Origin of the sequence: Pseudomonas sp. IT-P100 (genome assembly GCF_949767185.1) — a bacterium.
GTDB lineage: Bacteria > Pseudomonadota > Gammaproteobacteria > Pseudomonadales > Pseudomonadaceae > Aquipseudomonas > Aquipseudomonas fluorescens_B.
Window position 1 is genome coordinate 56238 of record NZ_CATKQK010000056.1, and the last position, 54602, is coordinate 110839.

At 61.2% G+C, this 54602-nt stretch carries 55 protein-coding genes and 3 pseudogenes (1 of these 58 only partly in view); 30 read left to right on the forward strand and 28 right to left on the reverse strand.

Annotated features, from left to right (window positions below):
* The 5 genes and pseudogenes from ACM6IQ_RS25650 to ACM6IQ_RS25670 form a co-directional block, all read right to left on the reverse strand.
* A pseudogene (locus tag ACM6IQ_RS25650) lies at positions 1-566 on the reverse strand (M16 family metallopeptidase); its annotated part reaches 790 nt to the left of the window's first position; the annotation flags it as partial.
* A gap of 24 nt (positions 567-590) precedes the next feature.
* Positions 591-1856: pseudogene (locus ACM6IQ_RS25655) on the reverse strand (M16 family metallopeptidase); the annotation flags it as partial.
* 182 nt (positions 1857-2038) lie between these two features.
* Positions 2039-2650 carry a 16S rRNA (guanine(966)-N(2))-methyltransferase RsmD gene (gene rsmD / locus ACM6IQ_RS25660; protein WP_017341294.1) on the reverse strand — a complete coding sequence of 204 codons (612 nt, stop codon included), beginning with the start codon at positions 2648-2650 and terminating at the stop codon, positions 2039-2041.
* Complete coding sequence (locus tag ACM6IQ_RS25665; RefSeq protein WP_414880155.1) at positions 2650-4140, reverse strand: M16 family metallopeptidase; 1491 nt, start codon at positions 4138-4140, stop codon at positions 2650-2652. The genes rsmD and ACM6IQ_RS25665 overlap by 1 nt, the downstream gene beginning before the upstream one ends.
* Positions 4133-5488 (reverse strand): M16 family metallopeptidase, encoded by a 1356-nt coding sequence (locus tag ACM6IQ_RS25670; RefSeq protein ID WP_017341292.1) that lies wholly within the window; start codon positions 5486-5488, stop codon positions 4133-4135. Before ACM6IQ_RS25670 ends, ACM6IQ_RS25665 begins: the two co-directional genes overlap by 8 nt.
* Positions 5489-5832: 344 nt before the next feature.
* On the opposite strand from ACM6IQ_RS25670, the gene ftsY reads away from it, so the two are divergent.
* The 4 genes from ftsY to rpoH all read left to right on the forward strand — a co-directional run bounded on the left by ftsY (position 5833) and on the right by rpoH (position 10011).
* Entirely contained in the window at positions 5833-7350 is a 1518-nt protein-coding gene (gene ftsY, locus ACM6IQ_RS25675; RefSeq protein ID WP_414880156.1) for a signal recognition particle-docking protein FtsY, read from the forward strand.
* Positions 7347-8018: a cell division ATP-binding protein FtsE gene (ftsE, locus tag ACM6IQ_RS25680; RefSeq protein ID WP_017341290.1), complete on the forward strand. Its 672-nt coding sequence runs from the start codon at positions 7347-7349 to the stop codon at positions 8016-8018. Before ftsY ends, ftsE begins: the two co-directional genes overlap by 4 nt.
* A complete protein-coding gene (ftsX, locus tag ACM6IQ_RS25685) occupies positions 8015-9037 on the forward strand; it encodes a permease-like cell division protein FtsX (protein WP_017341289.1) in 1023 nt (340 codons plus the stop codon). The genes ftsE and ftsX overlap by 4 nt, the downstream gene beginning before the upstream one ends.
* A gap of 119 nt (positions 9038-9156) precedes the next feature.
* Complete coding sequence (gene rpoH / locus ACM6IQ_RS25690) at positions 9157-10011, forward strand: RNA polymerase sigma factor RpoH (protein WP_007897890.1); 855 nt, start codon at positions 9157-9159, stop codon at positions 10009-10011.
* A gap of 186 nt (positions 10012-10197) precedes the next feature.
* Here rpoH and mtgA read toward each other — a convergent pair whose 3' ends face one another.
* Positions 10198-10920: a monofunctional biosynthetic peptidoglycan transglycosylase gene (gene mtgA, locus ACM6IQ_RS25695; protein WP_017341288.1), complete on the reverse strand. Its 723-nt coding sequence runs from the start codon at positions 10918-10920 to the stop codon at positions 10198-10200.
* Between the two features lie 74 nt (positions 10921-10994).
* Between mtgA and ACM6IQ_RS25700 the strand changes: the two genes are divergently transcribed.
* From ACM6IQ_RS25700 to trmB, 4 genes are all read left to right on the forward strand, one after another.
* Positions 10995-11366, forward strand: coding sequence for a DUF423 domain-containing protein (locus tag ACM6IQ_RS25700; protein ID WP_017341287.1), 372 nt, complete (start codon positions 10995-10997; stop codon positions 11364-11366).
* Between the two features lie 90 nt (positions 11367-11456).
* Complete coding sequence (thiS, locus tag ACM6IQ_RS25705) at positions 11457-11657, forward strand: sulfur carrier protein ThiS (RefSeq protein ID WP_162491065.1); 201 nt, start codon at positions 11457-11459, stop codon at positions 11655-11657.
* Between the two features lie 60 nt (positions 11658-11717).
* Entirely contained in the window at positions 11718-12512 is a 795-nt protein-coding gene (locus tag ACM6IQ_RS25710) for a thiazole synthase (protein ID WP_017341285.1), read from the forward strand.
* A gap of 9 nt (positions 12513-12521) precedes the next feature.
* Entirely contained in the window at positions 12522-13247 is a 726-nt protein-coding gene (trmB, locus tag ACM6IQ_RS25715) for a tRNA (guanosine(46)-N7)-methyltransferase TrmB (protein ID WP_414880157.1), read from the forward strand.
* A 79-nt stretch (positions 13248-13326) separates the two neighbouring features.
* Here the strand turns inward: trmB and ACM6IQ_RS25720 are convergent, their stop codons facing one another.
* The 10 genes from ACM6IQ_RS25720 to ACM6IQ_RS25765 form a co-directional block, all read right to left on the reverse strand.
* Positions 13327-13650: a DUF3392 domain-containing protein gene (locus ACM6IQ_RS25720; RefSeq protein ID WP_017341283.1), complete on the reverse strand. Its 324-nt coding sequence runs from the start codon at positions 13648-13650 to the stop codon at positions 13327-13329.
* Positions 13651-13672: 22 nt separating this feature from the next.
* Positions 13673-14878 carry a radical SAM family heme chaperone HemW gene (gene hemW, locus ACM6IQ_RS25725; RefSeq protein WP_414880158.1) on the reverse strand — a complete coding sequence of 402 codons (1206 nt, stop codon included), beginning with the start codon at positions 14876-14878 and terminating at the stop codon, positions 13673-13675.
* Positions 14875-15471, reverse strand: coding sequence for an RdgB/HAM1 family non-canonical purine NTP pyrophosphatase (rdgB, locus tag ACM6IQ_RS25730; protein ID WP_017341281.1), 597 nt, complete (start codon positions 15469-15471; stop codon positions 14875-14877). The genes hemW and rdgB overlap by 4 nt, the downstream gene beginning before the upstream one ends.
* A complete protein-coding gene (locus ACM6IQ_RS25735) occupies positions 15468-15902 on the reverse strand; it encodes a DUF4426 domain-containing protein (RefSeq protein WP_017341280.1) in 435 nt (144 codons plus the stop codon). The genes rdgB and ACM6IQ_RS25735 overlap by 4 nt, the downstream gene beginning before the upstream one ends.
* A 26-nt stretch (positions 15903-15928) precedes the next feature.
* Positions 15929-16549 carry a methionine biosynthesis protein MetW gene (metW, locus tag ACM6IQ_RS25740; RefSeq protein ID WP_017341279.1) on the reverse strand — a complete coding sequence of 207 codons (621 nt, stop codon included), beginning with the start codon at positions 16547-16549 and terminating at the stop codon, positions 15929-15931.
* Positions 16550-16556: 7 nt separating this feature from the next.
* Positions 16557-17696 (reverse strand): homoserine O-succinyltransferase MetX, encoded by a 1140-nt coding sequence (metX, locus tag ACM6IQ_RS25745; RefSeq protein ID WP_414880159.1) that lies wholly within the window; start codon positions 17694-17696, stop codon positions 16557-16559.
* Positions 17697-17823: 127 nt separating this feature from the next.
* Positions 17824-18120, reverse strand: coding sequence for a DUF167 domain-containing protein (locus ACM6IQ_RS25750; protein WP_017341277.1), 297 nt, complete (start codon positions 18118-18120; stop codon positions 17824-17826).
* Between the two features lie 4 nt (positions 18121-18124).
* Complete coding sequence (locus ACM6IQ_RS25755) at positions 18125-18715, reverse strand: YggT family protein (RefSeq protein ID WP_017341276.1); 591 nt, start codon at positions 18713-18715, stop codon at positions 18125-18127.
* Positions 18716-18725: 10 nt separating this feature from the next.
* A complete protein-coding gene (proC, locus tag ACM6IQ_RS25760; RefSeq protein ID WP_017341275.1) occupies positions 18726-19544 on the reverse strand; it encodes a pyrroline-5-carboxylate reductase in 819 nt (272 codons plus the stop codon).
* 35 nt (positions 19545-19579) lie between these two features.
* Positions 19580-20266, reverse strand: coding sequence for a YggS family pyridoxal phosphate-dependent enzyme (locus ACM6IQ_RS25765; RefSeq protein WP_414880160.1), 687 nt, complete (start codon positions 20264-20266; stop codon positions 19580-19582).
* A gap of 56 nt (positions 20267-20322) precedes the next feature.
* Between ACM6IQ_RS25765 and ACM6IQ_RS25770 the strand changes: the two genes are divergently transcribed.
* Positions 20323-21357 (forward strand): type IV pilus twitching motility protein PilT, encoded by a 1035-nt coding sequence (locus tag ACM6IQ_RS25770; RefSeq protein ID WP_017341273.1) that lies wholly within the window; start codon positions 20323-20325, stop codon positions 21355-21357.
* 50 nt (positions 21358-21407) lie between these two features.
* On the opposite strand, the gene ACM6IQ_RS25775 is transcribed toward ACM6IQ_RS25770, so the two are convergent.
* Entirely contained in the window at positions 21408-22025 is a 618-nt protein-coding gene (locus ACM6IQ_RS25775) for a C40 family peptidase (RefSeq protein ID WP_414880161.1), read from the reverse strand.
* 249 nt (positions 22026-22274) lie between these two features.
* On the opposite strand from ACM6IQ_RS25775, the gene ACM6IQ_RS25780 reads away from it, so the two are divergent.
* Positions 22275-22706 carry an NINE protein gene (locus tag ACM6IQ_RS25780; RefSeq protein ID WP_017341271.1) on the forward strand — a complete coding sequence of 144 codons (432 nt, stop codon included), beginning with the start codon at positions 22275-22277 and terminating at the stop codon, positions 22704-22706.
* A 92-nt stretch (positions 22707-22798) separates the two neighbouring features.
* On the opposite strand, the gene ACM6IQ_RS25785 is transcribed toward ACM6IQ_RS25780, so the two are convergent.
* The 7 genes from ACM6IQ_RS25785 to gshB all read right to left on the reverse strand — a co-directional run bounded on the left by ACM6IQ_RS25785 (position 22799) and on the right by gshB (position 28865).
* Positions 22799-24070 (reverse strand): dihydroorotase, encoded by a 1272-nt coding sequence (locus ACM6IQ_RS25785; protein ID WP_017341270.1) that lies wholly within the window; start codon positions 24068-24070, stop codon positions 22799-22801.
* Positions 24067-25071 (reverse strand): aspartate carbamoyltransferase catalytic subunit, encoded by a 1005-nt coding sequence (locus ACM6IQ_RS25790; protein WP_017341269.1) that lies wholly within the window; start codon positions 25069-25071, stop codon positions 24067-24069. Before ACM6IQ_RS25790 ends, ACM6IQ_RS25785 begins: the two co-directional genes overlap by 4 nt.
* Before the next feature lie 27 nt (positions 25072-25098).
* A complete protein-coding gene (pyrR, locus tag ACM6IQ_RS25795) occupies positions 25099-25602 on the reverse strand; it encodes a bifunctional pyr operon transcriptional regulator/uracil phosphoribosyltransferase PyrR (protein WP_008026190.1) in 504 nt (167 codons plus the stop codon).
* Positions 25603-25685: 83 nt separating this feature from the next.
* Entirely contained in the window at positions 25686-26123 is a 438-nt protein-coding gene (ruvX, locus tag ACM6IQ_RS25800) for a Holliday junction resolvase RuvX (RefSeq protein WP_003195067.1), read from the reverse strand.
* Positions 26123-26695: a YqgE/AlgH family protein gene (locus tag ACM6IQ_RS25805; protein ID WP_017341268.1), complete on the reverse strand. Its 573-nt coding sequence runs from the start codon at positions 26693-26695 to the stop codon at positions 26123-26125. Before ACM6IQ_RS25805 ends, ruvX begins: the two co-directional genes overlap by 1 nt.
* Positions 26696-26937: 242 nt before the next feature.
* Positions 26938-27834 carry an energy transducer TonB gene (locus ACM6IQ_RS25810; protein ID WP_017341267.1) on the reverse strand — a complete coding sequence of 299 codons (897 nt, stop codon included), beginning with the start codon at positions 27832-27834 and terminating at the stop codon, positions 26938-26940.
* Positions 27835-27911: 77 nt separating this feature from the next.
* Complete coding sequence (gshB, locus tag ACM6IQ_RS25815) at positions 27912-28865, reverse strand: glutathione synthase (protein ID WP_017341266.1); 954 nt, start codon at positions 28863-28865, stop codon at positions 27912-27914.
* Between the two features lie 235 nt (positions 28866-29100).
* On the opposite strand from gshB, the gene pilG reads away from it, so the two are divergent.
* The 15 genes from pilG (at position 29101) to madM (ending at position 46606) form a co-directional block, all read left to right on the forward strand.
* On the forward strand, positions 29101-29505 hold the full coding sequence (pilG, locus tag ACM6IQ_RS25820) for a twitching motility response regulator PilG (RefSeq protein WP_414880162.1): 405 nt from the start codon (positions 29101-29103) through the stop codon (positions 29503-29505).
* Between the two features lie 60 nt (positions 29506-29565).
* Positions 29566-29931, forward strand: a complete 366-nt coding sequence (gene pilH / locus ACM6IQ_RS25825; RefSeq protein ID WP_008068134.1) for a twitching motility response regulator PilH — start codon at positions 29566-29568, stop codon at positions 29929-29931.
* Between the two features lie 10 nt (positions 29932-29941).
* Positions 29942-30490, forward strand: a complete 549-nt coding sequence (locus tag ACM6IQ_RS25830) for a chemotaxis protein CheW (protein WP_414880163.1) — start codon at positions 29942-29944, stop codon at positions 30488-30490.
* A gap of 102 nt (positions 30491-30592) precedes the next feature.
* On the forward strand, positions 30593-32650 hold the full coding sequence (locus ACM6IQ_RS25835; protein WP_017341263.1) for a methyl-accepting chemotaxis protein: 2058 nt from the start codon (positions 30593-30595) through the stop codon (positions 32648-32650).
* A 37-nt stretch (positions 32651-32687) separates the two neighbouring features.
* The gene (locus ACM6IQ_RS25840) at positions 32688-38696 is read left to right on the forward strand and encodes an Hpt domain-containing protein (protein WP_414880164.1); all 6009 of its coding nucleotides are present in this window, start codon (positions 32688-32690) and stop codon (positions 38694-38696) included.
* Complete coding sequence (locus tag ACM6IQ_RS25845; RefSeq protein ID WP_017341261.1) at positions 38689-39144, forward strand: chemotaxis protein CheW; 456 nt, start codon at positions 38689-38691, stop codon at positions 39142-39144. The genes ACM6IQ_RS25840 and ACM6IQ_RS25845 overlap by 8 nt, the downstream gene beginning before the upstream one ends.
* A 250-nt stretch (positions 39145-39394) precedes the next feature.
* A complete protein-coding gene (mdcA, locus tag ACM6IQ_RS25850) occupies positions 39395-41065 on the forward strand; it encodes a malonate decarboxylase subunit alpha (RefSeq protein ID WP_017341260.1) in 1671 nt (556 codons plus the stop codon).
* Entirely contained in the window at positions 41065-41922 is an 858-nt protein-coding gene (locus tag ACM6IQ_RS25855; RefSeq protein ID WP_414880165.1) for a triphosphoribosyl-dephospho-CoA synthase, read from the forward strand. Before mdcA ends, ACM6IQ_RS25855 begins: the two co-directional genes overlap by 1 nt.
* Positions 41922-42221 (forward strand): malonate decarboxylase subunit delta, encoded by a 300-nt coding sequence (locus ACM6IQ_RS25860; protein ID WP_017341258.1) that lies wholly within the window; start codon positions 41922-41924, stop codon positions 42219-42221. Before ACM6IQ_RS25855 ends, ACM6IQ_RS25860 begins: the two co-directional genes overlap by 1 nt.
* Positions 42214-43065, forward strand: coding sequence for a biotin-independent malonate decarboxylase subunit beta (locus ACM6IQ_RS25865; protein ID WP_017341257.1), 852 nt, complete (start codon positions 42214-42216; stop codon positions 43063-43065). Before ACM6IQ_RS25860 ends, ACM6IQ_RS25865 begins: the two co-directional genes overlap by 8 nt.
* Complete coding sequence (gene mdcE / locus ACM6IQ_RS25870; RefSeq protein ID WP_414880166.1) at positions 43062-43865, forward strand: biotin-independent malonate decarboxylase subunit gamma; 804 nt, start codon at positions 43062-43064, stop codon at positions 43863-43865. Before ACM6IQ_RS25865 ends, mdcE begins: the two co-directional genes overlap by 4 nt.
* Complete coding sequence (locus tag ACM6IQ_RS25875; RefSeq protein WP_414880167.1) at positions 43859-44470, forward strand: malonate decarboxylase holo-ACP synthase; 612 nt, start codon at positions 43859-43861, stop codon at positions 44468-44470. The genes mdcE and ACM6IQ_RS25875 overlap by 7 nt, the downstream gene beginning before the upstream one ends.
* Positions 44467-45378: a malonate decarboxylase subunit epsilon gene (gene mdcH, locus ACM6IQ_RS25880; RefSeq protein ID WP_017341254.1), complete on the forward strand. Its 912-nt coding sequence runs from the start codon at positions 44467-44469 to the stop codon at positions 45376-45378. Before ACM6IQ_RS25875 ends, mdcH begins: the two co-directional genes overlap by 4 nt.
* Positions 45379-45443: 65 nt before the next feature.
* Positions 45444-45836 carry a malonate transporter subunit MadL gene (madL, locus tag ACM6IQ_RS25885; RefSeq protein ID WP_010466888.1) on the forward strand — a complete coding sequence of 131 codons (393 nt, stop codon included), beginning with the start codon at positions 45444-45446 and terminating at the stop codon, positions 45834-45836.
* 5 nt (positions 45837-45841) lie between these two features.
* A complete protein-coding gene (gene madM, locus ACM6IQ_RS25890; RefSeq protein WP_084322497.1) occupies positions 45842-46606 on the forward strand; it encodes a malonate transporter subunit MadM in 765 nt (254 codons plus the stop codon).
* A gap of 88 nt (positions 46607-46694) precedes the next feature.
* On the opposite strand, the gene ACM6IQ_RS25895 is transcribed toward madM, so the two are convergent.
* Entirely contained in the window at positions 46695-47609 is a 915-nt protein-coding gene (locus tag ACM6IQ_RS25895) for a LysR substrate-binding domain-containing protein (RefSeq protein WP_414880168.1), read from the reverse strand.
* Between the two features lie 138 nt (positions 47610-47747).
* On the opposite strand from ACM6IQ_RS25895, the gene trhA reads away from it, so the two are divergent.
* Both trhA and ACM6IQ_RS25905 read left to right on the forward strand, forming a co-directional pair.
* Complete coding sequence (trhA, locus tag ACM6IQ_RS25900; RefSeq protein WP_414880169.1) at positions 47748-48365, forward strand: PAQR family membrane homeostasis protein TrhA; 618 nt, start codon at positions 47748-47750, stop codon at positions 48363-48365.
* Positions 48366-48482: pseudogene (locus ACM6IQ_RS25905) on the forward strand (metal ABC transporter ATP-binding protein); the annotation flags it as partial.
* Here the strand turns inward: ACM6IQ_RS25905 and ACM6IQ_RS25910 are convergent.
* Entirely contained in the window at positions 48479-49387 is a 909-nt protein-coding gene (locus ACM6IQ_RS25910) for a LysR family transcriptional regulator (protein ID WP_414880170.1), read from the reverse strand. The pseudogene ACM6IQ_RS25905 and the gene ACM6IQ_RS25910 overlap by 4 nt on opposite strands.
* Before the next feature lie 107 nt (positions 49388-49494).
* Between ACM6IQ_RS25910 and ACM6IQ_RS25915 the strand changes: the two genes are divergently transcribed.
* The 3 genes from ACM6IQ_RS25915 to ACM6IQ_RS25925 are packed head-to-tail and all read left to right on the forward strand — an operon-like array spanning position 49495 to position 52035.
* On the forward strand, positions 49495-50736 hold the full coding sequence (locus ACM6IQ_RS25915; RefSeq protein ID WP_414880171.1) for a D-amino acid dehydrogenase: 1242 nt from the start codon (positions 49495-49497) through the stop codon (positions 50734-50736).
* A gap of 18 nt (positions 50737-50754) precedes the next feature.
* Positions 50755-51105 carry a RidA family protein gene (locus ACM6IQ_RS25920; RefSeq protein ID WP_414880172.1) on the forward strand — a complete coding sequence of 117 codons (351 nt, stop codon included), beginning with the start codon at positions 50755-50757 and terminating at the stop codon, positions 51103-51105.
* 27 nt (positions 51106-51132) lie between these two features.
* Positions 51133-52035 (forward strand): transporter substrate-binding domain-containing protein, encoded by a 903-nt coding sequence (locus tag ACM6IQ_RS25925; protein ID WP_017341248.1) that lies wholly within the window; start codon positions 51133-51135, stop codon positions 52033-52035.
* Between the two features lie 45 nt (positions 52036-52080).
* Here the strand turns inward: ACM6IQ_RS25925 and ACM6IQ_RS25930 are convergent, their stop codons facing one another.
* Both ACM6IQ_RS25930 and ACM6IQ_RS25935 read right to left on the reverse strand, forming a co-directional pair.
* Complete coding sequence (locus tag ACM6IQ_RS25930; protein WP_017341247.1) at positions 52081-52800, reverse strand: 16S rRNA (uracil(1498)-N(3))-methyltransferase; 720 nt, start codon at positions 52798-52800, stop codon at positions 52081-52083.
* A 178-nt stretch (positions 52801-52978) separates the two neighbouring features.
* Positions 52979-54385 carry an adenosylmethionine--8-amino-7-oxononanoate transaminase gene (locus ACM6IQ_RS25935; RefSeq protein WP_017341246.1) on the reverse strand — a complete coding sequence of 469 codons (1407 nt, stop codon included), beginning with the start codon at positions 54383-54385 and terminating at the stop codon, positions 52979-52981.
* Positions 54386-54602 lie beyond the last annotated feature (217 nt).

The following is a 54602-nucleotide window of genomic DNA, read 5'->3' on the forward strand; positions in this document are numbered from 1 at the left end:
GCCGTGCCATCGCTGGCATGCGCGTACGGATGATCGCCATACAAGCGGTTCATCAACTCCAGGCTCGCCCGTTTGCCCGGGTCATGCTTCTGATCTTCGAAAGCGGCGAGGGTCTGATTGCGCAGGCGCGCATGCGCGTCGTCAGGGAAGGTTGGCTTGCCTACGACTTCGGCGAAGAGGGTCAGTGCCGGATCGCGTTTGTCCTTGGCGCTGAGGCTGCGCAGGGAGACTTGCGCCGTATCCAGATCAGTGCCGGGGGCATACTGTGCGCCCAGGCTTTCGAAACCCTGGGCAATAGCGTTGGCATCACTGCCCGCAACACCTTCGTTGAGCATCAAGTTTGTCAGCATGGCCAGGCCTGGAGTGTCTCCATCCCGGCTGCTGCCGGCAGCGAAGGTCAGACGCACGTCGAACATCGGTAACCCTCTGGCCTCGGCGAACAACACGTTGGCGCCTTCGGTGGTATTCCAGGTCTGCATGTCGAGCAGGCGATGACTTGGCGCCTTGCCGTCGAGCTCAGCCAGCGATTGCAGCATTTGGCTGGAGTTCTCCTTGTCTGGCACTTCGCCTTCGCCGGACTCATCCCCATCCTCTTTATTGGCCTCCATTGGCAGGATATGGGCGACGCTGAGCCGCTCGCGGGTGAAATACAACGTGGCGGCTTTCTGGATGTCTTCTGGCGTTACGCTTTCCAGCTCGGCCAGTTCGGTGTCCATCCATTTCCACGACAGTCCGAACGTTTCCAGTCGGCCGATAGCGCTGGCCTGGCGGGTGATCGAGTCGCGCTCGTAAACCAGCCCGGCGATGACTTGTGCGCGTACGCGTCCCAGTTCTTCAGTGGTCGGCGGTGTGGTTTTCAGCTGGTCCAGCAGCCTCCACAAACCGGCTTCGGCCTGGGCGATGGTTTTGTTTTTATGGCTGTTGGGTGTTGCCGACAGGAGAAACAGGCTGTCGCCCCGGGTGTAGGCGCTATAGCTCGACGTACCGTCGGACACCAGCTCTTCATCGCGTTGCAGTTGCGTCGGGATGCGCGCGCTGTGGCCATCGCCGAGCAAGGCCGAAATCAGGCGCAAGGCATGCACTGAACGCTTGTCTTTGGCGGTCGCGATACTCGGCACGTTGAAGGCCAGCATCAGGCTGGGCAATTGCGTCTTCACGTGCAGAGTCATCTGGCGCTCACCGGGCCTGGCCAGTTCCAGCGGTCTTTTCGCGGCCGGCACATCGCGTTTGGCGATCGGGCCGAAGTAGCGCTGGGCCTGGGCTTTGACTTCGTCCGCGGTCACGTCGCCGACCACCACCAGCGTGGCGTTGTTCGGCGCATACCAGGACTCATACCAGTGACGCAGTTCTTCGACCTTCATCCGGTCGAGGTCAGCCATCCAGCCGATGGTCGGCGTGTGGTAACCGCTGGCCGGGTAGGCCATGGCCTTGAAGCGTTCGTAGGCCTTGGCCATTGGTTTGTCGTCGGTGGTCTGACGACGTTCTTCCTTGATGACTTCGATTTCCCGGGCAAATTCGTCGGCCGGCAGAAGCAGATTGGCCATGCGGTCCGCTTCCAGTTCGAAGGCCACGCCCAGACGATCACGAGCCAGCGTTTGGTAGTACGCGGTGAAGTCGTTACCGGTGACGGCGTTGAATTGGATACCGAGCTCGCGCAGCAGTGGCAGGATTTTGCCCGGGCCGACTTTTTTGCTGCCCTTGAACATCATGTGTTCCAGCGCGTGGGACAGGCCGGTCTGACCCGGAGGTTCGTAGCTGGCGCCGACCTTGTACCAGACCTGGGAGGCGACCACCGGGGCCCGATGATCCTCGCGCACAATGACCTTGAGGCCATTATCGAGTGTGAACTCGGTAGTCGAACTGGAAGTTGTCTCGTTAGTTAATACTTTCATTCCGTTAATAGTCCTTTGCGTCCATGCGAGTTGTTTCGCAAGTTCACAATGAACTAAAGGAAAAGAATCAGGCAAACCGGGTATGTTGCTGTTTGAGAAAGCGGGAAGGCACCCTGGACGGACGGTTTGCCGTCCAGGTGATTACTTTAAGAAGACACTTCAGTGCTTCGCTGCCACAGCGAGTAGTAGACGCGCCCGGATTTCTGCTCGCGGTGCAGGCGCCAGTTCGCCGGCAAACCAAGCGTCGAAGGGGCGGTTTCGCTCTCGGTGTACACCCAGGCGTCGTTCGCCAGCCATTGGCGCTCTTCCAGCAGAGTGCAGACGGTGGGCAACAGGTTCTGGTTGAACGGCGGATCGAGGAACACCAGGTCGTAAGCCACTGCTGGCTGGGTTTCCAGGTAGCGCAGGGCATCGGCCGTCTGGATCTGGCCGGTGGTGCAGCGCAGGGTGCCCAGATGTTCCTTGATGCTTGAGACGGCGATGTTGCTGGCGTCCAGCGCCTGGCCCATCGCCGCGCCACGGGACAGCGCCTCGAGGAAGAGCGCGCCGCTGCCGGCGAACGGGTCAAAGACCTTGGCCCCGGGCACATACGGTGCAAGCCAGTTGAACAAGGTTTCACGCACTCGGTCTGGCGTGGGGCGCAGGCCGGGTGCATCGGGGAAGCTCAGCTTTCGGCTGCCCCATTCACCGCCGATGATGCGCAGTTGATTCACGCCGTTGTGCACGTTGTGAACAGGTTTTTTAGGACGAGTGGCCATTAATGCTCCGGAACCCCGAGCGGCTGCTCGGCAGGTTTATCAGTAGGGGCCGGTAACGGCTTTTGCGGCACGGTCGGGCCAGCGCTGACGATGACCATTTTGTCCGTGCTCAGGTGTTTGTTCAGTGCCGTTTTGACTTGCTCGACGGTCAGGCTTTGGGACTGCTGCATGAAGTCCTCCAGATAGCTCAACGGCAGGTTATAGAACCCCATCGCACCGAGCTGGCCGACGATATCCGCGTTGCTGGCGGTGGACAGCGGGAAGCTGCCGGCCAGTTCACGCTTGGCGTCGTCGAGTTCTTTCTCGGTCGGTCCGGTTTTAAGGTAGTCGGCGAGCACATCCTGCACCAGTTTCAGCGTGCCTTCACTCATCTCGGCACGGGTCTGCAGATTGATCATGAACGGGCCGCGCGCCTGCATCGGGGTAAAGCCCGAATACACGCCGTACGTCAGGCCGCGCTTCTCGCGCACTTCGCTCATCAAACGGGTGCCAAAGCCACCGCCGCCGAGGATCTGGTTGCCCATGGACAGCGCGGCGTAATCCGGGTCGTCACGGTCGATGCCCAGTTGCGCGAGCATCAGGTTGGTCTGCTTGGACGGGAACTCGATGTGGCCGATGCTGGCTTTTGGCTCGTCCGGTTGCGGCAGTTTCGCCAGGGCAGGGCCTTTCGGCAGCGCGCCGGAGACTTGCGCAGCCATCGCCTCGGCTTCGGCGCGGGACAGGTCGCCCACCAGCGCAATCACCACGTTGCCGGCGGCGTAGGCTTTCTCATGGAACGCCTTCAACTGAGCCAGGGTAATGGCTGGAACGGTTTTCGCCGTGCCATCGCTGGAATGCGCGTAAGGGTGGTCGCCGTACAAGCGGTTCATCAGCTCGATGCTGGCGAGTTTGCCGGGGTTCTGTTTCTGGTATTCGAAGCCGGCGAGCATCTGGTTCTTGATGCGCGCAAACGAATCGGCGGGGAAGGTCGGTTTGCCGACGACTTCGGAGAACAGTTTCAGTGCGGGCTCGCGTTTGTCCGCGGCGCTGAGGCTGCGCAACGAGGCCAGTGCCATGTCCTTGAACGCGCCGTTGCCGAAGTCGGCACCCAGTCCTTCAAAGCCCTGGGCAATGGCGCCAACATCTTTGCCGGCCACGCCTTCGTTGAGCATTGCGTTGGTCAGCACGGCCAGGCCCGGCGCATCGCCGTCCTGGCTGCTGCCGGCGGCGAAGATCAGGCGCATGTCGAACATCGGCAACTCGCGGGCCTCGACGAACAGCACCTTGGCGCCTTCGGCCGTGTTCCAGGTCTGCACGTCCAGCGTGCGGCGACTCGGCGCCTTGCCGTCGAGTTCGGCCAGCGATTGCAGCTTCTGGCTGGACTTGGCCTTGTCGAGGGCTTCGCTGGCGATGGATTCGTCAGTCTTCGAGAAATAGAAGGCCGCGGAGCCGATCAGGGCAACAGCAACCAGGCCAATCAGGGCCAGACGTGGTTTTTTACGCTCACTCATGAGTCGTCTCCAGTGGCAGGACATGGGCGACGCTGAGACGTTCGCGGGTGAAATACAGCTTGGCGGCTTTCTGGATGTCCTCTGGCGTGACGCTTTCCAGTTCGGCCAGTTCGGTGTCCATCAGCTTCCACGACAGGCCGACCGTTTCCAGTTGGCCGATGGCGGTCGCCTGGCTGGTGATCGAGTCACGCTCGTAAACCAGGCCGGCAATCACCTGGGCCCGCACGCGCTCCAGCTCTTCGGCCGATGGCGCGGTGGTTTTCAGCTGTTCGAGCAGCTTCCACAACCCGGCTTCGGCCTGGGCCATGGTTTTGTTCTTCTGGGTGTTCGGCGTTGCCGAAAGCGTGAACAGGCTGTCGCCGCGGGTGTAGGCGTCGTAGCTCGACGAGCCGCCGGACACCAGCTCTTCGCCGCGTTCCAGTTGTGTCGGGATGCGTCCGCTGTAGCCGCCGTCGAGCAGGGCCGAGATCAGGCGCAAGGCGTTGACTGAACGCTTGTCTTGAGCGGTGGCGATGCTCGGTACGTTGAAGCCCAGCATCAGGCTCGGCAATTGCGTCTGCACATGCAGGGTGATCTGCCGCTCGCCGGGTTCGGCCAGTTCCATCGGGATTTTCGCAGGCGGCACATCACGCTTGGCGATCGGACCGAAATAGCGCTGGGCCAGGGTTTTGACCTCTTCCGGGGTCACGTCGCCGACCACCACCAGCGTGGCGTTGTTCGGCACGTACCAGGATTGGTACCAGTGGCGCAGCTCTTCGACTTTCATGCGGTCGAGGTCCGCCATCCAGCCTATGGTCGGCGTGTGATAGCCGCTGGCCGGGTAAGCCATGGCCTTGAAGCGTTCGTAGGCCTTGGACATCGGCTTGTCGTCAGTGCGCAAGCGGCGTTCTTCTTTGATGACTTCGATTTCGCGGGCGAATTCGTCAGCCGGCAGGCGCAGGCTGGCCATGCGGTCCGCTTCGAGTTCGAAGGCCACGCCCAGGCGGTCGCGGGCCAGCACTTGATAGTAGGCAGTGAAGTCGTCGCTGGTGAACGCGTTCTCTTCCGCGCCGAGGTCGCGCAGGATCAGCGAGGCCTCGCCGGGGCCGACTTTCTCGCTGCCCTTGAACATCATGTGTTCCAGCGCATGGGACAAGCCGGTTTGCCCCGGTGTCTCGTAGCTTGAACCGACCTTGTACCAGACTTGGGAAACCACCACCGGCGCACGATGGTCTTCACGCACGACGACCTTCAGGCCATTGTCGAGGGTGAATTCGTGGGTGGGTTGCGGATCGGCAGCGAGGGCTGAAAGTGGCAGACAAACTGTGCTGAGCAGCAGGCCTGCAGCGCGGCGGGCTAGAGCATTCATTCGTTTTTTAAACCTGTTGAGCTGCCCGCTTGGTCTTAGCGTCGGCGGGCGAGAGGGTGCTAGGATACTGATCCGTTTTACTGGCGGCCACGCCTATCAGGCCATTGCGTTTGATCAGGTTGTATGGGTTTGCGGCAGAAGGCTGCGTTTTATCAGCTAAACTCCACCTTTTCGCCGATTTTGCCGCATCAGTCTTTCGTGAAATCGTTTTTGTAAGGCGCCATTTGCACCTCTACAAAATGTTGCGCGTGAACAAGCGGGGTCAATCGCAGTCTGTTCTGCATCGAATATTTACTTGCCGAGGCGCCCTTTGGCGCGTCGCTACCGTGAGATAGCCGTCCTCCATGTTTGGTTCCAACGACGACAAGAAAGCCCCAGCTGCGGCTGGCGAGAAGAAAAGCCTGTTCGGATGGCTGCGCAAAAAGCCGCAGGAAACCGTCGTCGAACAGCCACAGCCACTCCCTGAGCCAGCCCCGGCGCCTGTAATAGAAGAAGAGCTGGCGCCGATTGTCCTGCCGAATGCCGAACCGGTGCTGCAACCGATGGCTGAGGCGCAAGCTGAGGTCGTGGCCGAACAGCCGCTGACACCAGCCGCCGAGCCGTGGCTGACATTGCCGGTGGCGGAAGAGCCGGTGGCTTTGGTCGAAGACGAATTGGCGCCGCACATTACGCCGCCGATTCCAGCGCCGACTGCGTTCGCGCCTGAGCCGATTCAGGCTCCGGTGGTTGAACCGACTCTTGAGCCGGTTGTTGTGGCCGCGCCTGCGCCGGTTGTTCCGGAGCCTGTGATTCCAGCCTTCGTTGCTCCAGCCGCTCCGGTTGTTCCTATTGTTCCAGCGCCAGAGCCCGCACCGGTCGTCGCTCCCGTGGCCGCCGCGCCGGTCGTGCCGGTCGAAACACCCGCCGAGCCAGCGCGCACCGAAGAAACCAAGGCCGGTTTCTTCGCTCGCCTCAAGCAAGGCCTGTCCAAGACCAGCGCCAGCATCGGCGAAGGCATGGCCAGCCTGTTCCTCGGCAAGAAGATCATCGATGACGAGCTGCTCGAAGACATCGAAACCCGTTTGCTGACGGCCGACGTCGGCGTTGAAGCCACTTCGGTCATCATCCAGCGCCTGACCCAAAAGGTTGCGCGTAAAGAGCTGGCGGATGCCGACGCTCTCTACAAGTCCCTGCAGGCTGAACTGGCGGCAATGCTCAAGCCGGTCGAGCAGCCGCTGAAAATCACTTCGCAAAACAAACCGTTCGTGATTCTGGTCGTCGGTGTCAACGGCGCCGGCAAGACCACCACCATCGGCAAACTGGCGAAGAAACTGCAACTCGAAGGCAAGAAAGTCATGCTCGCGGCGGGCGATACCTTCCGTGCCGCGGCGGTCGAGCAATTGCAGGTCTGGGGCGAGCGCAACAAGATTCCGGTGATCGCCCAGCACACTGGCGCCGACTCGGCTTCGGTGATCTTCGACGCCGTGCAGGCGGCCAAGGCTCGTGGCATTGACGTGTTGATCGCCGACACCGCCGGTCGTCTGCACACCAAAGACAATTTGATGGAAGAGTTGAAGAAGGTTCGCCGGGTGATCGGCAAGCTCGACGCCGACGCACCGCACGAGGTGCTGCTGGTGCTCGATGCCGGCACTGGTCAGAACGCGATCAACCAGGCCAAGCAATTCAACCAGACCGTCGAACTGACCGGCCTGGCGCTGACCAAGCTCGACGGCACCGCCAAGGGCGGGGTGATTTTCGCCCTGGCCAAGCAGTTTGGCCTGCCGATTCGCTACATCGGCGTCGGTGAAGGCATCGATGACTTGCGCACTTTTGAAGCAGAACCCTTTGTCCAGGCATTGTTTGCCGAGCGGGAGCGTTCATGATTCGTTTCGAACAGGTCGGTAAACGCTACCCGAACGGTCACGTCGGCTTGCATGAGCTGAGCTTTCGAGTCCGTCGGGGCGAGTTCTTGTTTGTGACCGGCCACTCCGGCGCTGGTAAAAGCACCTTGTTGCGGCTGCTGCTGGCGATGGAGCGTCCGACCACCGGCAAGTTGCTGCTGGCCGGCCAGGACCTCGGCACCATCAGCAATGCGCAAATTCCTTTCCTGCGCCGGCAGATTGGCGTGGTGTTCCAGAATCACCAGTTGCTGTTCGATCGCACCGTGTTCAATAACGTCGCGCTGCCACTGCAGATCCTCGGTCTTTCCAAGGCCGAGATCGCCAAGCGTGTGGATTCGGCCCTGGAGCGGGTGGCGCTGTCGGATAAAACCGATCTGTACCCCGGCGACCTGTCCACCGGCCAGCAGCAACGCGTCGGCATCGCCCGCGCCATCGTTCACCGGCCGGCGCTGCTGTTGGCGGATGAGCCGACCGGTAACCTCGATCCGCGTCTGGCGGCCGAGATCATGGGCGTGTTCGAAGACATCAACCGCTTGGGCACCAGCGTGCTGATCGCCAGTCACGACCTGGCCCTGATCGCTCGCATGCGTCATCGCATGTTGACCCTGCAACGCGGCCGACTGATCGGCGACGGGGAGGCCGGCGTATGAGTGCGACACGCAGCCCTAAGGTTTCCGAGCGCGTGGCGCCGAAAGCCGCCGACCCGCAACCGCAGAAGAAAAAACGCGACGATGACGACGGCCCGGACTTTGCCACGCTGTTCCGCGCCTGGGTCGAAAGCCATCGCGCCAGTCTGCTGGACAGTTTGCGTCGCCTGGGCAAGCAGCCCATCGGTAGTTTCTTCACCTGCATGGTGATGGCTGTGGCCCTGAGTTTGCCGATGGGCCTGTCACTTTTGCTAAGCAACGTCGAGCGTCTCGGCGGTTCCTGGCAGCGTGCGGCGCAGATTTCCCTGTACCTGCAACTTGAGGCCAGCCCGGCTGAAGGCGAGTCGTTGCGCGACCAGATCAAAGGCATTCCCGGCGTCGCCGATGCTGAATATGTCGGCCGTGATCAAGCGCTGGAAGAGTTTCAGCAGCAGTCCGGACTGGGCGAGGCGCTGAAGGAGTTGCCGGAAAACCCCTTGCCAGGCGTGGTACTGGTGACGCCGAACGAAGTCGACAAGCCTGCGCTTGAAGCATTACGACAAAAACTTTCCGAGCTGCCGAAGGTACAACAGGCACAACTTGATCTAGTCTGGGTCGAGCGTCTGGCAGCTATCCTGAAGCTGGGCGACCGTTTTGTCTTCGGTCTGACCGTGCTTCTGGTTTCTGCATTACTTTTGGTGATAGGCAATACCATTCGTCTTCATATTGAAAACCGCCGCACAGAGATAGAAGTGATTAAACTCGTCGGCGGCACTGACAGTTATGTGCGCCGGCCCTTTCTGTATATGGGCGCGCTGTATGGCTTCGGTGCGGGGTTGCTTTCCTGGGGTGTATTGGCGTTCGGCCTGAACTGGCTGAACGACGCGGTAGTCGGGCTGGCGGGTTTGTACGGCAGTGATTTCGCGCTGGCCGGAGTGCCGGTTGCCGACGGTCTGTCGCTCTTGCTTGGCGCGGTGCTGTTAGGGTATATCGGTGCATGGATTGCAGTCGCACGCCACCTGAGGGAGCTTGCGCCTAAGTAGTATCATTTTGCTCGTATTGACCTTTCAGCGTTTATGGGTTCAGGGAACTTGTTCTTCGGTTTCCGGTCAATTTTCGCAGTGCTGAACTGCACGAGTTTGTAAGTCGGAGGTTTTTTCGTATGACCAATTCTTTGCAACCTGCATATGCTCTGGTCCCGGGTGCGAACCTGGAGGCCTACGTGCACACCGTCAACAGCATTCCATTGCTGACGCCGGAGCAGGAGCGTGAACTGGCCGAGAGTCTCTATTATGAGCAGGATTTGGGGGCGGCTCGGCAGATGGTGCTCGCCCACCTGCGTTTTGTCGTACATATCGCCCGTAGCTATTCCGGCTACGGCCTGGCTCAGGCTGACCTGATCCAGGAAGGCAACGTCGGCCTGATGAAGGCCGTGAAGCGCTTCAACCCGGAAATGGGTGTGCGTCTGGTTTCGTTCGCTGTGCACTGGATCAAGGCGGAAATCCACGAGTTCATCCTGCGCAACTGGCGCATCGTGAAAGTCGCGACCACCAAGGCCCAGCGCAAGCTCTTCTTCAACCTGCGCAGCCAGAAGAAACGTCTGGCGTGGCTGAACAACGAGGAAGTCCACCGTGTGGCGGAAAGCCTTGGTGTAGAGCCGCGGGAAGTGCGCGAGATGGAAAGTCGCCTGACCGGCCATGACATGGCTTTCGACCCGGCCGCAGAAGCGGACGACGACAGTGCTTTCCAGTCGCCGGCCAACTATCTGGAAGACCACCGGTACGACCCGGCCCGTCAACTGGAAGATGCCGACTGGAGCGACAACTCCAACCACAACCTGCACGAAGCGCTGGAAGTGCTGGACGACCGCAGCCGTGACATTCTTTATCAGCGCTGGTTGGCTGAAGAGAAAGCCACGCTGCACGACCTGGCGCAGAAGTACAACGTGTCGGCCGAGCGTATTCGTCAGCTTGAGAAGAGCGCGATGAACAAGCTCAAGTTGTCGATCGCTGCGTAACCTGCGAGAAGGCAATAAAAAACGCCTCGATCATTGATCGGGGCGTTTTTTTTTGCCCATTTATCCGGCTGGCGCCGGCCCCTGTGGGAGTGAGCCTGCTCGCGATGGCGTCAGGTCAGTCGGTACAGATGTTGAATAATCTACCGCTATCGCGAGCAGGCTCGCTCACACAGGGGATTTGCGGTGTTATTGGGACCAAGGCGCCCGGCGTGAATCGTTGAGCCCCAGCAGATAGCTATCACCACCTAGCTGACTCATCTGCTGCCGAATCCACCCAGCCCGCCGCGCAACATAATTGGTCGGATGACTCGCGCTCCACACCCTTGGATTGGGTAGAACGGCAGCCAGCAAACTCGCTTGCTGGCGCGACAAAGAACGAGCGCCAACACCAAAGTGATGCCTGGCCGCCGCTTCCGCGCCAAACACGCCGTCATCCCACTCGACGCTGTTCAAGTAAACCTCAAGAATCCGCTGCTTGGGCCAAAACACCTCGATCAACCCGGTAAACCAGGCTTCCAGCCCTTTGCGCAACCAACTGCGCCCGGACCACAAAAACAGGTTTTTCGAGACTTGCTGGCTCAATGTACTGGCGCCGCGCACCGAACCGCCCAGCTCGTTGTGGGCCAGTGCGGCCCGGATCGCACCCAGGTCAAAACCCCAATGCTCCGGGAATTTCTGATCTTCGCCGGCAATCACTGCGACTTTAAGGTCGTCAGATATTTCATCCCAGGGTTTCCAGGTGCGTTGCAGGTCAATCGGCTCCCCGTCGATCCAGGATTCGATCTTGCGCTCGACCATCAGCGCCGTACCCGGTGGCGGCACCACGCGAAAAATCAGAACCAGCAATACGCTGCCACCCGCGAACCAGAGCAGGGCCTTCGTGAATCGTCGTAAAAATAAACGCAGCATAGAGATGGCTTGGCCGAACCCGTTGAGCGGGCCATTATACAGACCCTGTTGATCGAGTCTGACTGGAGTTCTTCATGCTGCGTGGCTTTCTGATGCTGGCCGCTTTTTTCGGCTTCACTGGCGTTGCCCTTGGCGCGTTCGCCGCCCATGGCCTGAAAAACCGGCTGACGCCTGAATACCTGGCGATCTTCCACACTGGCGTCACCTACCAACTGGTGCACACCCTGGCTCTGTTGGGTATAGCGTTGCTGGCCACACAGGTTCAGGGGCGCTTGATCACATGGGCTGGCGCTTCGTTTGCCATCGGTATTCTGCTGTTTTCCGGCAGCCTGTACCTGTTGACCCTGACCGGCATCAGCAAGCTCGGGATCATCACACCCTTCGGCGGCCTGGCATTTCTGGTCGGCTGGCTCTGCCTGGGCCTTGCCGCCTGGCGGTTGAGCTGACCGGGCGGTCCATTTCATGACGAATGGCTTGGGTCGCCAAGACTGATCGGGCTAGAATGCCTGCCCCTAAAAATGATGGCGGCATTCGGCATGCGCATTCAGTTGAACGGCGAATCCCTTGAACTGCCCGACGGTGAAACCGTTGCGGCCCTGCTGACCCGTCTGGATCTGACCGGACGCCGGGTGGCGGTCGAACTCAATCTGGATATCGTCCCGCGCAGCCAGCACGCAGAAACCACGCTGAACGACGGCGATTCCGTCGAAGTGGTGCACGCCATCGGCGGCGGCTAGTCGCCCGGCCCCTAAGGGCACAGAATTCTGCAAGAACCTCACCCCTACAGAGGATTTCCCATGAGCATCGTTCGTAGCGACAAGCCCTTCGTCCTGGCCGGTCGTACTTACCAGTCGCGTTTGCTGGTAGGCACCGGCAAGTACCGCGACATGGAAGAAACCCGCCTGGCCATCGAGGCCTCGGGTGCCGAGATCGTCACCTTCGCCGTGCGCCGTACCAACCTCGGCCAGAATGCGGGCGAACCGAACCTGCTCGAAGTCCTGTCGCCGGATCGTTACACCTTCCTGCCGAACACCGCCGGTTGCTTCGACGCTACCGAGGCAGTGCGCACCTGCCGCCTGGCCCGTGAGCTGCTCGGCGGTCACAACCTGGTGAAGCTGGAAGTGCTGGCGGACCAGAAAACCCTGTTCCCCAACGTCATCGAAACCCTCAAGGCCGCCGAAGTGCTGGTCAAGGAAGGTTTCGACGTGATGGTGTACACCAGTGATGACCCGATCATTGCCCGTCAACTGGCGGAAATCGGCGTTATCGCGGTCATGCCGCTGGCCGGTCTGATCGGCACGGGCCTGGGGATCTGCAACCCGTACAACCTGCAGATCATCCTCGAAGAAGCCAAGATTCCGGTGTTGGTGGATGCCGGTGTCGGTACGGCTTCCGACGCCACCATCGCCATGGAACTGGGGTGTGAAGCGGTGCTGATGAACTCGGCCATCGCCCATGCCCAGCAGCCGATCATGATGGCTGAAGCCATGAAACACGCCATCGTTGCGGGCCGCCTGGCCTACCTCGCCGGCCGCATGCCGAAAAAACTCTATGCCAGCGCCTCTTCGCCGCTGGATGGTCTGATCAAGTAAGAGCCATTGATGACTGAATCAAACGACACGCCAATCCAGACGGAAGAAGGCGACGAGCGCCAACACCGCCGCATCAAGAGTTTCGTGATGCGCGCCGGGCGCATGACCGAAGGCCAGCAAAAAGGCCTGGATCAAGGCACGCCGCTGTTCGTGCTGCCATTGGCCGACGCGCCGGTGGATTACGACCAGGTGTTCGCCCGCTCGGCACCGCGCTCGCTGGAAATCGGTTTCGGCATGGGCCATTCGCTGCTGGAAATGGCCGCGGCCTCGCCGGAACAGGATTTCATTGGCGTGGAAGTGCACCGCCCGGGTGTCGGCGCGCTGCTCAATGGCGTGCTGACTCAGGGCCTGACCAACCTGCGGGTCTACGATTGCGACGCGATCGAAGTGCTCAACCGTTGCATCGCCGACAACAGCCTCGATCGCCTGATGCTGTTTTTCCCCGACCCGTGGCACAAGAGTCGGCATCACAAGCGCCGTATCGTTCAGGCGTCGTTCGCTGAACTGGTGCGCAGCAAGTTGAAGGTCGGCGGTATTCTGCACATGGCCACCGACTGGGAGCCGTACGCCGAATACATGCTGGAAGTGATGAGCGTTGCGCCGGGTTATCGCAACCTGGCGGAAGACGGCAAGTGCGTTCCGCGCCCGGCCGAGCGCCCGATCACCAAGTTCGAACGCCGCGGCGAACGTCTTGGGCATGGCGTGTGGGACCTGAAGTTCGAGAAGCAGTCCTAAGCCCTACGCAATGCAAACTGTGGGAGCGAGACCGGCAAGCCGGTCTCGCTCCCACAGTTGTTTTCGGTTGTAGCTGAAGTCAGCGGCGGTCTGCGACGACGCCGATGAGCACCAATACCACCAACAACACCGGCGCCAGGCTGTAGTTGTTGAACTGGCTCAGGCCTTTGATGATCCACGGCGTGGCGTAGATCAGCGCGAGGCCGCTGCCGACCATGCATACCAAGGCCATCAGCGGGACGCGCAAGGCGCCGGCGATGCTGCCCAGGCGTTGATCGACCCAGCCTTTGATGTCCGCGCCGAACAGCACGAGCAAACAGCCCACCAGCGCCAGCGAGATTTCCGACAGGTTGCTGCGGCTCCAGCGGGAGACGGTGGCGAGCAGGTCGAGTATCAAATCCATTCGTTTTCCCTTAAGGCTGAAATCAGCTCAGAAATTTCTGCAGCAAGTCATTGAGGAACAGTTGCCCGCGCTCGGTGGCCGCCAGACGTGACGGTTCGACCTGCAACAAGCCGCTTTGTTCGGCCTCGAGGCGGCCTTCGGCGAAGCTTTCCAGACTCAGCCCGGTACGCTCCGGGTACAGTCGCGATTCGACGCCCTCGGTCAGGCGCAAGGCGTTCATCAGGAACTCGAACGGCATTTCATCATTGGTCAGTGCCTTCTCGCCAGCCTTGAAGCTTTTCGCCGGGTTCAGGTAGTCCTTCGGCAGGCGCGTCTTCCAGGTGCGCACAATGCGCCCGTCCGGGTGACTGAGCTTGCCGTGAGCGCCGGCGCCGATGCCGATGAAGTCGCCAAAACTCCAGTAGTTGAGGTTGTGCCGCGCCGGACGACCGGGCTGGGCATAGGCGGAGACTTCGTATTGCACGTAACCGTGTTCGGCGAGCAGCGCCTGACCGGCTTCCTGAATATCCCACAGCATGTCGTCTTCCGGCAGCGTCGGCGGCTGGTTCCAGAACACCGTGTTCGGCTCCAGCGTCAGTTGATACCAGGACAAGTGGGTCGGTTTCAGGGCGATGGCCTGACGAAGGTCGCTCAGGGCGTCGTCCAGCGACTGATCCGGCAAACCGTGCATCAGGTCCAGGTTGAAGTTATCGAACCCGGCCTCGCGGGCCATGCCGGCGGCACGTACCGCTTCATCGCCATTGTGAATCCGCCCCAGTGCCTTGAGTTTCTCTTCCTGAAAACTCTGGATGCCGATCGACAAGCGATTGATGCCCAATGCGCGGTAGGCGACGAACTTCTCTTGCTCGAACGTCCCCGGATTGGCCTCCAGGGTGATTTCGATGTCGCTGGCAAACGGGATGCGCTGCTCGACGCCCTTGAGCAATCGGCCCAAGGCTTCGGCGCTGAACAGGCTCGGCGTGCCGCCACCAAAGAAGATCGAGCTCAATTCACGGCCGTAAACGGCGTGCAGATCCTGATCGAGGTCAGCGAGTAGCGCGTCGACGTACTCATCTTCCGGCAGCACCGGGCTGGTGGTGTGGGAGTTGAAGTCGCAATAAGGGCATTTGCGCACACACCACGGGATGTGGATGTACAACGCCAGGGGAGGCAACACAGGCAAGGCCGCCCGGGGCGATTGTGCGGCGCCGCCGAAAATCAGCGGCGACGCGGATGATTCATGGGTCATATCAGGCCTAGACGCTGGCGCAGCAGATCCATTGCACGGGCGCGGTGGCTGATGAGGTTCTTTTCGTTCGGGCTTAGCTCGGCGCTGGAGCAATCGCGCGACGGCACCCAGAACAGCGGGTCGTAGCCAAATCCGTGATCACCGCTGGCTTGGGTCAGGATGCGGCCATGCCACAGACCTTCGCAAAGGATCGGCAATGGATCGTCGGCGTGACGCACCAGGGCCAGGACGCAGACGAACTGCGCGCCGCGCTCGGCTTCCGGCACGTCTTTCAGGGCATCGAGCAGTTTGGCGTTGTTCGCCGCATCGCCCTGGCCGTCGGCATAACGGGCCGAGTAGATCCCCGGCGCACCGCCGAGGAAATCCACCGCCAGCCCCGAGTCGTCGGCCAGTGCCGGCAGACCGGAAATGCGCGCGGCATTACGGGCCTTGAGGATGGCGTTCTCGACGAACGACAGGCCGGTTTCTTCAGGCTCGACGCTGCTGAACTCGCCGATCGAGCGCAGTTGCACCGAGCCGCCAAGCATGGCCTGGAGTTCCTTGAGTTTGCCGGCGTTGTGGCTGGCCAGTACGAGTTGCGTGAAGTTGATCATTCGCCGGGGAAAAGCTCTTGGTTGAAATTGATGGTGTTGATTTTGTCACCGTTCTGCACCTTGATCTCGAAGGTGCGGACTTCCTGCTGATCGACCGGGAACTGCGCGATGTAGTAGATCGCGCCTTGTTCGGTGATCTGTTTGAATTTCAGTGGCACGGACTGGCTGGTCAGGTCTTTGACCGTGCCGCTCACTTGAGCCATCTGCGGCTTGCCATCCTTGAGCACCGAAACGTTGATCACGCCTTGATTCTTGCTGCGGGTGAGCTCCGCGGCCTTGGCGATGTCCGGTGTCAGGAAGGTGGAGTTGAAGGTGTTGTAATGCACCGTCAAATCACCGAACTTTTCCTGACGGTCACCTTTGATGGCATCGGCAGCCATGGCGGTGACGCTCAGGCAGGCAGTGAGTACAAACAGCGCTAGACGACCCATTATCGTTCTCCTTGGAATGTCGTGGTTCAGACCGCGACCTTGTGGTCTTGCAGCCCGGGGCTGCTGACGCGGTAGATACCGATCTCACCTAACAGATTAGGCCATAGCTTACTGGCCCACCCGTGCCGATGCTGTTGATCCACGGCAAGCCGATCAATGACCTTCGCGTCACGTTCGCGACACAATGCTTCAAAGTCTTCGAAGGTGCAGAAGTGGATGTTCGGCGTGTTGTACCAGGTGTACGGCAGAAACTCGGACACCGGCATCCGGCCCTTGCTCGCCAGGTACCAGCGGCAGCGCCAGTGACCGAAGTTGGGGAAGGTGATGATGCACTGGCGACCGACGCGCAGCATTTCGTCGAGGATCTTGTCCGGGTAGTGCACGGCTTGCAGCGCCTGGGTCATGACCACGATGTCGAAACTGTTGCTGGCAAAGTTGCCCAGGCCCTTGTCCAGGTCCTGCTCGATCACGTTGATGCCCTTGGCCACGCACTCGGCGATGTTGTCCGGGTCATTTTCCAGGCCGTAGCCGGTGACTTGCTTGTTGTCCCGCAGCCACGTCAGCAGCTCGCCGTCACCGCAACCGAGGTCGAGCACGCGGCTGCCGGCGGGGATCCATTCCTGGATGATTTCCAGATCAGCTCTCATGGCTTTCTCACAACGTAATGCGGTTCATGTAATTGCTGAACGCCTGCAAGTAGCGCGGGATCGGAATCAGGAAGGCGTCGTGGCCTTGCGGAGCGTCGATCTCGAGGTAGCAAACGTCTTTCTTGGCCGCCATCAATGCGTCCACCAGTTCCCGCGAGCGGGCGGGGGAGAAGCGCCAGTCGGTGGTGAAGGACATCACGCAGAACTTGGCCGAGGCGCCGGCGAAGGTTTTCGCCAGGTCATCGTCGAAGTTCGCCGCCGGGTCGAAGTAATCCAGCGCCTTGGTCATCAGCAGGTAAGTGTTGGCATCGAAACGCCCGGAGAACTCCTCGCCCTGATAACGCAGGTAGCTTTCAACCTGGAACTCGACGCTGTGGAAGTCGTAGTTGAGCTTTTCGCTCTTGAGGCCACGGCCGAATTTCTCGCCCATGGAGTCGTCGGACAGGTAGGTGATGTGCCCGACCATCCGCGCCAGCATCAAGCCGCGCTTGGGGATCACGCCCGCTTCCTGGAATGAGCCGCCGTGGAAGTCAGGGTCGGTGAGGATCGCCTGGCGTGCGACTTCGTTGAAGGCGATGTTCTGCGCCGACAGCTTCGGTGCCGAGGCGATGGCCAGGCAGTGACGAATGCGATCGGGGTACGTGATGCTCCACTGCATGGCCTGCATGCCGCCGAGGCTGCCGCCAATCACGGCGGCCCATTGGCTGATGCCGAGTCGGTCTGCCAGGCGCGCCTGGCTGTGCACCCAGTCTTCCACGGTCAGCACCGGGAAATCGGCGCCGAACGGCTTGCCGGTTTCCGGGTTGACGCTGCTCGGGCCGGTGGAGCCGTTGCAGCCGCCGAGGTTGTTCAGGCTGACCACGAAGAACTTGTTGGTGTCGATCGGCTTGCCGGGACCGATGCAGCTGTCCCACCAACCGGGCTTGCGGTCGTCGGGGCTGTGGAAACCCGCCGCGTGATGGTGGCCCGACAACGCGTGGCAGATCAGCACGGCGTTGCTCGCCGTGGCGTTCAGCGTGCCGTAGGTTTCGTAGATCAGGTCATACGCCGGAAGCGAACGGCCGCAGGCCAGGGCCAGGGGTTCGCTGAAGTGCGCCACTTGCGGCGTCACCAGACCAACAGAATCGGGGGGAAAGGCAGTTGGCATCGACCCTGCTCTCGTTGAAATGAGGCGTAAGTCTAAAGACCGGTGGGGTTAGCGGCAAGCAAAGGCCGGGCCTGATTTTTCCCCCGTAAGACCGAGGCGCGGCCATCGCGGGCAAGCCACGCCTCGGTCAACCTGTCGGGCGCGCCAGATCCGGCAACTCCGGCAGCTTCTTCGGCGAACAGATCCGCACCCGTTTCTGCCGGTTCAACTCGCCGCTGATCAAGCTCACCTGGCTCTTGGACACTCCGAACGCCTTGGCCAGAAACGCTATCAGGTACGCGTTGGCCTTGCCTTCAACCGGCGGCGCCGTCAGGCGAATCTTCAATCGATCCCCGTGCAACCCGCAGAAATCATCGCTGCGGGCTGCCGGTTGCAGATGACACTCCAGAATCAGGTCGTCACCGTCCCAGCGAAAGTAGCTCACCGGGTCAGATCAGCAGACGCAGGATTTCCGGCATCATCGTCATCGCGGCGAGGTTGTTGATCACCAGCATGTCGATCAGCTTCAGCACCATGAACGCCAGGATCGGCGAGATATCCAGGCCGCCAAGGTTGGGCAGGATCTTGCGGAACGGCGCCAGGGCCGGTTCGCAGATCTGGTTCACCAGCTCGGCACCAGGGTTGTGGCTGCCCGGTGCGACCCACGACAGGATCACGCTGATGATCAGCGCGAAGAAGAAAATTTTCAGGAACAGCGCGGTCACGCCAATCAGCGACCAGATCAGCAGTTGCAGCGGGTTGCCGGTGGTGCCGTAGGTCAGCAGCAGGGTGAGGGCCATCAGCGCCAGTTGCACGAGGATCGCCAGCACCAGCGAGGACATGTCCAGGCCGAACATGCTCGGGATAATCCGGCGCAGCGGCTTGAGCAATGGCTGAGTGGCCTTGACGGCGAACTGGCACAGCGGGTTGTAGAAGTTCGCCCGCACCAGTTGCAGCACAAAGCGCAGCAGCACGATCAGCAGGTACAGGCTGCCGAGGGTTTGCAGCACGTAGACCGCTGCAGTGTTCAATCCAATCATGTAAGGCTCCTTATTGACCCAATTGTTCGGCCATCTCGGCCGAGCGGTGCGCAGCGGCGCCGAGTGCTTTTTCTACCAGGGCTTCGAAGCCACCAGCCTGGAACGATTTGATTGCAGCTTCTGTGGTGCCGGCGGGCGAAGTCACGCGACGGCGCAGTTCCGCAGCGTCGACATCGCTGGCAACCGCCATGTGCGCGGCGCCCAGCGCGGTTTGCAGGGTCAGTTGCGCGGCGATGTCCGCCGGCAGACCCAGCTTCACGCCGGCAGCGGTCATGGCTTCGATCAGCAGGAAGAAGTACGCGGGGCCCGAGCCGGACACGGCAGTGACGGCGTCCAGTTGCTGTTCTTCGTTCAACCACAAGGCGATACCGACGGCCGACAGCAGCTCTTGCGCCTGCTGACGTTGCTCTGCGGTCACTTCGGCAGTGGCGAACAAACCGCTCACGCCCTGGCGCAGCAGCGCCGGAGTGTTGGGCATACAGCGCACGATCGGTTGGGCGCCGAGCCAGTTGTTCATGCTGGCGCAGGTGATGCCGGCGGCGATGGACACCACCAGTTGATTCGGTTTCAAGCTTGGGCGAATCGCTTCGCACACGGCTTTCATCGCCTGGGGTTTGACCGCCAGCACGACCACGTCCGCGCCTTGAATGGCCTCGGCGTTGTCAGCGAATACTTCAATGCCTTGTTCGGCGTTCACTTTGGCGCGGGTTTCAGCGCCCGGATCGCTGGCGCGGATCTGCGCGGCGTCCAGACCTTTGGCGCGCAGGCCGCCGATCAGGCTGGCGGCCATGTTGCCGGCACCGATAAAGGCAATACGAGTCTTGCTCATGTCAGGTCCTTATAAAGAGTGGTGTCAGCCATTGTTCAAGGCTGGCTGTAGTCGCGGGCACCAAACAGGGCCGTTCCGATGCGGACCCAGGTGGCGCCTTGGGCGATGGCCGACTCGAGGTCGTGGCTCATGCCCATGGAAAGTGTGTCGAGCGGCAGGTTCAGGCTGGCTTGCAGGCTTTGCACGGCAGCAAAAGCAGCGTCCTGGGCGGCGCGATCTTCAGTCGGCTCGGGAATCGCCATCAACCCGCGAAGCTTCAGGCGCGGCAGTTCGCTGATGGCGTGGGCCAGGGCGGGCAGGTCGGCCGGGGTGCAGCCGGATTTGCTGGCTTCACCGCTGACGTTGACCTGGATGCAGATGTTCAATGGTGGCAGATCGGCAGGACGTTGTTCGGACAGGCGTTGTGCAATTTTCAAACGATCCACGGAATGCACCCAGTCGAAATGCTCGGCGATAGCGCGAGTCTTGTTCGATTGAATGGGGCCGATGAAGTGCCAGATCAAGGGCAGGTCGGTCAATTCGAGCTGTTTGCCCAAGGCTTCCTGCAAGTAGTTCTCGCCAAAGTCGCGCAGGCCGGCGGCGTGGGCTTCACGCACGGCGTCAGCGGGCTTGGTCTTGCTCACGGCCAATAGCTGGACGCTGTGCTCGTCACGGTGGGCGGCAAGGGCGGCAGCCCGGATGCGTGAACTAACCAGTGCAATGTTGTCTGCTATCGTGGACATTCAAGAGGCGCCAGCGGTCTGAGGTTGGCGGCATTCTACTGGAATTGAGGAGTGCTATGGATATCACTGAACTGCTGGCGTTCAGCGCCAAACAAGGCGCGTCCGACTTGCACCTGTCGGCAGGCTTGCCCCCGATGATTCGCGTCGACGGCGATGTGCGGCGCATCAACCTGCCGGCTCTGGACCACAAGGAGGTGCACGAGCTGATCTACGACATCATGAACGACCTGCAGCGGGTGGACTTCGAGAAGCATCTGGAAACCGACTTCTCATTCGAAGTCCCCGGCGTGGCGCGTTTTCGGGTCAATGCCTTCAACCAGAACCGTGGTGCAGGCGCCGTATTCCGGACCATTCCGTCCAAGGTCCTGAGCATGGAGGACCTGGGCATGGGGGAAGTGTTTCGCAAGATTACCGAAGCGCCCCGCGGCCTGGTGCTGGTGACCGGACCGACCGGTTCCGGCAAGTCCACCACATTGGCGGCGATGATCGATCACCTGAACAACCATCGCCATCATCACATTCTGACCATCGAAGACCCGATCGAATTTGTCCACGAGTCGCGCAAATGCCTGATCAATCAGCGTGAAGTCCATCGCGATACCCGCAGTTTCGCCACGGCGTTGCGTTCGGCGCTGCGGGAAGACCCGGATGTGATCCTGGTGGGGGAGATGCGGGATCTGGAGACCATTCGTCTGGCGCTGACCGCTGCCGAGACCGGTCACCTGGTGTTCGGCACGCTGCACACCACGTCGGCGGCGAAAACCATCGACCGGGTGGTGGATGTGTTTCCGGGGGACGAGAAGTCGATGGTGCGTTCGATGCTGTCCGAATCATTGCTGGCGGTGGTGTCGCAAACGCTGGTGAAGAAGATCGGCGGGGGCCGCATCGCGGCGCACGAGATCATGCTGGGGACATCGGCGATCCGTAACCTGATCCGCGAGGACAAAGTGGCGCAGATGTACTCGTCGATTCAGACCGGCGGGAATCTGGGGATGCAGACGCTGGATATGTGCTTGAAGGATCTGGTGACCAAAGGCTTTATCAGTCGCGAGCACGCGCGGGAGAAGGCGCGGTCGCCGGATAATTTCTGAGGCTCAAAAGCAAAAGATCGCAGGCTGCGATCTTTTGATCTTGTTTCAAATCAGCGCTGAACAACCTGCAGAGTGTTCTTCTCTTTCGGCAGAACCCGCTTGGCAACCACGTAGTGGCTTTCCCAGTACGGTTTCTTCAAGGTGTCGATGGTCACCGACTTGCCGCGGCGTGGCGCATGGATGAAGCGGTCGTTGCCCAGGTAGATGGCAACATGGTTGACCCGACGGCTCTTGATGTTGAAGAAAATCAGGTCGCCCGGCTTCAGATCCTTGCGATCGACTTTCTCGCCATGACCGCTGGCCATGGCGTTCGAAGTGCGCGGCAGGTCGAACGTGGCGTCGTTGAACGCGTATTTCACCAGGCCGCTGCAATCGAACCCTTTGCTTGGGCTGCTGCCGCCCCAACGGTAAGGTGTACCGAGGACGTTCACGGCGCGGCTCAGCACATTGCTGCTTTCCTTGGTCGCCATTGGCGGGACAAGGCTGCTTTTGCTGGCCAGCTGCGGGGCGCGTTTTACGGCTTGTATGTTTTTGCTCGAAGGAGCAGAAGCATGGGATTTGGGGGTGTAACCATTAACGTTAGGAAGACGTTGCTCACGATTGGTGGCGTGGGCGGCCAGTGGCATCAAAAGGCAAATGGTTAGCCATGTCTTGAAAAATGGACGCATTAGGCAAGGCTCATATTGGTTAGCGCGCAACTTTATAACAGCTTTTTTGGGCCTTCCGAGGCCGTTGGTCGATTCAAACGGCGTGCAACGGAACCAAATAAGCGTTAAATGGACGCAATTGTCGGACAGAACTCAGTTGCTACAGGGGTTTGACGGCAGACAAGGTAGCACCTGCCATACGTCGGCTACTCGTAAAAAAGTCACAAAGATTTAAAGAATATTTATCTATCGTGTGAATTGAGGTCATCCATGAACACCTATCAACACCCCGTTCCGCATCAGGACACCCACAGCAAAGTGATCGGATACCTGCTGTGGATTTTCGGTTTTACCGGGGCGCACCGCTTCTATTACGGCAAGCCGGTGACCGGGACGATCTGGTTTTTCACCTTCGGTTTGCTGGGCATTGGCTGGCTGATCGACATCTTCCTGATCCCGGCGATGGACCGTGAAGCCGACCTGCGTTTCACCGCGGGGCCGATCGAATACAACGTTGCGTGGATACTGCTGACGTTTCTCGGTGTGTTCGGCGTACACCGCATGTATCAAGGGAAGTGGATCAGCGGGTTGCTGTACCTGGTGACGGGCGGGTTGTTCTTTCTGGGGGTCTTGTATGACTTCTGGACGCTGAATGATCAGGTGTCGGTTCGCAACGCTCAGAATCGCGGCACTTTCCAGTAAGTCATCGCCAGCAGGCTGGCTCCCACGGGGGATTTGTGTTGTTCACAGATCCTGTGGGAGCTAGTCCTGCTAGCGATTGGGACAACCGGGTATCAAGCCTGGTGGCTGATCCGCCCGTCCACCAGGGTGTAACGCACCACGCCAGGCAGGCTATGCCCAATGAACGGGCAATTCTCACCCTTGGACAACCAGGTTTCACCGGCCACGGTCGAAGCCGTCGGGTCAAACAGCACGATATCCGCCGCGCCACCCACTGCCAGCTTGCCTGCCGGCAGGCGCAAGGCTTCTGCAGGACCGGCGCTCAGACGTGCCAGTAATGTCGGCAGATCCAGCAAACCATCCTCCACCAGCGTCATCGCCAGCGGCAGCAACAGTTCAACACTGCTGATTCCCGGTTCGGTCGCACCGAACGGCGCCAGTTTGGCGTCCCGCTCATGTGGCTGGTGATGGCTGGAAATGGCCGAGACCACCCCTGACTTCACCGCTTCACGCAGGCCGTCGCGGTCGGCGCGGGTGCGCAGCGGCGGCTGGACGTGATAGAGGCTGCTGAAATCGATCAGCGCTTCATCGGTCAGTATCAGCTGATACAGCGCGACATCGGCCGTCACCGGCAACCCTCGGGCCTGAGCCTGAGCGATCAGGGCTACGCCGCGAGCACTGGTCAGCTGGCTGAAGTGCGCACGCACGCCGCTTTGCTCGACCAGCAGCAGATCCCGGGCCAATGCCACGGTTTCGGCGGTTTCCGGAATGCCCGGCAAACCGAGGAAACTGGCGGTCGGGCCTTCATGCGCCAAGCCACCTTCGGCCAGATCATGGTCCTGGGAGTTGAATATCACCGTCAGGTCGAAGGTCGCCGCGTACTCCAGCGCACGGCACAGCGTGCGGGTGTTGCGGAAGCTTTCCAGGCCGTTGCCGAACGCCACGCATCCGGCATCGCGCAACGCAACCAGCTCTGCCAGTTGCTCACCGTCCAGACCCTTGCTCAGCGCGCCGATCGGGAAGACTTTGGTGTTGCCGGCTTCGCGGGCGCGGTCGAGGATCAGTTCGGCCACGGCCGAGGTGTCCAGTACCGGTTTGGTTTTCGGCGGGCAGCACAGGCTGGTCACACCACCGGCCGCGGCCGCGCGGGTTTCACTGACGATCGAACCTTTGCGGCTGTAACCCGGCTCGCGCAGGGCGACGTTGAGGTCAACCAGGCCAGGAGCGGCCACCAGGCCTTGGGCATCAAGGGTGTCGACGGCGACGAAACCGGCCGGTGCGGCGCCAATGGCGACGATCTTGCAGGCTTCGATATGGATATCAGTCACTTGATCCAGCCCGCTGACTGGATCGATCACGCGGGCGCCGAGAATGCTGAGCTTCACTGGGCGTTCTCCTGCTCGAATTGGCGCTGGGCAGTCTGCCCGCTCATGGCCATGGACAACACAGCCATACGAATGGCGATGCCGTAGGTCACCTGGTTGAGAATCACCGAATGCGGGCCGTCGGCCACCGCCGACTCGATTTCCACGCCGCGGTTGATCGGCCCCGGGTGCATGACGATGCAGTCCGGCTTGGCGCCGGCCAGGCGCGCAGTGGTCAGGCCGAACAGGCGGTAGAACTCGCCTTCGCTCGGCAGCAGGCCGCCAGCCATGCGCTCGCGTTGCAGGCGCAACATGATCACCACATCGACGTCTTTCAGGCCTTCGGCCATGTCGGTGTAGACCTTCACGCCGTACTGCTCGATGCCGATCGGCAGCAGGGTTTTCGGCGCGATCACGCGAATATCCGGGCAACCGAGGGTTTTCAGCGCCAGCATGTTCGAGCGCGCGACCCGGGAGTGCAGGATGTCGCCGACGATGGCCACCGAAAGGTTTTCGAAACCGCCCTTGTGGCGACGGATCGTCAACATGTCGAGCATGCCTTGGGTCGGGTGGGCGTGACGGCCGTCGCCGCCGTTGATGATCGCCACTTGCGGGCACACGTGTTCGGCGATGAAGTGCGCGGCACCGGAATCACCGTGACGCACGACGAACATGTCGGCGGCCATGGCTTCCAGGTTGCGCAGGGTGTCGAGCAGGGTTTCGCCCTTGCTCGCCGACGATGTCGACACGTTCAACGTGATCACGTCTGCCGACAACCGTTGGGCCGCCAGTTCAAAGGTCGTGCGGGTGCGTGTGGAGTTCTCGAAGAACACGTTGCACACGGTCTTGCCGCGCAGCAGCGGGACCTTCTTCACGGCCCGGGCGCCAACTTCGAGGAACGAGTCCGCGGTGTCGAGGATCTCCGTCAACAGTTCGCGGCGCAAACCGTCGAGCGAGAGGAAGTGGCGCAGCTGGCCCTGATCATTGAGCTGCAGCGGGCGCTTGGTTTCTAGAGGCGTCATCGCGAGGGGGACTCTCAATAGGGCGAATTAAAGGGCGAGGTCTTGCAGTTCAAGCTTGAGTTCCGGGCCGGACAGCTTCACGCGCTCGTGGGCCGCCAGCGACAGGGTCGCGCCCACGACGTTCGGGCGGATCGGCAGCTCGCCAGCGTCCAGGTCCAGCAGACACACCAGCGTCACGCTGGCCGGGCGGCCATAGTCGAAGAGTTCGTTCATTGCGGCGCGGATGGTGCGGCCGCTCATCAGCACGTCGTCGATCAGCACCAGGTCCTGGCCTTCGATCTCGAACGGCAGGGCCGAGGGGCGCACTTGCGGGTGCAGGCCGTTCTGGCTGAAATCGTCGCGGTAGAAGGACACGTCCAGCGTACCGAGCGGCGCATCGCTGCCCAGTTCCTCGAGCAACGCCTGGGCGACCCAGACGCCACCGGTACGAATACCGATGTAGCGCGGTTCGCTGATGCCACGGTGTTCCAGATGGGCCTTGAGACGGATCGCCATCTGGCTGATCAGTTCGGCGGGATTGGGCAGGCTCATGGTTGCTCCTTCTTGGGCCCGGGCCGGGCGGTGCTGGAGGTGGCTCCGGGTTGTCGCTATAGAGAGTCGCTTGTTACGGCTCTTCAGGATTCGAACAGTGCAGTGTTTTCGTCGAGCCAGCCTTGCAGCAGCAGGGCGGCGGCGATGGCGTCGACCGGGTTGTCGCGGTAACTGCCTTTTTGCCCGCCACGATCACGTCGTTCGCCCTTGGCTTCAAACGTGGTCAGGCGTTCATCGTGGGTATAGAAGGGCAGGTTGTAGCGGCCGTTGAGGCGGCGGGCGAACTTCTCGGCGCGCAGGCACATGTCGCTCGGCGTGCCGTCCATGTTCAGTGGCAGGCCGACGACGACTGCATCGGGCTTCCACTCTTTAATGAGGGCTTCGACCTGGTTCCAGTCGGGAACACCGTTTTGCGCCTTCAAGGTGCACAGTTCGCGGGCCTGGCCGGTAATCACCTGGCCGACCGCCACGCCGATCTGTTTGGTGCCGTAGTCGAACCCCAGGATCAGGCGCAGGGCCATCAGGCGTGCCCCGCCTGGCTGGTGAGCAGGCTAAGGTTGACGCCGAGGTGTTTGGCCGCCGCTTCGAGGCGCAGTTCGCTGCTGGTGTTGAACAGGATGTCGGCGTCGAACGGGCAGGTGAGCCAGGCGTTCTGCGCCAGTTCGGCTTCAAGCTGCCCGGCTTCCCAGCCGGCATAACCCAGGGTGATCACACTCTTGGCCGGGCCGACACCATCGGCGATGGCGAACAGCACATCCTGGGACGTGGAGAGGGACAGGTCGCCTTCCAGATCAACGGTCGCCTGAAACTTCTTGCCCGACGGGTGCAGGACAAAACCGCGATCGGTCTGCACCGGGCCGCCGATGAAAATCGGCACATGCTGGCAGAGCATCGGCGGTTCGACATCGGGGCGCAATTGCTCGAGGATATCGGCCAGGTTCAGGTCTTGCGGACGGTTGACCACCAGCCCCATGGCACCATTGGCCGTGTGCTCGACGATGTAGGTCAAGGTGTGCGCAAAGTTCGGGTCGGCCATGTGAGGCATGGCGATCAGGAAGTGATGCTTGAGGTAGCTGGGGCTGACGTTCTTCATGAGCGCTAGTGTGGCGTTGGAGGGACGAACTGACAAGCTGGGGATGCGTAGGAAATGGTGATTGAAGCCGCCGCAGAACCCTGTGGCGAGGGAGCTTGCTCCCGTTCGGCTGCGCAGCAGTCGTGATCTGATTGTTGCGGTGTGTCAGGAAATACAAGGCCTGCAGGTTTTGGGGCTGCTTCGCTGCCCAGCGGGAGCAAGCTCCCTCGCCACAGGGTCAACACTGGGCAGAAAATCCCCAATCAGTTACTGGACAACCGGTCCCCGCGCGCAAACTTCCACGTCCTGATGATTTCCAGCCGATCGATGTCCGACAAATCCCCGGTAAACGGCGAAAACGGCGCCGCCAGCCTAACGATCCGTTGCGCCGCCTGATCCAGCAGCGGTTGCCCGGACGATTCCAGCACCAGCACTTCGTACAGCGAACCGTCGCGGTTGATCGAAACCATCAACCGCAAATTGCCGTAGATCTGCTTGCGCCGCGCTTCGTCGGGGTAATTGAGGTTGCCGATGCGTTCGACCTTCTTGCGCCATTCGTCCTTGTACCAGGCGCCCTTGTCTTTCATGGTCGAAGCAGCGCTCAGGCGGTGGATGCGCGGGCGCTTGGCGTACAGCTGTTGTTCATTGGCCAGTTCCGCTTCCAGGCTGGCGATGTCGCTGGACAGCTGTTCACTGTCGAACGTCGGCGCTGCGACAGCGGGCTTGGTCACGGGCTTGGGTTCTTCGGTCTTGGCCGCGGCTTTTTTCGGTTTCGGTGCGACGGTGGTCACGGCAGCCTTGGGCGGCGCTTGCACTTCAGGCTTGGCGGCCGGCGGTGGCGTGACTTTCTGCACCTTGTTGTCCTGGAACGGCGCGACCTCGGTGGTCTTGGGGATCGCCTTTTTATCCAGGGTGCCGCTGCCTTCCTGATTTTCCTGGGCGAGGAAATCAGCCTTCGTCGGCTTCTTTTCGCTCTTGAAGGTGGCGAGGGTGATTTCCAGGGTTTTACTGATTTGCTTGGGTTCGACCATCGTGAAGCCGACGCCCAACAGCAAGGCCAGGTGAATCAGCGCCGCGAGAAACAGGGTAAATCCGAGGCGATCGGCCGGGCGCACACCACGGTGGGCGAGTTCTGCAGGCAGATCGGACGGAAGTGTCATGACAAGAAAACCAACATCGCGTTTTTCACAGGCCGCGCATGATAACGCAATGTTGGTTCGATCTTGGCTGTTCTATATCAACGGGCCTTGAGCTTCTGATCGATGGCATCCATCAGCATCCCGCCGATGTCGGTGCCGAACGCATTATCAATCTCGCGAATGCAGGTCGGGCTGGTGACGTTGATCTCCGTCAGGTGCTCGCCAATCACGTCCAGGCCCACGAACAGCAGGCCTTTCTCGCGCAGGGTCGGACCGACTTGCGCGGCGATCCAGCGGTCTTTCTCGGTCAGCGGACGGGCTTCGCCACGACCACCGGCCGCGAGGTTGCCACGGGTTTCGCCGGCCGCCGGAATCCGTGCCAGGCAATAATCCACCGGCTCGCCGTCGATCATCAGGATTCGCTTGTCGCCGTCGACGATCGCCGGCAGGTAACCCTGGATCATGATCTGCTGCTTGCCGTGCAAGGTCAGGGTTTCGAGAATCACCGACAGGTTCGGGTGGCCGGCGGTGTGACGGAAGATCGAAGAACCGCCCATGCCGTCCAACGGCTTGAGGATGACGTCGCCGTGATGATCGGCGAATTCGCGCAGCACGTCCGGGCGACGGCTGACGATGGTCGGCGGCGTGCACTGCGGGAACAGCGTGGCGAACAGTTTTTCATTGCAATCACGCAGGCTCTGCGGCTTGTTGACCACCAGCACGCCGGCGCGCTCGGCCTGCTCCAGCAGGTAAGTGGAGTAGACGAACTCCATGTCGAACGGCGGATCCTTGCGCATCAGGATCACGTCCAGATCGCTCAGCAACGCGTCGGTCTCGGCTTCCAGTTCGAACCATTTTTCCGGGTTGGCGAAGACTTTCAGCGGCCGCATCCGCGCCCGCGCTTCACCTTCGGCCTGATACAAATCGCCCTGTTCCATATAGAACAGTTCCCAGCCGCGCTTCTGTGCGGCCAGCAGCATGGCCAGCGAGCTATCCTTTTTATAGGAGATGCTGGCGATAGGGTCCATGACAATCCCGACGCGAACGCTCATGGGTTTTTCCTCGAAATGGGGTGGTCCGAAAGGACACGAAAAAGTGGCGTCAGAGTGGCGCCGAGTGTGTTCCCGGTCAAGGAAAAACCACCGCGCCAGTCCCCCGATAGATTGCATTTGGAGACTGTGCTAAAAAGGCTGCCATATCGTTCTGGCCCTTAAACATCAAGGGTTTCGAGCCTCCGGTTATCGGAAACGGACAAATTGATTCGCAAAGGCGACGGTAGAGCATTTTATGGACCAGCATTCCAGCGCCTTGAAGGTCATGGTGATCGACGATTCGAAGACGATTCGCCGCACCGCCGAAACGCTGCTGAAGAACGTGGGGTGTGAGGTCATCACGGCCGTCGACGGTTTCGATGCCCTGGCCAAGATTGCCGACAATCATCCCGGCATCATTTTCGTCGACATCATGATGCCGCGCCTGGATGGCTATCAGACCTGCGCTTTAATCAAGAACAACAGTGCGTTCAAGTCCACGCCAGTGATCATGCTGTCGTCCAAGGACGGGTTGTTCGACAAGGCCAAGGGACGCATCGTCGGTTCCGACCAGTTTTTGACCAAGCCTTTCAGCAAGGAAGAACTGCTGAACGCGATCCAGGCCCATGTACCGGGCTTCGCCGCCGTTTTGCCGCAGTAGGACACGCACAGTGACGCTCGGCCAGCGGGCCCGGCGTCGACAAGAAGAATGGGGACAACCATGGCACGAATTCTGATCGTCGATGATTCGCCGACTGAAATGTACAAACTGACCGGCATGCTGGAAAAGCACGGTCATGAAGTATTGAAAGCCGAAAACGGCGCCGACGGCGTAGCACTTGCCCGTCAGGAAAAACCCGACGCGGTGCTGATGGACATCGTCATGCCCGGCCTCAACGGTTTCCAGGCGACCCGCCAACTGACCAAAGACCCGGAAACCGGGCACATCCCGGTGATCATCATCACCACCAAGGACCAGGAAACCGACAAGGTCTGGGGCACGCGCCAGGGCGCCAAGGACTACCTGACCAAGCCGGTCGACGAAGAAACCCTGATCAAGACCCTGAACAACGTACTGGCCGGTTGATCGTCCGGCCATGACCGAGTCGCTGACGGCTTTCGAATTGCTGCTGCAGATAGACCAGCGCTGTCGTCTGCTGGCGGCGGATCTGCCCTCCCAGCCGACCCGGCAGGACAACTGGAGCGGCATCGGTTTTCGCTTGGGCGAGCACTGGTACGTCGCCCCCATGGGCGAGGTCAGCGAAGTCCTGCACGAACCACGGTTCACGCAACTGCCGGGGGTCAAGCCCTGGGTCAAGGGCGTGGCCAACCTGCGCGGGCGCTTGCTGCCGATGATGGATTTGTGCGCCTTCTTTTCGGATAAAGAGCTCGGCCACGAGTTGTCGGCGGCGCGCAAACAGCGGCGGGTACTGGTGGTGGAGCATCACGACGTGTTTGCCGGGTTGATGGTCGATGAGGTTTTCGGCCTTCAGCACTTTGCCCAGGACAGCCTGGAGCCGGTAGAGGCGTTGAATGGCCCGATTGCACCGTTCATCAGGGGCCGGTTTCGGCGTGAGCAGAATTGGCAGGTGTTCAGCCCGTTTGCGCTGGCGCGATCGCAAAGCTTCATGCATGTAGCGCTGTAATCCCGGACCCAGTGGGCGCCGGGCTATGTGGTGAGCCACAAAAGCCCGCTCCCACAGGGGATTTATGGTGGGTTCTAACGGTGCGATAACAGGCGAGGACCGATGATAAAAGCAAAAACAGGCAAGCCAGAAGGGTCGCGCAGCCGATCGCAGATCATCGCGCTGTTCATCGCGTTGATTGTCTTCATCATGCTGCTGTTCGCCAACTTCGCTTACCTCAACACTCAAGCCACGTACGATAAACAGTACATCGGCCACGCCGGCGAGCTGCGCGTGCTGTCCCAGCGTATTGCCAAGAACGCCACGGAAGCCGCAGCCGGCAAGGCTGCCGCGTTCAAGTTGCTCAGCGATGCGCGCAACGATTTCGCCCAGCGCTGGGGTTATCTGAAGAAAGGCGACCCGTCTACCGGCCTGCCGCCAGCGCCGTCCACCGTGCGCCCGGAAATGCGCGCCGTGCAACTGGACTGGGAGCGTCTGCTGAAAAACACCGACGCCATCCTGTCCAGCGAACAGACGGTGCTGTCGCTGCATCAAGTCGCCGCCACCCTCGCTGAAACCGTGCCGCAATTGCAGGTCGAGTACGAAAAAGTCGTCGAAATCCTTCTGCAACGGGGTGCGCCGGCCGCTCAGGTCGCGATGGCCCAGCGTCAGTCACTGTTGGCCGAGCGGATTCTCGGCGCAGTCAACACCGTGCTGTCTGGCGATGAAAGTTCGCAACAGGCCGCCGACGCTTTCGGTCGCGACGCCGCGCGTTTCGGCCAGGTGCTCACGGGCATGCTTCAGGGCAATCCGGCATTGAAGGTCAGCCAGGTCGAAGACCGAGATGCCCGTGCCCGACTGGTCGAGATTTCCGAGTTGTTCGAATTCGTCTCCGGTTCGGTGGATGAAATCCTCGAAACATCGCCAGAACTGTTCAAGGTTCGCGAATCGGCCACCAACATTTTTTCCTTGTCACAAACCCTGCTAGACGAAGCTTCACACCTGGCCAGCGGTTTCGAAAACCTCGCCGGCGGGCGTAACACCGACGAAATCGGTGGCTACGTGCTGGGCCTGCTGGCGCTGATGTCGATCATCCTCATCGGTCTGGTAATGGTTCGCGAAACCAACCGTCAGCTACGGGAAACCGCCGAGAAGAACGAACGCAACCAGAACGCAATCATGCGGCTGCTTGACGAGATCGAAGACCTGGCCGACGGTGACCTGACCGTGACGGCATCGGTGACCGAGGACTTCACCGGGACCATCGCCGATTCGATCAACTATTCCGTGGATCAGCTACGCGATCTGGTGGCAACCATCAACCTCACCGCCGGCCAGGTCGCCGCCGCCGTGCAGGAAACTCAAGCCACCGCCATGCACCTGGCACAGGCCTCGGAACATCAGGCGCAACAGATCAGCGAAGCCTCCACCGCGATCAACGACATGGCGCAGTCCATCGACCAGGTCTCGGCCAACGCCGCCGAATCTTCGGCAGTTGCCGAGCGCTCCGTGGAAATTGCCAACAAGGGCAATGAAGTGGTGCACAACACCATCCACGGCATGGACAACATCCGCGAGCAGATTCAGGACACCGCCAAACGCATCAAACGCCTGGGCGAGTCTTCGCAGGAAATCGGCGACATTGTCAGCCTGATTGATGACATTGCCGACCAGACCAACATCCTCGCGCTCAACGCGGCCATCCAGGCTTCCATGGCCGGTGACGCCGGGCGCGGTTTTGCGGTGGTTGCCGATGAAGTGCAACGGTTGGCCGAACGCTCGTCCGCCGCGACCCGGCAGATCGAAACCCTGGTGCGGGCGATTCAGGCCGACACCAACGAAGCGGTCATTTCCATGGAACAGACCACTACCGAGGTCGTGCGTGGCGCGCGTCTGGCGCAGGATGCCGGTGTGGCCCTGGAAGAAATCGAAGGCGTATCGAAAACCCTCGCGGCGCTGATCCAGAGCATCTCCAACGCCGCCCAGCAACAAACGTCTTCGGCCGGACAGATTTCCCTGACGATGAACGTGATCCAGCAGATCACCACGCAAACGTCGTCCGGCTCCACGGCCACGGCCGAAAGCATCGGCAACCTGGCGAAAATGGCCAGCCAGCTGCGGCGCTCGGTGTCGGGTTTCACCTTGCCGGCCGCCAAGGCGCAAACTGTGGATAAAGTGTGAAGTGCCCACGGGCGTTCGAACGATGAACGGAGCAGTTATGGGTGATCGGCACGACTATGTGGCCCTGGAGTGGGTCAAAGGCGAGATTGCCGAAACGCTGAAAGTGGCTCACCAGGCGATTGAAACGTTGCTTGATGACCCTCAGGCGACGCACGCCCTCAGTGAATGTCTGGCGTGCATCCATCAGGTTCACGGCAGTTTGCAGATGGTCGAGTTTTACGGCGCGGCACTGCTCGCCGAAGAAATGGAGCAACTGGCCGCTGCCTTGCAACAGAACCGCGTCAGCCATCGCGACGAGGCCATTCACCTGTTGCTGCAAGCAATCGGTCAGTTGCCGATCTATCTCGACCGCGTACAAGGCGCGCGCCGCGACCTGCCGCTGGTGGTGCTGCCGCTGATCAACGATCTGCGCAGCGCCCGCGGCGAAAGCCTGTTGTCGGAAACCAGCCTGTTCACTCCGCAGTTGCCGGAGCTGCCACCGCTGAATGAACAATCACTGGCGCGGCTGGAACCGGCGGACCTGCCAAACGTGTTGCGCAAATTGCGCCAGATGTTGCAGATGGCCCTGGTCGGGTTGCTGCGCGAGCAGGATGACGACACCCACCTCGGTTACCTGGCCAAGGTGTTTTCACGCCTCGAGGGGTTGTGTGGCAACGCGCCCCTCAGCCCGTTGTGGCAAGTCGCTTCGGCGCTGGTCGAAGGCATGCGCGGCGGTTCGATCGCCAACAGCCCGGCCCTGCGCAGCCTGTTCAAGGACGCCGACAAAGAGCTCAAGCGCCTGCTCGAGCAGGGCATGTCCGCGATCAATCAGCCGGCACCGCCGGAGTTGCTCAAGAGTTTGCTGTTCTACATTGCCAAGGCCGAACACCCCACCGGGCAGATGCTGACCATGAAAGATCGCTACGGATTGGACGACGCGTTGCCTGACAGCGCGATGGTCGACGAAGAGCGGGCGCGGCTGGCGGGTCCTGACCGCGATGCCATGCGCTCGGTACTGGCGGCGCTGTGCGAAGAACTGGTTCGGGTCAAGGAGCGCCTGGACCTGTTCGTGCGCAGCGACCGTCAGCACACCTCGGACCTCGAAAGCCTGCTCGCACCGCTGCGACAGATTGCGGACACCCTGGCGGTGCTCGGTTTCGGCCAGCCGCGCAAGGTCATCATCGATCAACTGGCGGTGGTGCTGAGCCTTGCTCAAGGCCAACGCGAACCCAACGACGCGATCCTCATGGATGTCGCCGGGGCCTTGCTCTACGTCGAGGCGACGCTGGCCGGCATGGTCGGCACCGTGGAGCCGGAAAGTAGCCAGGAAGACAGCCGTCTGCCGACCACCGACCTGACGCAGATCCACCAGATCGTAATCAAGGAAGCGCGCATCTGCCTGCAGCAGGCCAAGGACATGATTGTCGATTACATCGACGCCGATTGGGACCGCCAGCATTTGCAACCGTTGCCGGACTTGCTGACCCAGGTGCGCGGTGCGCTGGCGATGATTCCGCTGAGCCGGGCCGCGAGCCTGATCGACGCCTGCAATCATTTCATCCGTGAGCATTTGCTGCTGGAACAGGGCCAGCCTGACTGGCAGGAACTGGACAGCCTGGCCGACGTCATCACCAGCCTCGAGTATTACCTTGAGCGCCTCAGCGACGATCCCGAAGCGGCCGGCGAACAGTTGCTCGACGTCGCGGAAAAAAGCCTCGCGTCACTGGGTGTCTTCCCCAGCGAGCAGCATGTACCGGTGCTTGAAGACGTGCTCAGCCCGAGCGAAGCGCAGGTCATGCAGGACTTGCAGGAACTGGATGATCCGGAAGTCGTCCAGACCCTGGCCGATGTGCTGGCCAACCCGGTCTCTGCGGTGAATCCGCCCGCGCTGAACACCCCTGGCAGCCTGTTGCCGCCGCCGGTGGGCGAAGCGCCGGTGGACGACGAGTTGCGCGAAGTCTTCCTTGAAGAAACCGATGAAGTCCTGGACATCCTTCGCGAATACCTGCCGCGCTGGTTGGCCTATCCCGACAACACAGCAGCCTTGAGCGAGTTGCGCCGAGCCTTCCACACCCTCAAGGGCAGTGGCCGGATGGTTCGCGCCTTGGTCCTGGGTGAATTGGCGTGGGCTGTGGAAAACCTGCTCAACCGTGTGCTGGAGCACAGCGTTGAGCCGGGCCAGGCCGTGCAACAACTGCTCGGCGACGTGTTGAACCTGCTGCCGGAACTGGTGGCCGAATTTGCCGACAATGCCCAGCGTCAGCGCAACGATGTCGACCAATTGGCCGCCCGCGCACATGCCCTCGCCAAGGGTGACGAGCCTTTGTCCGATGAAGACGTGCAGGACGTCGCGGCCCTCGATCCGCTGTTGCTGGAGATCTTCCGCAACGAGGCCGAAACCCATCTGGCCACCCTCAATCGCTTCCTCGAACAGGCCGCCGAACACGTGCCGTTGCAGGCCAGCGACGAATTGCAGCGAGCGCTGCACACCCTCAAGGGCAGCGCCTCGATGGCCGGCGTCCTGCCGATCGCCGAGCTGGCGACACCGCTGGATCACCTGGCCCGCGAGTACAAGGCGCACCTCATCGCCCTGGACCTCGACGAAGTCGAACTGCTGCTGGAAGCCGAAGGCGTGTTCCGCCTCGGGCTGCGTCAGCTCAAGGTCGATCCGCTGGCCGAGATTCCCGGTGCCCGTTCATTGATCGAGAGAACCCAGACGCTGCTGGCCGAGCGTCTGGAAGCGCTGTTGAGCACGCCGAGCACGGCGCTTCGAACCAAGCGCGACCCGCAATTGATCAACAACTTCCTGGCCCAGGGCATGGACATCTTGCTGGATGCCGAAAGCCTGTTGCAGCGCTGGCAGCAACACCCCGGCGAACGTCAGGAACTCAGTGCACTGCTGGATGAATTGACCACCCTTGGCGAAGGAGCACACCTGGCAGATCTGCATCCGGTGGATGAGTTGTGCGAAGCCTTGCTGGATCTCTATGGTGCCGTGGAAGAAAGCAGCCTGGCGGTCAGCGACCGGTTTTTCCACGAGGCGCAAAGTGCTCACGAAGCGCTGATCAACATGCTCGACGAACTGGCAGCCGGCCAGGAAGTCAGCCCGCAACCGGAGCGCATCCGCGCCTTGCGCGGTTTGCTCGACGAGAGCCTCGACCCGTCGGCCATGGGCCTGATTCGCAGTGACGGCAGCCGCACCCTGAGCATTCGCGAACTGGGCAGCGTTACCGCCGAACTTGAAAACACAGTACCCCCTGTGGGAGCGAGCCTGCTCGCGATGGACGTCAACGATGACGCATTATTGCAGGATAAACGCGGGGCCTATGAATCCATCGCGAGCAGGCTCGCTCCCACAAAGGATCATGAGCTAGACGATGAGATTGTTTCGATCTTCCTCGAAGAGGCGGTGGACATTCTCGAAAGCGCCGGCCAGGCCCTGCAGCGCTGGCTGAATGACCCGGAAAACGCCGCGCCGCTGTTGTCCTTGCAGCGGGATATGCACACGCTCAAGGGGGGCGCGCGGATGGCCGAGGTCGAACCGGTCGGTGACCTCGCCCATGAGTTGGAAAACCTTTACGAAGGCCTTGTCGATCGCCGTTACAGCCACAGCGAGGCGTTGGCGCACCTGCTGCAACAAAGCCATGAGCGGCTGGCTCAGTTGCTTGAGCAATTACAGCACCAGAAACCGCTGGGTGATCCGGGCGAGCTGATCGACGCCATCCGCGAGTTCCGCCAAGGCAACGCCAACGCGCCTGAAACCGTCGAGGCTGCGCGAGCCGAGGATTCGCCAGGGCATGATCCTGAACTGTTGGAAATCTTTCTCGAGGAAGGTTTCGACATCATCGAAAACTCCGGCGCGGCGTTGGTGCGCTGGCAGGCAGAACCTTCCAATCGCCAGGAAATGGAAACCCTGCTGCGCGACCTGCACACCCTCAAGGGCGGTGCACGGATGGTGGAAATCGGCCCGATCGGCGACCTCGCCCATGAACTGGAATTTCTCTACGAAGGTTTGTCCGCCGGTACGCTGAAACCGACGGCAGCGCTGTTCGGGTTGTTGCAAAGCAGCCATGACCGACTGGCGCAGATGCTCGACGCCACCCGCGCCGGTCAACCGTTGCCGCCCGCTGATCGACTGATCGATGCGATCCGCAATTTCAGCCATCCGGAGGTGCCGGAAGCACCGGTTGCCGCAACGGTTGCACCCAAGGTCGAGCCACTTGCGCCACAAGTCGATGCCGGTGCCGACATGGTCAAGGTCTCGGCAGAATTGCTCGACGACCTGGTCAACCTGGCCGGGGAAACCTCGATCTTCCGTGGCCGCATCGAACAACAGGTCAACGATGCGCGCGTGGCGTTGAACGAGATGGAAACCACCATCGAGCGCATGCGTGATCAACTGCGCCGGCTCGATACCGAAACCCAGGGGCGGATTCTCAGCCGTCAGCAAGTCGACGCCGAGCGTTCGGATTACGAAGAATTCGACCCGCTGGAGATGGATCGTCACTCGCAGTTGCAGCAACTGTCGCGGGCGCTGTTCGAGTCCGCTTCTGACTTGCTCGACCTCAAGGAAACCCTCGACCGGCGCAACCAGGACGCGGAGAACCTGCTGCAACAGCAGGGCCGCATCAACACCGAATTGCAGGAAGGCCTGATGCGTACGCGCATGGTGCCGTTCGAGCGGATGTTGCCGCGTTTGAAACGCATCGTTCGCCAGGTTTCCAGCGAACTGGGCAAGGACGTGGAATTCATCGTCGGCAACGCCGAAGGCGAGATGGATCGCAACGTCCTCGAACGCATGGCCGCGCCGCTGGAACACATGCTGCGCAACGCCGTCGACCATGGCCTGGAATCCGCGGAGGTGCGCATCGCGGCCGGTAAACCGGCGCAAGGGCGGATCACCCTCGACCTGTCGCGCGAAGGCGGCGACATCATTTTCGACATCCGCGACGACGGCGCCGGTGTGCCATTGGACGCGGTACGGCGCAAGGCAATCAAGCGCGGTTTGCTGGCCCCGGACAGCGATATCAGCGACCGCGACGTGCTGCAATTCATCCTGCAACCGGGGTTCTCCACGGCGGAAAAAATCACCCAGATTTCCGGGCGTGGTGTGGGCATGGACGTGGTCCACGAAGAGGTGCGACAGCTGGGCGGCAGCATGAGCATCGACTCTGTGCCGGGGCAGGGCGTGCATTTCCGCATTCGGCTGCCGTTCACCGTGTCGGTCAACAGGGCGCTGATGGTGCAGTGCGGTGAGGACCAATATGCGATCCCGCTGAACACCATCGACGGTATCGTGCGGGTGCTGCCCAACGAACTCGAAGGGCATTACCGGCTCGATCCGCCGACCTACAAATACGCCGGGCAGCACTATGAACTGTGCTACCTCGGCGAACTGCTGAAAACCAGCACCCGCCCGAAACTGCTGGGCCAAAGCCTGCCGTTGCCGGTGTTGCTGGTGCAATGCAACGAACGGCACATCGCGGTGCAGGTCGATGCCATGGCCGGTACCCGGGAAATCGTGGTGAAAAGCCTCGGCCCGCAGTTTGCGGCGGTGCAGGGGTTGTCCGGGGCGACGATCCTCGGCGATGGCCGGGTGGTGCTGATTCTCGATCTGCTGGCGCCGATCCGCGCGATGCAGGCGCGGGTGCCGCAACAACCGCTGAGGCAGGACGCAGAATCCGAGCCGCACAAGCCGTTGCTGGTGTTGGTGGTCGACGACTCAGTCACCGTGCGCAAGGTCACCAGCCGTTTGCTCGAACGCCACGGCATGAACGTACTGACGGCCAAGGATGGCGTCGATGCCATGTTGCTGCTCGAAGAACACATGCCGGACCTGATGCTGCTGGACATTGAAATGCCGCGCATGGACGGTTTCGAAGTGGCGACCCAAGTGCGTGCGGACGAACGTTTGCAGCACTTGCCGATCATCATGATCACCTCGCGCACCGGCCAGAAACACCGCGACCGCGCCATGGCCATCGGCGTCAACGACTACCTCGGCAAGCCGTACCAGGAATCGGTGCTGCTCGAAAGCATCGCGCTGTGGAGCAAAACCCATGCTTGAACACCGCACCAGCAACCTCACCGGGCTGCTGCTGCCCCTGGCTGACCGCAATCTGATTTTGCCCAACGTGGCGATTGCAGAGCTGATCGACTATCAAGCGGGAGCGTTCGATCTCGATTCGCCGCCGTGGTATCTGGGGCGGGTAACGTGGCGGGACCGGCAGATTCCGTTGCTGAGTTTCGAGTCGGCCTGCGGGCAGAAAATTGTCATCGGCGAACGGGCGCGAATTGTGATTCTCAATGCGCTGGGGGGGCGGCCGGAGCTGAAATTCATGGCGTTGCTGGTGCAGGGGATTCCGCGGTCTTACAAGCTCGATAGCCAATTGAGCTATGTGGATGTGCCGCTGTGTGCGCTGGAGCAGGCGGCAGTGCAAGTGGGTGATCAAGTGGCCAAGGTGCCGGACTTGCTGGCGCTGGAGGAGTTGCTTGTGAGTGCCGGGCTCGCCTGACCAGCCCCTGTGGCGAGGGAGCTTGCTCCCGCTGGGGCGCGAAGCGGCCCCAAGACCTGCGACCGAGGTAAATCAGGTATACCGCGTGCAATGTTTTACGACTGCTTCGCAGCCGAGCGGGAGCAAGCTCCCTCGCCACAAGGGGAGTGTTCGTTACGGTGACCGTAACGATCCGTCTCTCTGCTTGATTGATGCCCCCCACCCAACACTCCTAAGGTGACCCCCACGACAGCGAACCCGTGGAGTGGTCATGACAACAACAATATCCCCCGACTCGCGATGGACGCGGCGGCGCAGCGAAAAGCAGCGGCGCCTCGAGTTGGTCAAGGGCCTGGCCGACGGTGTGGTTCTGCCCACCGACAACATCGTAGCGGCGCTCGAAGCGTTGATCCTGCCTGGCGACCGTGTGGTGCTGGAGGGCAACAACCAGAAGCAGGCGGATTTCCTTTCGCGCTCACTGGCAAAAGCCGATCCGACAAAGCTGCATGACCTGCACATGATCATGCCCAGCGTCGGACGCTCCGAACACCTGGACCTGTTTGAACGCGGCATCGCCCGCAAGCTCGACTTTTCCTTTGCCGGCACCCAGAGTCTGCGCATCAGCCAGTTGCTGGAAGACGGCCTGCTGGAAATCGGCGCGATCCACACCTACATCGAGCTCTACGCACGGTTGGTGGTGGACCTGATTCCCAACGTCGTGCTCTCCGCCGGTTTCATGGCCGACCGCGCCGGCAACATCTACACCGGCCCCAGCACCGAAGACACGCCGGCGCTGATCGAACCGGCGGCGTTCAGCGACGGCATCGTCATCGTTCAGGTCAATCAGTTGGTGGACGACGTTACTGACTTGCCACGCGTCGACATCCCCGCCTCCTGGGTCGATTTCGTGGTGGTGGCCGACAAGCCGTTCTACATCGAACCGCTGTTCACCCGCGACCCCCGGCATATCAAGCCTGTGCACGTGCTGATGGCGATGATGGCGATCCGCGGGATCTACGAAAAACACAACGTCCAGTCGCTGAACCACGGCATCGGCTTCAACACCGCCGCCATCGAATTGATCCTGCCGACCTACGGCGAATCCCTCGGCCTCAAAGGCAAGATCTGCCGCAACTGGACGCTCAATCCGCATCCAACCCTGATCCCTGCCATCGAAAGCGGCTGGGTCGAAAGCGTGCATTGCTTCGGCACCGAACTGGGCATGGAAAACTACATTGCCGCGCGGCCGGACGTGTTCTTCACCGGTCGCGACGGCTCGCTGCGATCCAACCGAATGTTCAGCCAACTGGCCGGGCAATACGCGGTCGACCTGTTCATCGGTGCGACTCTGCAAGTCGATGGCGACGGCCATTCTTCCACCGTGACTCGTGGTCGCCTCGCCGGTTTCGGTGGTGCGCCGAACATGGGCCACGACCCGCGCGGTCGCCGCCATGGCACTCCGGCCTGGCTCGACATGCGCCACGGTGACGCGCCGGAGCCCTTGCTCGAACGCGGCAAAAAACTCGTGGTGCAAATGGTCGAGACCTTCCAGGAAGGTGGCAAACCGACCTTCGTCGAAACCCTCGATGCGATTGAAGTGGCGAAGAAAAGCGGCATGCCGCTGGCGCCGATCATGATCTACGGCGACGACGTCACTCACCTGCTGACCGAAGAGGGCATCGCCTATCTGTACAAGGCGCGTTCGCTGGAAGAGCGTCAGGCGATGATCGCCGCTGTCGCTGGCGTGACCGTGATCGGCTTGCGTCACAACCCGAAAGACACCGCCCGCATGCGCCGTGAAGGCTTGATCGCCTTGCCCGAAGACCTCGGCATCCGTCGCACCGACGCCACCCGCGAATTGCTCGCCGCCAAAAGCGTGGCGGATCTGGTCGAGTGGTCCGGTGGCCTCTACAACCCGCCCGCCAAATTCAGGAGCTGGTAATGCACGCCTTCAACCTGCAACCGAAAACCTTAACCCTGGCCGAGCGGCTGGCGGACCTGGCGGTGGATGCGCTGATCGACGAAGCGGATTTGTCGCCGAAACCGGCGCTGGTCGATCGTCGTGGCAACGGCGCGCATACCGATTTGCACCTTGGGCTGATGCACGCTTCGGCGTTGTCGTTGTGGCCAGCGTTCAAGGAAATGGCGCAAGCGGCTATCGAAATTGGCGAAGTGGGTTTGCCGCTGCGTGAGGCCCTCGGCCGAGTTGGCCGGGAAGGGGAGCAAACGATGCTCGCCACCACCAATGGGGTGAATACCCACCGTGGCGCGATTTGGGCGTTGGGATTGCTGGCCGCGGCGGCGGCGCTTGAACCTGAGTCCAGGGGCCCAGGCTCGGTCACGTTGCGCGCCGCTCGCCTCGCGCTGCTCGACGATCGTTACGCTCCAAGGCCTCTGAGCCACGGTGCCCAAGTCGCCCGACGTTACGGCGCGCGCGGTGCCCGTGAAGAGGCGCAACTGGGCTTTCCTTCAGTGCTGCAACGCGCACTGCCGCAACTCAAAATCAGCCGCGCCGCCGGCCATGGTGAACAGAACGCCCGGCTCGATGCGTTGCTGGCGATCATGACTCAACTGAGCGACACCTGCGTGCTCTACCGCGCCGGCGAACACGGCCTGCACACCATGCAACTCGGCGCCCAGGCGGTACTCGATGCCGGCGGCAGCGCCAGCCTCGCCGGTCGTCGCCGTCTGCACGAACTGGACGAACAATTAATCGCATTGAATGCGTCGCCCGGCGGTGCAGCGGATTTACTCGCCGCCTGCCTGTTTATCGATCGCATCGAGTCCGGAGCTTTCTGATGGAAACCTTATCCTTTGAATTCCCCGCCGGGCAGCCGCCACGTGGCCGCACCCTGGTGGGTTGTGTCGGCTCTGGCGATCTGGAAGTGCTGATCGAACCGGGTCAGGCCGGCAAGCTGACCATCAAGGTGCAGACCTCGGTCAATGGCGCCGAACAACGCTGGCAGCATCTGTTTGCGCGGATGTTCGACGGCCAGGTCCCGCCAGCGATGGCCATCGATATCCACGACTTCGGCGCAACCCCCGGCGTGGTGCGCTTGCGTCTGGAACAAGGCTTTGAGGAGATCGGCCATGACTGACAGCGCAGACCTCCTGCATAAACACAGTTTCGTCGAACTCGGTGCGCGGCAACGGGCGAAAGCCTTGCTCGATGCCGGCACCTTCCGCGAATTGCTCGACCCGTTCCAACGGATCATGTCGCCGTGGTTGTCGCGCCAGGGCGTGGTGCCGCAAGCCGATGACGGCGTGGTGATTGCCAAGGGCAGCATCGGCGGTATGCCGGTGGTTATCGCGGCGATCGAAGGCGCGTTTCAGGGCGGCAGCCTCGGCGAAGTCGGCGGGGCGAAGATTGCCGGCGCGCTGGAACTGGCTGCCGAAGACAACCGCAACGGGATTCCGACCCGCGCCGTGTTGTTGCTGGAAACGGGCGGCGTGCGGTTGCAGGAAGCCAACCTCGGGCTGGCGGCGATTGCCGATATTCATGCGGCGATCGTCGATTTACGCCAGTACCAACCCGTTGTCGGCGTCGTGGCCGGTAGCGTGGGCTGCTTTGGCGGGATGTCGATTGCCGCCGGGTTGTGCAGCTATTTGCTGGTGACCCAGGAAGCGCGTCTTGGCCTGAACGGTCCACAAGTGATCGAACAGGAAGCGGGGCTTGAGGAATACGACTCCCGCGACCGTCCTTTCATCTGGAGCCTGACCGGCGGCGAGCAACGTTTTGCCAGCGGTCTGGCGGATCGTTTTGTGGCTGACGACGTGGCGCAGATTCAGCAGCAGGTCAGTGAGTTGCTTGAACAAGGCCTGCCAGCGCAACAACGCAGTCGTCAGGCCGATCTGTTCCTGCAACGGCTGGCCCGTCTGGACGCCACGCCGCAAATCGATCCGGCGACGGTTCGCGATCTGTATCAAGGAGAGCGCTCATGAATTCGTATTCCCTGAGAGGTTTGAGCTGGTTCAATGCCTTGAGTGCGGGCGCGACACCGGTCGACGGTTTGCCTGCTTCGTTGAAGGTGGCCGACGGTGTGTTGGGTGATCAGTCGGTTCGGTTCATTGCGGTGGTGGCGGATCCCGACAACCGCTTTGTCCGCGCTCGCAACGGCGAGGTGGGTTTGCTGGAAGGCTGGGGTTTGGCCAGGGCGGTGGATGAAGTCATCACGGCTGACGTTGATAAACCGCACAAGCGCGCCGTGATCGCGATCATCGATGTGCCGAGTCAGGCCTACGGTCGGCGCGAAGAAGCACTCGGCATTCATCAGGCACTGGCCGCTGCGGCAGACAGTTATGCCCGTGCCCGATTGGCTGGCCACGCGGTGATCGGTTTGCTGGTGGGCAAGGCAATGTCCGGGGCATTCTTGGCCCATGGGTATCAGGCCAATCGATTGATCGCGCTGCGTGATCCAGGCGTGATGGTGCATGCGATGGGCAAGGCTTCGGCGGCGCGGGTGACCTTGCGCAGCGTCGAAGAGCTGGAAGCGCTGGCTGCCAGCGTGCCACCGATGGCGTATGACATCGACAGCTACGCCAGTCTGGGTTTGCTTTGGGAAACCTTGTCGGTTGAACAGATCGAGCAGCCGACGGCCGCCGATCTGGCGCGTGTGACTGAGTGCCTGGGCCTGGCGATTGGCGATGTCGCCGCAAGCGGTCGCGATTTGAGCGGCCGCTTGGGTGCGAGCAATCGCGCGGCCTCGAGCAACGTTCGCCAACTGCTGAGAGAGCAGTGGTGAATACCTTTCTGGCCCACGACCTGCTCTGGGGCATGACCCCAGAGCAGCTGCCGGTGGACGCGCCTGCGTGGGTGGTCGAGTCGATCAGCGCGGGTCAGCCGGTGGTGGTTCGGCGTGCGTTGAGTGCGCCGGATTTCATCGCGGTCGGGGTGCGTGGGCGGTTACGTGAACAGCGCTTTGCAACAGTGATGTCGATCGATACGATTTCGCGTCGCGTCACACCCGAAGCACTTTGTCATGTCTCGATTGACCGGGATTTGCCGGCAGTCCACGCCCTCACTCAGCTGCGGCCACTGCTGGATGATTATGGTTGGGCGTGGGGCGTCAGCGGCAGCGCCGGGTTTGAATTGGCCAGCGGTTTTCAGGCCTTGCATGAGCGCAGCGATCTCGACTTGATCCTGCGCACGCCGCAACCGCTCGACCGATTGAAAGCGCAGGCGCTGGTGAAGATTCTGGACGCGGCTGTGTGCCAAGTGGACATGCAGTTGCAAACGCCTTTCGGCGCTGTCGCGCTGCGCGAATGGGCCGGTCCTGCCCGTCGGGTTTTGCTGAAAAACGCCCGCGAGGCCTGCCTGGTCATTGATCCGTGGGAGCAAGCAGCGTGAGCAGTTTGCTGGTGTTCCCCGGCCAGGGCGCGCAACAGCCGGGCATGCTCCATCGTTTGCCTCGCGAAACGGTGAACGAGGCGAGTAACGTGCTCGGTGAAGAGGCGTTGCTGCTGGATTCTGCCGAAGCGTTGAAGTCGACACGGGCGGTTCAGCTTTGCCTGTTGATCGCCGGTGTCGCCGCGTCGCGCCAGTTATCCATGGCGCCGGATTACGTGGCGGGATTGTCCATTGGTGCCTATCCGGCGGCAGTGGTGGCGGGTGCCTTGGGTTTCAGCGATGCGTTGCATCTGGTCAGCCTGCGCGGTGAACTGATGCAGCAGGCTTATCCACAGGGCTACGGCATGACCGCGATCATCGGCCTCGATTTGTCCACAGTGGAAGGCTTGCTGGCGCAGGTTCACAGCGTCGACACGCCGGTTTACCTGGCCAACATCAATGCCGATAACCAGGTGGTGATTGCCGGCAGCGACGGCGCGATGAAAGCCGTCGCCGAGCTGGCGAAAGGTCGCGGTGCAGGCCTGGCCAAACGACTCGCCGTCAGTGTGCCGTCGCATTGCCCCCTGCTGGATGCGCCCGCTAAAACGCTGGCGGATGCATTCGCCAAGGTGTCGCTGAAAACGCCGGCTCTGGGTTACCTCAGTGGCAGTCGCGCCCGGCCAATCATCAATGTCGAAGCCTTGCGCGATGACCTCGCTTTTAACATGTGCCGCGTCGTCGATTGGCGTGGCACCGTGCAAAGCGCCTACGAGCGCGGCGTACGCCTGCAGATTGAACTGCCACCCGGCGCGGTGCTGACCGGGCTGGCGCGCCGGGTGTTCGAGCAGGGCACCGTGATTGCCTTCGACGGTGCTCGCCTCGATACCTTGCAGGCGCTGTTGCGTGAGGAGGGAAGCCGCCAACCCTAGACCATCGACTCAAGCCTTCGAACAACAAAAACAACATTCGACGATGCACTTTGAGGACAACAACAATGATTATTTACGGTGTGGCGTTTCTCGCCTTTTGTACCCTGGTGGGTATTTTTGTCGGTGAACTGCTCGGCAAGCTGATTGGTGTACCGGCCAACGTTGGCGGTGTAGGTATTGCGATGCTGCTGTTGATCGGCCTCGGCAGTTACCTGAATAAAAGTGGTTGGTTCAAAGGCAAGACAGAGCAGGGCGTGGAGTTCTGGAGCGCAATTTATATCCCGATCGTCGTCGCCATGGCGGCACAACAAAACGTCTATGGCGCACTCAAGGGTGGGCCGATGGCGATCCTGGCGGGGACGGCAGCGGTGGTTATCGCCTTTGCCTTGGTGCCGGTGCTGGTACGCATCGGCAACAAGGAACCCGCCTCGGTCATTCCTCCCAAGACGGTAGGGTGATCGCCATGTACGAATCGATGATGAAGGTAATTACCGGTTACGGCCTGATCAGTGGCTTTCTGATTGTCGGTGTGACCATGTGGGTGTCCTACTGGATTTCCAATACATTCACCAAAGGTCGCCTGCACGGCTCGGCCATCGCCATTCTGCTTGGGTTGTTGTTGTCTTATATCGGGGGCGCGCTGACCGGTGGCCAGAAAGGCGTGGTGGACATTCCGTTGTTGTCGGGCATCGGCCTGCTGGGCGGCGCCATGTTGCGTGATTTCGCGATTGTCGCCACGGCGTTCGGTGTCAGTGTCGATGAGCTCAAGCGTGCCGGTTTTGTCGGTGTGCTGGCGTTGTTCGTCGGCGTCGGAACATCGTTCATAGCCGGTGTCGCGGTGGCGATGGCGTTCGGTTACACCGATGCGGTGAGCTTGACTACCATCGGCGCGGGCGCGGTGACGTACATCGTCGGTCCGGTAACCGGGGCAGCGATTGGTGCGAGTTCCGAGGTCATGGCGCTGTCGATTGCGGCGGGGTTGATCAAAGCCATTCTGGTGATGGTGATGACGCCGTTCGTGGCACCGATGATCGGGCTGAACAACCCGCGCAGTGCGGTGATTTTCGGCGGTTTGATGGGCACCTCCAGCGGTGTGGCCGGCGGTTTGGCCGCGACAGATCCGAAACTGGTGCCGTATGGTTGCCTGACGGCGGCGTTCTACACCGCGTTAGGGTGTTTGCTTGGGCCATCGCTGTTGTATCTGATCATGCGCGGGTTGATGGGCTGACATTTTCTGACACCTTCGTGGACAAGCCCCACACATTGGAATGCATTCTCCCGTGTGCGGGCTTGCTCGCGAAATCCGCGACGCGACCTCAAGTCTGCCGATTGGCATACATCCGACACTCCGCCAGCAGCGCCAGCAAATTCGGATCGCGCTCCTTGGCCTTCAAAAACACCACACCGATGTGCTGCTGCAACCGATACTTTTCCTGCAACGGAATCAGCTTCACACGGTTCTCATACACCGCCGCAATCCGCCCCGGCAGCAACGCATAACCCACCCCCGAGCTGACCATGCTCAGCAGGGTGAAAATGTCGTTGACCTGCATCGCCACCTTCGGCTCGAACCCCGCCTGCTTGAACACCCGATTGCCATCCTGGTGCGTGGCGAAGCCTTGGGTCAGGGTGATGAACGTCTCGTCGCGGACCTCGGCCAGATCCACTTCGGTGCGTTGGGCAAACTTCGAGTCTGCCGGGGTCGCCAGGAAGATGTCATCGGAAAACAACGGAATCTGCTCGCAATCCGGGTCGTTCACGCTGTCGTCCAAAGACACCAGGATCGCGTCGACTTCCATGTTCTTGAGCTTGTACAGCAGGTCGAAATTCGAGCCGAGGATCAAGTCGATATTGAGTTCGCTGCGGCGGATTTTCAAACCCATGATCAGTTGCGGCACGGTCTTTACCGTCAGCGAATACAGCGAGCCCAACTTGAAGCGTTCAGCGGAAAATCCAGCGGCTTCGCGGGTCAGGCGCACGGTTTCGACCACGTCCTGAATCAGCTTCTGCGCTCGCTCTTCCAGCACATAAGCGCTTTCCAGCGGCGTCAGGTTGCGCCCTTCATGTTTGAACAGCGGACAACGCAGGGCGCTTTCCAGCGAGTGAATGGCGCGGTGCACGCTGACGTTGCTGGTTTGCAACTCGGCGGCGGCGCGAGCCAGATTGCCGGAGCGCATGAAGGCGAGGAACACCTCGAGTTTTTTCAGGGTCAACTCTTCGTCTATCAGCATGGGCCGGACTCTTATTCGAATGGCTCGATTGTGCACGTATGTGGGTTCTTGGGGGATTTGTGTTTTGAAACATTGCGCTTTTAACCTTCAGGCGTGAGCCTTACGCGAAGTTGCAACGAATCTTGAGGTGAGCAACACATGTATCACGGGGAAAGATTGAACGCCTGGACGCATCTGGTCGGGGCGGTGGCAGCGGTTGTCGGGGTGGTGTGGATGCTGGTGATTGCCGGCATGGACGGCAGCCCGTGGAAGATTGTCAGCGTGGCGATTTACGGATTTACCTTGATGGTGCTTTACAGCGCATCGACCGTTTACCACAGCGTGCGCGGGCGCAAGAAAGCGATCATGCAGAAGGTCGATCACTTTTCGATCTACCTGTTGATCGCCGGCAGTTACACGCCGTTCTGCCTGGTAACCCTGCGCGGGCCGTGGGGCTGGACCTTGTTCGGAATTGTCTGGGGATTGGCGTTGATCGGCATCCTGCAGGAGATCAAGCCGCGTTCGGAAGCGCGGATTCTGTCGATCGTGATCTATGCGGTGATGGGCTGGATCGTACTTGTGGCGGTCAAACCGTTATTGGCGGCATTGGGCAGTACAGGTTTCGCCTGGCTGGCGTCGGGCGGCGTGCTGTACACCGTGGGCATTGTCTTTTTTGCGCTGGACAGTCGTTTGCGCCATGCCCACGGGATCTGGCATCTGTTCGTGATCGCCGGGAGCTTGCTGCACTTCGTGGCGATTATGTTTTATGTCTTGTAGATCGCACCGCAGCTATATGAAAAACCTGTGGGAGCGAGCCTGCTCGCGAAAGCGCCAGGTCAGTCGACATCATCGCTGACTGATCCACCGCATTCGCGAGCAGGCATGCTCCCTCAGTGGCACAGGCGATCCAGTTGCGCCTGCGCCCGTCGGCTGAACACCTGCAACAAGTCGCTCAAGGTATGGGGCGGTGGTTCGTCGGCGCGAGTCACCGCATACAACGTGATCGGTAACGCGGGTGCCAGAGGTCGAATCGCCGTGGTGGCGGGGGACGCGCCTAGCGCGGTAAACGGATCGATCACCGCCAGCCCGGCACCGGATTCAACCATCGCCCGCGCCAGCGAATAGGTCTGCACGGCGATACGAACCCGTGGCGGCGGCTCGACCGCCTCAAGGTAGCTGTCGAGCCTGGCGGCCAGCGGGTCGGCGCTGGACAGACCGATCAGCGGCGCACCGGCCAGTTCGCTCAACGGTAATGGTTGGCTCAAGGCGTCGTCGGTCCAATAGCCCAACGGCGCCAGCGCCACCAAAACCCCGCAGGCCAAGGGCTGCGCCTTCAGGCCCGGATGATCGGGTGGTTGCAAGGTCAGCGCGACATCCACTTCGCGCATCAACAAATTCTGCATCAGCTCACGGCTGTGGGCGCTGGACAGTTCGCAGACGATGTCCGGGTAGCGTTGCGTCCACTCGTTGATGGCCGGCGGCAGCAGCGACAGGGCCAGCGCCGGGATTGCGCCGATCCGTACGCTGTGACCCGGCTCGCGACGCAGGCTCTGGGCCAGACGTCGCACGCCCTGCAGGCTTTCGGTGACCTTGTCGACTTCGCGCTCAAGCTCCAGCGCTTCGGGCGTGGCCTGCAATTTACCGCGCACCCGCAGAAATAATGGGAAGCCCAGTTGCTGCTCGGCGTGTTGCAGCACTTTGCTCACCGCCGGCTGCGACACGTGCAGCAACTGCGCGGCGCCACTGACCGAACCGGTCTGGCGGATGGCCTGGAAAATCTCGATGTGTCGCAGTCGCATGGCAAGTCCATAACCTTTGTTTATGGGTCAGGCATCTTTATGCATTGTTCAAGGTCTGTCACCTGGTCCTAACCTGAAGCCTGTTTCAACAACGGTTAAGGACAGACATGGCTCAGCGGGTTTGCATCATCGGTGGCGGCGTCATCGGCCTGACGACGGCTTACGCACTGGTTCGCGACGGCATCGACGTGACGCTGATCGAGGCCCGGGATTCGCTGGGCAGCGAGACCAGTTTCGCCAACGGCGGCCAGTTGTCCTACCGTTACGTCGCGCCTCTGGCCGATGCCGGTGTGCCGTTGCAGGCGCTTGGCTGGATCCTGCGCGGTGACTCGCCGCTGAAGTTGCGTCCGCGCCTGGACCCGGCGCAATGGCGCTGGATGGCGTCCTTCCTGGCGGCGTGCCGTCGTTCTGTGAATCAGCGCAACGGCGCGCACCTGCTGCGTCTGGCGCTGCTGAGCCAGTCCACGCTGCAAGGCTGGCGGGACGAAGACCGTCTCGACGGCTTCGCCTGGCGGCGCAACGGCAAACTGGTGACGTTTCGTGAAGCCGCGAGTTTTGAGCATGCGCGCCATGGCCTGGCCGATCCGCAACAGCAGCACGTGCTGTCGCGTGCCGAATGCGCACAGTTGGAGCCTGCGCTTGCCGAGGCGCCGTTTGTGGGCGCGATTTATACGCCTGACGAAGAAGTCGCCGATTGCCATGCTTTCTGCCAGCAACTGCTGGCTCGGCTCCAGGCGTCGGGGCGTTGCGAGTTTTTGCTGGGACGCAAGGTCACCGGCATTCGCCACGCGGATGGCGCGGTGCAGGCTGTAGAAATGGGTTCGCACGTGCTGCCGGTCGAGCAACTGGTGATCGCCGCCGGTCATCGCAGTCCGGCGCTGGCGCTGCCCGGCATGCACCTGCCGCTGTATCCGCTCAAGGGCTACAGCCTGACCTTGCCCGTGCGCACCGAACATCGCGCGCCGGAGCTGAGCATCACCGATTACAACCGCAAGATCGTTTATGCCCGCATCGGTGATCAACTGCGCGTGGCGGCGATGGTCGACATCGTCGGTTTCGACCCGGCGCTCGACCCCAAACGTCTGGCGCTGATCAAGCGCCAGGCGCAGGAAACCTTACCCAATGCCGGCGATTACACCGCCGCCATCGAATGGGCCGGCATGCGCCCGGCCACCCCCAGCGGCGTGCCGTTGATCGGGGCCACGGCGTATCGCAACCTGTGGCTCAACCTGGGCCATGGCGCCCTGGGTTTTACCCTGGCTTGCGGCAGCGCCCGGTTGCTCAGCGAGTTGATCGCCCGGCGCGCACCCTCGATTGAAATGCAGGGCCTCGCCCCCCGCGTCGCCTGACTTGAAAAGGAAAAACCGATGAGCATCAACCGTATCAACAGCAACAGCCGGCTCTCTGGCGCGGTGACCTTTGGCGATCTGGTGTTTCTCTCGGGACAGGTTCCGGGTGACAGCCTCGACGTCACTGGCCAAACCGCCGAGGTGCTGGCGAAGATCGATGCGTTGCTGGCCGAAGCTGACAGCGACAAGGATCATCTGCTCAACGTGACCATTTACCTGAACGACATTGGCCGCGACTTTGCCGCCATGAATGAGGTCTGGTCGCAGTGGCTGTCACCGGGCAAAGCGCCAACCCGCACGACTTTGCAGGCGCAACTGGCCCGTCCCGAGGTCCTGGTGGAAATCACCGTGATCGCAGCGCGCCGCTAATCGCTCAACCCACAACGGAGAATAACAATGCAAAAAATCACGTTGATCGGCTGCACCCTCGGTCTGCTGCTCGCCAGTCAGGTCCAGGCCAACGAAACGCCACTGACCGGTACGCTGAACAAGGTTGCCAATGCCAAGAGCATCACGCTGGGCTATCGCGACGCGTCGGTGCCGTTCTCCTACGTGGGTGATCACACGGGGCAGCCGATGGGCTATTCGGTGGACCTGGCGAGCAAGATTGTCGAGCGCATCAAGCAAAAGCTTGAACTGCCGGATCTGCAGGTGAAGTACAACCTGGTGACCTCGCAAACGCGCATTCCGCTGGTGCAGAACGGCACGGTCGACCTTGAGTGCGGCTCCACCGGCGTGACCGCCGAGCGCATGCAGCAAGTGGCGTTTTCCTACGGGTTTATCTACGTGAAGGGTCAGTTGCTCACGGCGAAGGACAGCGGCATCAAGAGTTTCGCTGACCTGCGCGGCAAGAACGTCGTGACCACCGCGGGCACAACGAATGAACGGTTTCTGAAGAGCTACAACGTCGATCACAAGATCGATATGTTCGTGATCAGCGCCAAGGACCATGGCGAGGCTTTCCAGATGCTGCAGTCGGGTCGGGCGGCGGCGTTCTATATGGACGACGCGCTGCTCTATGGTGAACGAGCGAAGGCCCGCGATCCGCATAAGTGGGTGGTGGTGGGTGAGGAGCAGTCGCGGGAAATCTACAGCTGCATGGTGCGCAAGGATGATCCGCAGTTCCTGGCACTGGTCAACTCCACACTGGCCGACCTGTACAGCTCAGGGGAAATCAACGGCATCTACAACCGCTGGTTCCAACAGCCGATCCCGCCCAAAGGCTTGAACCTGGAATTCCCGATGACCAGCGAGCTGAAAGCCATCATCGCCAAACCGGTGAGTGATCCGGTGCAGTAGTTGCGGACAGATCGTTCCCACGTGGAGCGTGGGAACGATCAGAACCTAGAAGTCGCCCCACAGTTGTTGCGCCACCGCTAACGCCACGACGGGTGCGGTTTCGGTGCGCAATACGCGAGGACCGAGGCGGGCGGCGTGAAAACCGCCAGCCTTGGCCTGCTCGACTTCAGCGTCGGACAACCCGCCCTCAGGCCCGATCAGAAACGCCAACGTTGCCGGCTTCGCATGACTCACCAACGGCTCCGCCACCGGATGCAACACCAGTTTCAACTCAGCCTCGGTCTGCTTCAACCAGTCCGCCAGCAACAGCGGCGGATGAATCACCGGCACCCGTGACCGCCCGCACTGCTCGCACGCGCTGATCGCCACCTGGCGCCAATGCAGCAGGCGCTTGTCGGCGCGCTCGTCCTTCAGCCGGACTTCGCAGCGGTCGCTGAAGATCGGGGTGATTTCAGTCACGCCCAGTTCAGTGGCTTTCTGAATCGCCCAATCCATCCGCTCGCCACGGGACAAACCCTGGCCGAGATGGATCGCAAGCGGTGATTCGACCTGACCGGCGAAGCTTTCATCGATCTGCACCACCACGCGCTTCTTGCCAACCTCCACCAGCCTGGCGCGAAACTCATGGCCCGAGCCGTCGAACAATTGCAGCACATCGCCCTCGGCCATGCGCAGCACGCGGCTGATGTAATGGGCCTGGGCCTCGGGCAACTCGTGCTCGCCGGTGCTCAGGGGGGCGTCGATAAAGAAGCGGGACAGTCTCATGCTGGGTCTCTACTGAATCAGTAAGTTGGATCAAGTCGCAAATGTGGCTGGTTTTTTGTGGCGAGGGAGCTTGCTCCCGCTGGACTGCGCAGCAGTCCTCTTCTTTCCAGGGATAAGCGGGGCCGCTTCGCGACCCAGCGGGAGCAAGCTCCCTCGCCACAGGGGTTCTCGGTGACTTCTAGCCCGGATCACGGAAGTCGGGATGGAAGTCTTTCGGCACCGAGACGCTCACGCTATTGCGGGTCGCAATGTCGATCCCTTCACTGGCCACTTCCGCGAGGAAGTCGATCTGCTCCGGCGTGATCACGTAAGGCGGCAGGAAATACACCACGCTGCCCAACGGTCGAAGTAAAGCACCTCGTTCCAGTGCATGCTGGAACACCTTCAAGCCACGACGTTCCTGCCACGGGTAAGCTTCCTTGGTTGCCTTGTCCTTGACCATCTCGATGGCCAGCACCATGCCGGTCTGGCGTACTTCCGAGACGTTCGGGTGATCGACCAGGTGCGCGGTGGAGGAGGCCATGCGCTGGGCCAACGCCTTGTTGTTTTCGATGACGTTGTCTTCTTCGAAGATATCCAGCGTCGCCAAGGCCGCCGCGCACGCCAGCGGGTTACCGGTGTAGCTGTGGGAATGCAGGAAGGCGCGCAGGGTCGGGTAGTCGTCGTAGAAAGCGCTGTAGACGTCTTCGGTCGTCACGCAGGCCGCCAGCGGCAGGTAACCGCCGGTCAGGGCCTTGGACAGGCAGAGGAAGTCCGGGCGGATGCCGGCCTGTTCACAGGCAAACATGGTCCCGGTGCGGCCGAAGCCGACGGCGATTTCGTCGTGGATCAGGTGCACGCCGTAACGGTCGCACGCTTCACGCAGCAGCTTCAAATAAACCGGGTGATACATGCGCATGCCGCCGGCGCCCTGAATCAGCGGCTCGACGATCACCGCCGCGACGGTGTCGTGGTTCTCGGCCAGCGTCTGCTCCATGGCGGCGAACATGTTGCGCGAATGCTCCTCCCAGCTCATGCCCTCAGGGCGCAGGTAGCAATCGGGGCTTGGCACCTTGATGGTGTCCAGCAGCAGCGCCTTGTAGGTCTCGGTGAACAGCGGCACGTCGCCCACCGACATCGCCGCCATGGTCTCGCCGTGATAGCTGTTGGTCAGTGTGACGAAGCGCTTCTTGTTCGGCTGGCCGCGGTTGAGCCAGTAGTGAAAGCTCATTTTCAGCGCGACTTCGATGCAGGACGAACCGTTATCGGCGTAGAAGCATCGGGTCAGGCCTTCGGGCGTCATCTTCACCAGACGCTCGGACAACTCGATGACCGGCTGATGGCTGAAACCGGCGAGGATCACGTGCTCCAGCTGATCGACCTGATCCTTGATGCGCTGGTTGATGCGCGGGTTGGCGTGGCCAAACACGTTGACCCACCAGGAACTGACGGCATCGAGGTAGCGTTTGCCTTCGAAGTCTTCCAGCCACACGCCTTCACCGCGCTTGATCGGGATCAGTGGCAGCTGTTCGTGGTCTTTCATCTGGGTGCAGGGATGCCACAACACCGCGAGATCGCGTTGCATCCACTGATTGTTCAGGCCCATGTTCAGTCTCCTCGAGGCGATCCGCCGACAGGCGCGGACATACAATCGCGCAAGCCTATGCAATGCATCGCGCGGGAACAACCCATTGTGTCGATTGAGCTACTTTGTATAGGGCGATAGACGTCGCTGGCGGCCCAATGATGGCTAACGTATTCTTCGCGGTTCTTTGAGTCGTCTGACTCGCAAAACCGTTTTTCCTACGTGTATTTCCGGAGTT

Excerpts from the sequence above, each read along its gene's own strand:
- rsmD (WP_017341294.1), bottom strand. The coding sequence starts at position 2,650 with ATGGCCACTCGTCCTAAAAAACCTGTTCACAACGTGCACAACGGCGTG.
- ACM6IQ_RS25665 (WP_414880155.1), bottom strand. The coding sequence starts at position 4,140 with ATGAGTGAGCGTAAAAAACCACGTCTGGCCCTGATTGGCCTGGTTGCT.
- ACM6IQ_RS25670 (WP_017341292.1), bottom strand. The coding sequence starts at position 5,488 with ATGAATGCTCTAGCCCGCCGCGCTGCAGGCCTGCTGCTCAGCACAGTT.
- ftsY (WP_414880156.1), top strand. The coding sequence starts at position 5,833 with ATGTTTGGTTCCAACGACGACAAGAAAGCCCCAGCTGCGGCTGGCGAG.
- ftsE (WP_017341290.1), top strand. The coding sequence starts at position 7,347 with ATGATTCGTTTCGAACAGGTCGGTAAACGCTACCCGAACGGTCACGTC.
- ftsX (WP_017341289.1), top strand. The coding sequence starts at position 8,015 with ATGAGTGCGACACGCAGCCCTAAGGTTTCCGAGCGCGTGGCGCCGAAA.
- rpoH (WP_007897890.1), top strand. The coding sequence starts at position 9,157 with ATGACCAATTCTTTGCAACCTGCATATGCTCTGGTCCCGGGTGCGAAC.
- mtgA (WP_017341288.1), bottom strand. The coding sequence starts at position 10,920 with ATGCTGCGTTTATTTTTACGACGATTCACGAAGGCCCTGCTCTGGTTC.
- ACM6IQ_RS25700 (WP_017341287.1), top strand. The coding sequence starts at position 10,995 with ATGCTGCGTGGCTTTCTGATGCTGGCCGCTTTTTTCGGCTTCACTGGC.
- thiS (WP_162491065.1), top strand. The coding sequence starts at position 11,457 with ATGCGCATTCAGTTGAACGGCGAATCCCTTGAACTGCCCGACGGTGAA.
- ACM6IQ_RS25710 (WP_017341285.1), top strand. The coding sequence starts at position 11,718 with ATGAGCATCGTTCGTAGCGACAAGCCCTTCGTCCTGGCCGGTCGTACT.
- trmB (WP_414880157.1), top strand. The coding sequence starts at position 12,522 with ATGACTGAATCAAACGACACGCCAATCCAGACGGAAGAAGGCGACGAG.
- ACM6IQ_RS25720 (WP_017341283.1), bottom strand. The coding sequence starts at position 13,650 with ATGGATTTGATACTCGACCTGCTCGCCACCGTCTCCCGCTGGAGCCGC.
- hemW (WP_414880158.1), bottom strand. The coding sequence starts at position 14,878 with ATGACCCATGAATCATCCGCGTCGCCGCTGATTTTCGGCGGCGCCGCA.
- rdgB (WP_017341281.1), bottom strand. The coding sequence starts at position 15,471 with ATGATCAACTTCACGCAACTCGTACTGGCCAGCCACAACGCCGGCAAA.
- ACM6IQ_RS25735 (WP_017341280.1), bottom strand. The coding sequence starts at position 15,902 with ATGGGTCGTCTAGCGCTGTTTGTACTCACTGCCTGCCTGAGCGTCACC.
- metW (WP_017341279.1), bottom strand. The coding sequence starts at position 16,549 with ATGAGAGCTGATCTGGAAATCATCCAGGAATGGATCCCCGCCGGCAGC.
- metX (WP_414880159.1), bottom strand. The coding sequence starts at position 17,696 with ATGCCAACTGCCTTTCCCCCCGATTCTGTTGGTCTGGTGACGCCGCAA.
- ACM6IQ_RS25755 (WP_017341276.1), bottom strand. The coding sequence starts at position 18,715 with ATGATTGGATTGAACACTGCAGCGGTCTACGTGCTGCAAACCCTCGGC.
- proC (WP_017341275.1), bottom strand. The coding sequence starts at position 19,544 with ATGAGCAAGACTCGTATTGCCTTTATCGGTGCCGGCAACATGGCCGCC.
- ACM6IQ_RS25765 (WP_414880160.1), bottom strand. The coding sequence starts at position 20,266 with ATGTCCACGATAGCAGACAACATTGCACTGGTTAGTTCACGCATCCGG.
- ACM6IQ_RS25770 (WP_017341273.1), top strand. The coding sequence starts at position 20,323 with ATGGATATCACTGAACTGCTGGCGTTCAGCGCCAAACAAGGCGCGTCC.
- ACM6IQ_RS25775 (WP_414880161.1), bottom strand. The coding sequence starts at position 22,025 with ATGCGTCCATTTTTCAAGACATGGCTAACCATTTGCCTTTTGATGCCA.
- ACM6IQ_RS25780 (WP_017341271.1), top strand. The coding sequence starts at position 22,275 with ATGAACACCTATCAACACCCCGTTCCGCATCAGGACACCCACAGCAAA.
- ACM6IQ_RS25790 (WP_017341269.1), bottom strand. The coding sequence starts at position 25,071 with ATGACGCCTCTAGAAACCAAGCGCCCGCTGCAGCTCAATGATCAGGGC.
- pyrR (WP_008026190.1), bottom strand. The coding sequence starts at position 25,602 with ATGAGCCTGCCCAATCCCGCCGAACTGATCAGCCAGATGGCGATCCGT.
- ruvX (WP_003195067.1), bottom strand. The coding sequence starts at position 26,123 with ATGGCCCTGCGCCTGATCCTGGGGTTCGACTACGGCACCAAACAGATC.
- ACM6IQ_RS25805 (WP_017341268.1), bottom strand. The coding sequence starts at position 26,695 with ATGAAGAACGTCAGCCCCAGCTACCTCAAGCATCACTTCCTGATCGCC.
- ACM6IQ_RS25810 (WP_017341267.1), bottom strand. The coding sequence starts at position 27,834 with ATGACACTTCCGTCCGATCTGCCTGCAGAACTCGCCCACCGTGGTGTG.
- gshB (WP_017341266.1), bottom strand. The coding sequence starts at position 28,865 with ATGAGCGTTCGCGTCGGGATTGTCATGGACCCTATCGCCAGCATCTCC.
- pilG (WP_414880162.1), top strand. The coding sequence starts at position 29,101 with ATGGACCAGCATTCCAGCGCCTTGAAGGTCATGGTGATCGACGATTCG.
- pilH (WP_008068134.1), top strand. The coding sequence starts at position 29,566 with ATGGCACGAATTCTGATCGTCGATGATTCGCCGACTGAAATGTACAAA.
- ACM6IQ_RS25830 (WP_414880163.1), top strand. The coding sequence starts at position 29,942 with ATGACCGAGTCGCTGACGGCTTTCGAATTGCTGCTGCAGATAGACCAG.
- ACM6IQ_RS25835 (WP_017341263.1), top strand. The coding sequence starts at position 30,593 with ATGATAAAAGCAAAAACAGGCAAGCCAGAAGGGTCGCGCAGCCGATCG.
- ACM6IQ_RS25840 (WP_414880164.1), top strand. The coding sequence starts at position 32,688 with ATGGGTGATCGGCACGACTATGTGGCCCTGGAGTGGGTCAAAGGCGAG.
- ACM6IQ_RS25845 (WP_017341261.1), top strand. The coding sequence starts at position 38,689 with ATGCTTGAACACCGCACCAGCAACCTCACCGGGCTGCTGCTGCCCCTG.
- mdcA (WP_017341260.1), top strand. The coding sequence starts at position 39,395 with ATGACAACAACAATATCCCCCGACTCGCGATGGACGCGGCGGCGCAGC.
- ACM6IQ_RS25855 (WP_414880165.1), top strand. The coding sequence starts at position 41,065 with ATGCACGCCTTCAACCTGCAACCGAAAACCTTAACCCTGGCCGAGCGG.
- ACM6IQ_RS25860 (WP_017341258.1), top strand. The coding sequence starts at position 41,922 with ATGGAAACCTTATCCTTTGAATTCCCCGCCGGGCAGCCGCCACGTGGC.
- ACM6IQ_RS25865 (WP_017341257.1), top strand. The coding sequence starts at position 42,214 with ATGACTGACAGCGCAGACCTCCTGCATAAACACAGTTTCGTCGAACTC.
- mdcE (WP_414880166.1), top strand. The coding sequence starts at position 43,062 with ATGAATTCGTATTCCCTGAGAGGTTTGAGCTGGTTCAATGCCTTGAGT.
- madL (WP_010466888.1), top strand. The coding sequence starts at position 45,444 with ATGATTATTTACGGTGTGGCGTTTCTCGCCTTTTGTACCCTGGTGGGT.
- madM (WP_084322497.1), top strand. The coding sequence starts at position 45,842 with ATGTACGAATCGATGATGAAGGTAATTACCGGTTACGGCCTGATCAGT.
- ACM6IQ_RS25895 (WP_414880168.1), bottom strand. The coding sequence starts at position 47,609 with ATGCTGATAGACGAAGAGTTGACCCTGAAAAAACTCGAGGTGTTCCTC.
- trhA (WP_414880169.1), top strand. The coding sequence starts at position 47,748 with ATGTATCACGGGGAAAGATTGAACGCCTGGACGCATCTGGTCGGGGCG.
- ACM6IQ_RS25910 (WP_414880170.1), bottom strand. The coding sequence starts at position 49,387 with ATGCGACTGCGACACATCGAGATTTTCCAGGCCATCCGCCAGACCGGT.
- ACM6IQ_RS25915 (WP_414880171.1), top strand. The coding sequence starts at position 49,495 with ATGGCTCAGCGGGTTTGCATCATCGGTGGCGGCGTCATCGGCCTGACG.
- ACM6IQ_RS25920 (WP_414880172.1), top strand. The coding sequence starts at position 50,755 with ATGAGCATCAACCGTATCAACAGCAACAGCCGGCTCTCTGGCGCGGTG.
- ACM6IQ_RS25925 (WP_017341248.1), top strand. The coding sequence starts at position 51,133 with ATGCAAAAAATCACGTTGATCGGCTGCACCCTCGGTCTGCTGCTCGCC.
- ACM6IQ_RS25930 (WP_017341247.1), bottom strand. The coding sequence starts at position 52,800 with ATGAGACTGTCCCGCTTCTTTATCGACGCCCCCCTGAGCACCGGCGAG.
- ACM6IQ_RS25935 (WP_017341246.1), bottom strand. The coding sequence starts at position 54,385 with ATGGGCCTGAACAATCAGTGGATGCAACGCGATCTCGCGGTGTTGTGG.